Here is a 57003-nt window from a genome sequence, read left to right as displayed (position 1 = left end):
GGCCCAGCAGAGCGTCACCGCCGTCGAGCGCGACCGGCGCACCCTGCTGGAGGAGCGCACCACCATCGCCCGCGAACTGCACGACGTGGTGGCCCACCACATGTCGGTCGTCGCCATCCAGGCGGAGGCCGCTCCCTACCGCGTGGAGAACCCGCCGCCCGAGCTCGAGCAGGCGTTCGTGACGATCAGGGAGAACGCCGTGGCAGCGCTCACCGAACTGCGCCGTGTACTCGGCGTCGTACGGGCGGAGGACTACGAGGCCCCCGACGCGCCCCAGCCGACCCTCGCCGATCTCGACGGGCTGCTGGGGAACGTCCGGGACGCCGGTCTCGAGGTCGGCCTCGCGGTCACCGGAGCGGTCCGGCCACTCCCTCCGGGCGTCGAGCTCTCGGCGTACCGCATCGTCCAGGAGGCCCTGAGCAACGCTCTGCGCCACGCGCCGGGCGCCTCCGCGAAGGTCGAGGTGTCGTACGTGCTCGGCGGGCTCGGCGTCCGCGTCGTCAATGGCCCGGTCCGCGGCCTGGTCAAGCCCGCGCGTCACCCCGTGGACTCCCCCGGACGAGGGCTCCGCCCGCCCCTCTCCACCGGAACGGGACACGGCCTCACGGGGATGCGCGAGCGCGTCTCCATGCTGAACGGCGAGATGACCACCGGCCCCACGGAGGACGGCGGCTACGAGGTCGCCGTGTTCCTCCCCGTCGTGAGGGAAGAGACCGCATGACCATCCGCGTCCTCATCGTCGACGACCAGGCGATGGTCCGCGAGGGCTTCTCCGTCCTGCTGAACGCCATGCCCGACATCGAGGTGATCGGCGAGGCGGTCAACGGCCGCGAGGCGGTCGCCCAGGTCGACGCGCTGCGCCCCGACGTGGTCCTGATGGACATCCGCATGCCCGAGCTCAACGGCATCGAGGCCACCCGGGAGATCGTCGCGGCCGACAGCGAGGCGAAGGTGCTGGTGCTGACGACATTCGACCTGGACGAGTACGTGTACCAGGCGCTGCGCGCCGGTGCCTCCGGCTTCCTGCTGAAGGACGCCTCCGCCCGCCAACTGGCGGACGGGGTGCGGGTGGTGGCGGCGGGCGAGGCCCTGCTCGCGCCGACCGTCACCCGCAGGCTGATCACGGAGTTCTCCCGGATCTCGGCCGAGCCCAGGACGCCCGCCCTCGCCCGCATCGGCGATCTGACCGAACGTGAGACGGAGGTGCTCGTCCTGATCGCGCAGGGCCTGTCGAACGCGGAGATCGCCTCGCACCTCGTCGTCGCGGAGTCCACGATCAAGACCCACGTCAGCAGGGTCCTGGTGAAGCTGGGGTTGCGCGACCGGACGCAGGCGGCGGTGTTCGCCTATGAGGCGCGGCTGGTCACGCCGGGCTGACGGCCGTTGCGGCGGGCGTACCCCACGGGAGGTCTGCCCAGGCCGGTCGCGGTCTGCCCAGGTCGCGGTCGGCCGGCGGGCGCGGTCCCGGCGGCCGGGCTCTCGGCGGGTGGGGGCGGCTCAGCGCCGCTCGTGGGGCGGAGGCCCCGGGGGCCGTGGCGGTGCGCCGGGCGGGTGCGGTGGTTGGGGCGGGGCGTGCGGGGGTGCCCCGGGCGGCGGTCCGGGCTCGTGGGGCGGAGGCCCCGGGGGCCGTGGCGGTGCGCCGGGCGGGTGCGGTGGTTCCGGCGGCAGGCCCCCGAGGTCCGGCGCCCGTTCCGGCCACACGAGCAGTACGGGGCAGGGGGCGTGATCCACGACGAACCGGGCGGCCGGGCCCAGACTGCGCGGCCCGAGGTGCCCGCGGTCCCCGTCCCTGGCGACGACGAGCAGATCGGCGCCCTCCGCCGCGGCGACGACCTCCCGCTCCGCCCGGCCGGTGCGCTCCAGCCGCGTGCACGGCCGGCCGAACCGCTCCGCCGCCGCGGCGAGCAGCCGTGCGGCCGACTCGGCCCCGAGACTTTCCACCCGGTCCCCGGGATCGTCCTCGTGGCGGCCCCGCCCGAGCAGTCCGGCGAACGCCCCGTGGGCGACGCCCGCCGAGGCCGGTTCGCTGACGTGCAGCAGCGTGACGTCCTCGCCCTCGGTGGCGCGGGCGCGCACGGCCTCGACGCACGCGGGCCAGGTGCCCTCGACGATCCAGGCGATCACGGGCATGGGAATCAGCCTCCCGGGCCTTGGAGCAGGAGCAGTGACGCCCACAGTGCCACGACCGACAGCACGAGTGCGGCCGGCACCGTGAGCAGACCGAGCCGGGTGAACTCTCCGAGATCCACATCGTGTTCGTGCTGGTGCAGGATCCGGCGCCACAGCAGCGTCGCCAGCGAGCCCGCGTAGGTCAGATTGGGACCGATGTTGACGCCCAGCAGGACGGCCAGCACCGCGCCGGGCCCGGCGGGGGCGGCCAGGGGAAGCAGCACCAGCACCGCGGGCAGATTGTTGATCAGATTGGCGAGCAGGGCGGCCAGGGCCGCGAGCGCGAGCAGTTCCGGCAGCGAGGTGCCGGACGGGACGATCCGCCCGAGGACGTCCGCGAGACCGTTGTCGACGACCGCGCGGACCACGACGCCGAGTCCGAGGACGAACGCCAGGAACGGCAGGGAAGCGGCGCTCACGATGCCGCGCACGGTGGTGCGCCCGCGGACGGCCGAGTGGACGCCGAGCACGACAGCTCCCGCGGCGGCCGCCCAGGCGGGTTCGAGACCCAGCGCGGAGGCGGCGACGAAGCCGGCGAGTGTGCAGCCCACGGTGGCGAGCGCGAAGACCGGCAGGGCGACGGGTCCGCCGGACGTGCCGGCACCGGACCCGGTGCTCAGGTCCGAGGCGAAGAACCGGCGCAGCACGACGTACTCGACGGTGATCGCGACCAGCCACGGCAGGGCCATCAGCCCGGCGAACCGGGCGAAGCCCAGACCGCTGGCGGAGAACGCCAGCAGGTTCGTCAGGTTGGACACGGGCAGTAGCAGCGACGCCGTGTTCGAGAGATGGGTGCACGCGTAGACATGGGGCTTCGGCCTCACGCCCATCCGGGCGGCGGTCGCGAAGACGACGGGGGTGAGCAGTACGACCGTCGCGTCGAGGCTGAGCACCGCGGTGATCACCGAGGCGAGCCCGAAGACGGACGCGAGCAGCCGCCCGGGCCGTCCCGCCGACCGCCGTGCCATCCAGGCTCCGCAGGCACGGAACAGCCCTTCGTCGTCGCACAGCCGGGCCAGCACCAGTACCGCGGCCAGGAAGCCGATCACCGGCCCGAGCCGCGCCGCCTCCTCGGCCGTGTGTTCCGGGGGGATCGCGCCGGTGGCGATCAGCACGGCGGCCGCCGGTACGGCCACGGCCGCTTCCGGCAGGCCGAAGGGCCTGATCACCGCGCAGGCGAGCACGAGGAGCAGCAGCAGGACGGACAGGGCCTCCGCGAGGGGTGTGGACAGGATCGGTGCCTCCGGGACGGTGTGGTGCGCTGGTGTCCCGGTGCGGTCGGGGCGGCACGCACGGTGACGCCCCTCATCGAACCACCCGGGGACCCCTCCCGAACGGCACCGCGGGCGGCTAGCGTCCGCGTATGGATGTTGCCGTGTTCGCTCCCTGGTCGCCCGCATTCACCGCGGACCCCTACCCCGCCTACGCGGAACTCCGCGACCGGGGGCGGGTGCACTGGTTCGAGCCCACGCGGCAGTGGCTCGTGCCGCACCACGCGGATGTGTCCGCGCTGCTGCGGGACCGCCGGCTCGGCCGTACGTATCTGCACCGCTTCACGCACGAGGAGTTCGGGCGCACGCCCCCGCCGCCCGGGCACGAGCCCTTCCACACGCTGAACGACAACGGGCTGCTGGACCTGGAGGCGCCTGACCACACACGGATCCGCCGGCTGGTGACCAAGGCGTTCACCCCTCGCACCGTGCAGGCGCTGGAGCCGACCGTGCGCCGGCTGGCCGCCGGGCTGGTCGCCGGGCTGGTGAAGAACGGCGGCGGCGACCTGCTGTCGGAGGTCGCCGAGCCGCTGCCGGTCGCGGTCATCGCGGAGATGCTCGGGATACCTGAGTCCGACCGGGGCCTGCTGCGGCCCTGGTCCGCGGACATCTGCGGGATGTTCGAGCTGAACCCGTCCGAGGAGACGGCGGCGCGTGCCGTCCGGGCCTCGGTGGAGTTCTCCGCGTATCTGCGGGAGTTGATCGCCGCTCGCCGCGCCGAGCCGGGCGGGGACCTGGTCTCGGCGCTGATCTCGGCGCACGACGAGGGGGAGACCCTCAGCGAGCAGGAACTGGTGTCCACCTGCGTGCTGCTGCTCAACGCGGGTCACGAGGCGACCGTCAACACCACCGCGAACGGCTGGTGGACGCTGTTCCGTCACCCCGGGGAGCTGGCGCGGCTGCGGACCGACCACGCGCTGTTGTCCACAGCCGTGGAAGAACTGATGCGGTACGACACCCCCCTCCAGATGTTCGAGCGCTGGGTGCTCGACGACATCGAGATCGGCGGCACGGTCGTCCCGCGCGGCTCCGAGCTCGCCCTGCTCTTCGGCTCGGCCAACCGGGATCCGTCCCGCTTCGAGCGCCCAGGTGACCTCGACCTCGGCCGCGCCGACAACCCGCACATCACGTTCGGAGCCGGAATCCACTACTGCCTGGGCGCCCCCCTGGCCCGGGTCGAGCTGGCCGCCTCCTTCGGCGAACTGCTGCGGCAGGCACCGACGATGCGGCTCGCGGCGGAGCCGGAGTGGAAGCCGGGGTACGTGATCAGAGGACTGCGGGAGCTGCGCGTGGAGTTGTGAGGCGCTCCCGTGCGGGCGGTCTCAGTGGACGAACTCCGGCCGCTCGTACGGCATCCACCAGCTGGTCAGGCCCCAGACACCGAGGGCGAGCACGGCCACGGCGGCCACCGCGGCCGCCCAGGGGCGGTGCAGCCACCGCAGACCGGCGGCCCAGACGGCGAGCGGCAGCAGCGCTCCGCCCAGGGCGATCAGGGGGAGGTCGAGGTAGAGCACGCTCAGATCCCGGTGCCACTGCTCGAAGCCGCCGTCGACGCTGATCCTGGCCAGCGGAGCCCAGGCCAGCAGCGCGGTGGCCGCACCCCCGGCCGCGAGGAGGCAGCCCGCGCAGCCCCTGGTCTCTTCCCTCATGACCACCACGGACGCGGGAGCGTTCCCGTTGGTTCCCCCCGCCGGCGGATTCCGGGCCGTGGGCGGTGACCCGTCAGATCTGCAGGTCCCGGCGGCGGAAGGCCGCGAGTCCGGCGGCCACCAGGGCCACCGCGAGCGCCGTCAGGAGCAGCACCGGCGTCCAGTCCATTCGCGGCCCGGGGAGCTTCGGCAGGTGGCCGAAGGGCGAGAGGTTCAGCACGGCCGGGGGCAGGTCGAGCGCGGGGCCGACCCAGCCGAGGGCGAGGCACAGCCCCGCCGCGGCCCAGCCGGCCGCCGCGGCCCTGGGGACGGCCCCGTACAGCAGCAGCGCCACGCCCGCGAGCGTCCACACGGCCGGCACCTGGACCAGCGCGGCGCCCGCGATCGCGAGCAGGTCCCCGCCGTGGCCGAGGGCCAGGCCCGCCGCGGCGAACAGCATGACCAGTACGGTGCCGCCGAAGGCGACGGCCAGATGACCGGCGGCCCAGGAGGTCCTGCCGACCGCGTTCGCGAGGACCGGTTCCGCGCGCTGGGAGGTCTCCTCGCCGTGCATGCGGAGCACGGCCCCGACCGCGTACAGGGCGGCGACCAGCCCGAACATGCCGACCATCGCGGCGAGGAACGCGTCGGTGAGCGCCGTCTGCCCGCCCATCCGCTCGAAGATCTGCTTGGCCTGCTCGTTGTCGCCGACCAGGTCCGCCGCGCCGTCGGCCATGCCGCCGAAGACGGTCCCGGCTAGCAGGAAGCCGGCCGCCCAGCCTGCCCAGGTGGCGCGCTGGAGCCGCCACGCGAGCCCGCCCGCGGTGGTGATCCGCCCTTCGGCGGGCCCCGGTCGGGTGGCCAGGAAACCCATGCCGACGTCCCTGCGCCCGGCCAGGGCGTACGCGGCGGCCCCCTGGGCGCCCGCCGCGGCGAGCATCAGCAGCAGCACCCACCAGCGCTCGTCCGCGTAGGCCCGGACGTTCTCGGCCCAGCCCACGGGGGACAGCCAGGTCAGCAGGGACGATCCACCGCCGAGGCCGCCCCGGGCCGGGTCACCGGCCGTGCCCGCGTCGCCGGCGGCGCGCAGGACGAACGCGATGCCCAGCACGGCCGCCGTCGCTCCCTTGGCGAGCCGGGCGCTCTCCGTGAGCTGGGCGACGATCGCCGCCGCCGTGGCGAACAACACGCCGGTGCCGCCGACCGCGAGGCCGAGGGCGAGCGCGCCGGCGGCACCCAGCCCGGAGAGCCCGGCCGCGATCAGCACTGCCACCGCGGCATTGGCGAGGCCCGCGGTGAGCAGCGCGGCCGTCAGCGGGGCTCGCCGGCCCACCATGGCCGAGGACAGCAGTTCCTGACGGCCCGACTCCTCCTCCTCGCGGGTGTGGCGCACCACGACGATCAGGCTCATCACTGCGGCCAGCACGGCCGCGAACGTCCCGAACCGCCAGGCGACCAGCGCCCCGGTGCTGTCACCGAACACCGGACCGTAGAGGCTGCGCAGCGAGCCGTTGGCGGCCATCGACGCGGCGAGGCGGGCCCGTTCGGCCTGGGTGTCGTACAGCGCCTGCAAGGAGCCGACACCGCTGACGACCATCCCGGACACCACCAGTACCCAGACGGGCAGCATGATCCGGTCCCGGCGGAGTGCCAGCCGGAGCAGCGCGCCCGTGCCGGCGAGCGGCCGGCTTCCGGCGCCGGGCCCGCCGTGCCGCCGGGGCGGGCGTGCCGCCCGGGTCTTCGCGGCCGCGGTCATCGAGCCATCGCCCCTTCCGCGCGGGTGCCGCGTCCGCCGTGGTCGTCCGGCCGGCTCCCGCGCACGTCGTCCGGCCGGCTCCCGCGCACGTCGTCCGCGTAGTGCCGGAGGAACAACTCCTCCAGTGTGGGCGGGGTGCTGGTGAGCGACCGCACGCCGGCGCCGGTGAGCGTGCGCAGCACCGCGTCCAGCTTGTCGGTGTCGACCTGGAGGCGGACCCGGCACCCGGCGCCTTCGGAGGCGGCCGCCGGGCCCTGGATGTCGAGGTCGTGCACACCGGGCAGCCCCGCGAGTCCGTCGGGCGTGCCCGCGAGATCGGCGCTGACGCTGGTGCGGGTGAGGTGCCTCAGATCGGCGAGTGATCCGCTCTCCACCGTCCGCCCCTTGCGGATGATGCTGACCCGGTCGCACAGTGCCTCGACCTCGCTGAGCACATGGCTCGAGAGCAGGACGGTCCGGCCGCGGTCGCGCTCCTCGGCGACGCAGCCCTGGAAGACCTCCTCCATCAGCGGGTCGAGTCCGCTCGTCGGTTCGTCGAGGATCAGCACGTCGACCTCGGAGGCGAACGCGGCGACCAGGGCCACCTTCTGCCGGTTGCCCTTGGAGTACGTGCGCCCCTTCTTGGTGGGGTCGAGTTCGAACCGCTCGGTCAGCCGGTTCCGGCGCGCCCGGTCGAGCCCGCCGCGCAGTCGGCCGTAGAGGTCGATGACCTCTCCGCCGGAGAGGTTGCGCCAGAGCGTCACGTCGCCGGGTACGTAGGCGATCCGGCGGTGCAGTTCGACGGCGTCCTTCCAGGGGTCCATGCCCAGCAGTCGGGCGGCGCCGGAGTCGGCACGCAGCAGTCCGAGCAGGATGCGGATGGTGGTGGACTTCCCGGCGCCGTTGGGTCCGAGGAAGCCGTGGACCTCACCGGTCTCGACCGACAGGTCGAGTCCGTCCAGTGCGTGTGCCCGGCCGAACGACTTGTGCAGTCCGGCGACGCTGATGGCCTTTGTCATGCTTCAGAAGCTAAGCTAACTTCAGAAATTTGTGAAGTTAAGGAAGCGTATAAACTCGGATTCGGTTCGTGAACAGGGGAGATGATCCGGGGATGACGCCGATGACCGGGAAGGCCAGGGACGCAGAGGCGGTCTCGCGCTTCGTGGAACGCTTCGCGGCCCAGCTCGTCGAGGCCGGCATGACGCGCATGCCGGCCAGGGTCTTCGCCGCGCTGCTCTCCTCCGACTCCGGCGCGCTGACCTCCGCCGAACTCGGAGAGCAACTGCAGGTCAGCCCTGCGGCGGTGTCCGGCGCCGTGCGCTATCTGTCGCAGCAGCACATGGTCTCGCGGGAACGGGAGCCCGGTTCCCGCCGCGAGCGCTACCGGGTCCACAGCGACCAGTGGTACGAGGCGCTCACCAGCCGCGACGCCGTCCTGAAGCGCTGGTCGGAATCCCTGCGAGAAGGGGTGACGAGCCTCGGTGCCGAGACGCCGGCGGGCCGCCGGCTCGCGGAGACCGTCGCGTTCTTCGACTTCGTCCAGGGCGAGCTCACGGCGATGATGGAGCGCTGGCGGGAGCACCGCGAGCGGCTGTTCGGCCGACCCTGACGCGGGTTCCCGGCCGAACGGCGGTCCGGCACTCCCCGGTCCGGATGGCGCACGGGTGCGCCGCGCCGGTCTCCCCACCCGCGGCTTTCGCCCCGCCGGCTCTCAATCCGCGACGGCCCCCGGCGCCGGCAGGGTCAGCGACCAGGCCCTGGGCCGCAGGGTCCAGGTGCGTCTCCGGACCGGTCCGGAGACGAGGGCGTCGGCGCGGTAGCGGAAGTCGGCACCCGAGACGGTGACGACCTTCGCCAGGCTCCGTACAGGGCCCGGGCCGGATCTGCGGTGCACGGTCACCTCCGCGGCGCCGTCGGCCGCGCGGACGCGTACGTCGTCGACCGGCTCGTCCAGATCGCTCAGCAGCACCCCGTCCGCCTCCACCCGCAGCCGGTGCGTCCGTAGGCCGGGAGGCGCCGGCGGAACGGGACGGACGAGCGTGCGCACCAGGGAGCGGCAGGTGTGCCACATCGAGCCGGTCCGCCCCGGCGCCCCCGCGGCCGCTGCGGCAGGACCCGCCGGGATGCGCAGATCGGCCAGCACCACCCCGTCGCTGTCGTCGGCGAGCAGATCCAGATGGTGGGCGGCTCCGTCGAGGACCGCCCGGGCGGCCGCGACCGTGCCCGTCGGTACCCCCAGCGACCGGGCCACCTCCACGGACGTGCCGGCCCCGACCGGGACCAGCGACAGGGCCTCGTCGGCGAGCTCCCGCGCCCGGTGCAGCGAGCCCACGGCACGCAGCAACGCGCGGTCGTCACCGATCACGACAGGGCGCCGCGAGCCCCTGCGGGCGAGGGCGCGGGAAAACTCCTCGGGCCCGTCGGGCAGGCAGATCTTCGCCGCCGACCCGGCACACAGCACATCCTTCGCGATACGAACGGACTCGCCGTCGAAACGGCGGGCGACCGGGTCGATGACCACCAGGAGCTGGTCGGGAGCCGACACCTCGGTCCTTCCTCGGGTAGCATCTTTGTGCAAGAGCCCCTTGCGCTATTGCGCCAGGGGCTTCGTCTATTCCGGGGCACACCGGTTGGCGGCTCAGGCCCCCGACCATGGACATGCCCCGCCCGGAAGGGGTGTACGCCTGTGCCCGCACTTGTGCTGCTCGGTGCTCAGTGGGGTGACGAAGGCAAGGGAAAGGCCACCGACCTCCTCGGTGGATCCGTGGATTACGTGGTGCGTTACCAGGGTGGTAACAACGCCGGCCACACCGTGGTGGTCGGTGACCAGAAGTATGCGCTCCACCTCCTCCCTTCCGGAATCCTCTCGCCGGGATGCACCCCGGTCATCGGCAACGGAGTCGTCGTCGACCCGGCGGTCCTGCTCTCCGAGCTGAGCGGGCTGAACGAGCGTGGCGTCGACACGTCCAAGCTTCTGATCAGCGGAAACGCTCATCTGATCACCTCGTACAACGTCACGCTCGACAAGGTGACGGAACGCTTCCTCGGCAAGCGCAAGATCGGCACCACCGGCCGCGGCATCGGCCCGACGTACGCCGACAAGATCAACCGAGTCGGCATCCGGGTCCAGGACCTGTACGACGAGTCGATCCTGACGCAGAAGGTCGAGGCGGCGCTGGAGCAGAAGAACCAGCTCCTGGCCAAGGTCTTCAACCGCCGTGCCATCGAGACGGACCGCGTCGTCGAGGAGATGCTCGGCTTCGCCGACCAGATCCGGCCGTACGTCGCCGACACCACGCTGATCCTGAACAACGCGCTCGACGACGGCAAGGTCGTCCTCTTCGAGGGCGGCCAGGGCACGCTCCTGGACGTGGACCACGGCACGTACCCCTTCGTCACCTCCTCGAACCCGACGGCGGGCGGCGCCTGCACGGGCGCGGGCGTGGGTCCGACGAAGATTAGCCGGGTCATCGGCATCCTCAAGGCCTACACCACCCGTGTCGGCGCCGGTCCGTTCCCGACCGAGCTGTTCGACGAGGACGGCGAGGCGCTGCGCCGCATCGGCGGTGAGCGCGGTGTCACCACCGGCCGTGACCGCCGCTGCGGCTGGTTCGACGCGGTCATCGCCCGCTACGCGACCCGCGTCAACGGACTGACCGACTTCTTCCTCACCAAGCTCGACGTGCTGACCGGCTGGGAGCAGATCCCGGTCTGCGTCGCGTACGAGATCGACGGCAGGCGGGTCGAGGAGCTGCCGTACTCGCAGACCGACTTCCACCACGCGAAGCCGGTCTACGAGTACCTGCCGGGCTGGTCCGAGGACATCACCAAGGCCAAGTCCTTCGCCGACCTGCCGAAGAACGCGCAGGGCTATGTGAAGGCGCTGGAGGAGATGTCCGGGGCCCCGATCTCCGCGATCGGCGTCGGCCCGGGCCGGGACGAGACGATCGAGATCAACTCGTTCCTGTAGGTCCGCGGGCCCGCGGGATCCCTCGCGGCCCGTCGCCGATCCCACGGCCCACGGCCCGTGGCCGGTGTGCCGAGTGCTCACCGGCCACGGGCCGTACGCCGTTCGCGCCCTGAGCCCCGCCCCCACCCGCCCGCGGCCTCCCCCCGGGCCCGCGGCCTCCCCCAGGGCCCGCGGCCGAGACCGGCCCACGGCCTCCGCGCCCGTCCACCCGGCCCGTCCCCCTGGGGCCCACGTCCGCTTCCCGGGCCGGCGTCCGTTCCCGCCTCACGTCCGTGTCCTGCCGAGCGCCGCGGCGACCGCCAGGTACGGCAGGGCCAGCAGGGCGAACACGGTGCCGTGCGGCGCGTGCGCGGACAGCCCCGCGTACGTCCCGTAGACCAGAAGCGTGGTGAGTCCCGTCCCGAGACCCGCGAGTGAGGTCACGGTGGCCCGGCTCGGGCCGGTGATCGCCTCCTGCAACCGGGCGTCGGCCAGCACGTCGGTCAGCTGGAACACCAGGAACGCCGCCCCCACCAGGACGAAGCCGCCGGGGCCGCCGCTCAGCGCACCCGCGGCGAGCGCCGCGGCGCCCGCCGCGGCGCCCGCCGCGACGGCGGCCCCGAGCGCCCGCCCGGAGAGCCGCTCGGCCGGCCCCACCAGCAGCGAACCGACCGTCACTCCGACCCAGACGACGAGGACCAGCAGCGGCACCGTCGTCGTCGCGACACCGGTGGCCGCGGCCAGCAGCGGTACGTACTCGTCGAGTGCGCCCCAGACCGAGGTGACGACGACGGACAGCAGCAGGGCGTGCCGCACCCGACGGCTGCCACGCACCTCGGTGAGCCCCGCCCGCAGGGCCGCCGGGTACGTCCCGCGGCGAGCGCGCCGTTGCGCACCCCGGTCGGTGGGCCCACGGTGTTCGGGCAGCAACGCGCCCACGGCGGCGCACAGCAGACAGGCGGCGACACTGGCCGCACCGACCAGCAACTCGCCGCCCCGGGCGAAGGCCGGCGCCGCCACCGCGGTGGCCGCGGCGGTCGCGGCCATGCTCACGGCGGCGGTGCGCCCCATGACCCGGCCGTAGCGTGAAGCGGCACCGAGCCGTTCGAGCTCGTCGTGCACCAGGGCCTCCATGGCCCCGGAGCGGAGCGACCCCCCGGCACCCCACAGCACGAACCCGGCGGCGTACGCGCCGTACGAGGGGAGCAGGACCCACAAGGCGAATCCGGCAGCCGTGAGCAGCGGCCCGGTGACGATCATCAGCCTGCGGGACACGACGTCGGCCCAGACCCCCGACGGGACCTCGACCAGCAGCCCGGTCAGTGACCAGAGGGCGAACAGGGACGAGATCTGGGCGGTGTCCAGGCCGTGCCCGGCGAAGAGCAGCGCGTAGACGGGGTAGAGCAGGACGAAGTCCTCGAGTCCTGCGTAGAGGTAGAGCGTTCGCCCGAGCCGGCGCACACCGGCCCGGGGTGGGGGCGGGCAGGGCGATATGAGGGGCATGGGTGGTGGTCCTTCTGCGGAACGGACGGGGACGCCGGGTGCCCACCCGCCGCGGCGGTCCGCGACAGCCCGTTCCAGGACCTGCTGCCGTGCGTCAATGTCGTCGGCTCATGCGCCCGAGTCTGGCACAGGACGGCGCTGCGGGGGGCCGGGGTCTTCCCGGGCCGCCCTGACCGACCGACCGGGTCCGGGCGGGGGATGACGCACGGCCGGACGGTCCCCGCGCACCGCGCCGGGATCTCCCGTCCTGCGGAACCGCGCCCGTGCGGGACGGGGCGGTGCCGCGCGGACCGGTGCCTCGTCGACGAACCCCTTTCCGGACGCCCGCGGGCCCGCCGAGGCAGCGGGGAGGCAGCGGGGAGGCAGCGGCGAGGCGGGGTTCAGGCCATTCCGAGTCCAAGTCTTGGTCTAGACCTTGACAGGTTCAGACCATTGCCTGTTCAGTGCTCAACACGCCATAGGGCGACACGACTTGGGAATCCCCTCCCGCGTTCCTCTCCATGCCCCGTATTCCCCCACAGCCCCCACAGGGAAAGGACGATAACGTTGTCGCGTCGGATCATCACCCTGCTCGCCGCCTTCGTGGCGGTGCTCGGACTCACTGTCCTCGTCCCCTCGACCGCGTCCGCGGCCGCGTGTGCCGCGGCCTGGAACTCCTCGTCCGTCTACACCGGCGGCATGACCGCGTCCCACAACGGCCGCAACTGGCAGGCCAGGTGGTGGACCCAGAACGAGACCCCCGGCTCCGCCGAGGTCTGGGCCGACCAGGGCGCCTGCGGCGGTGGCGGCAACCCGAACCCGAACCCCTCGGGCTTCGTCGTCAGCGAGGCGCAGTTCAACCAGATGTTCCCGAACCGGAATTCCTTCTACACCTACAGCGGGCTGACCGCGGCGATGAGCGCGTACCCGGCCTTCGCCAAGACCGGCAGCGACACGGTCCGGAAGCAGGAGGCCGCCGCCTTCCTCGCGAACGTGGCGCACGAGACGGGCGGCCTGGTCCACATCGTGGAGCAGAACACCGCCAACTATCCGCACTACTGCGACCGGAGCCAGCCCTACGGTTGCCCGGCCGGTCAGGCGGCGTACTACGGACGCGGCCCGATCCAGCTCAGCTGGAACTTCAACTACAAGGCCGCCGGTGACGCCCTCGGCATCGACCTGCTGGGCAACCCCTGGCGCGTCGAGCGGGAGTCCGCCGTCGCCTGGAAGACCGGCCTCTGGTACTGGAACACCCAGAGCGGGCCCGGCACGATGACCGGCCACAACGCCATGGTCAACCAGGCCGGCTTCGGCCACTCGATCCGCTCGATCAACGGCTCCCTGGAGTGTGACGGCAGGAACCCGGCTCAGGTCCAGAGCCGTGTGAACAACTACCAGCGCTTCACCCAGATCCTGGGCGTGCCGACGGGCGGCAACCTGTACTGCTGACGCGTTCGGCGGATCGGCGGGAGCGGGCGGCCTCTGCCGCCCGCTCCGTCGTTCCCGGCCGTGGGGCGGCCCGGTGGGTGCGCCCGTTCCGCCGCAGCGGTCGGTGCGCGGCCGACTTCGCCGTTCACCCCTTTTGGGCAATTGGCGCGCCTATATGAAGGCATTAAGCTGTTTATCACATTTTCTGTGTTCCGATGTGAGGCATCTGCGTCCCTCCGGTGGGGACGTGACGGCCTGTCACAGAGAAAGTGAGCTGCATCGGATGTCTGAATCTCAGGGCACGGGTGGCGCGGGTGTCTCCCGTCGTGGGAAGTCGGCGGTGTTGAGCCGTCACTGGATGGCTGCTGTCGCCGCGGCGGCCGGGTTCGCCGCGGTGGTGGGTACGACGACCATCGCGGCTGCGGTGCAGGCGAGTGCGGACGAGACGAACGCACGTGCTGCGGTCGCGGAGGACAAGGCGGACGGGGACGAGAAGAAGGGCTACGCCCCCGAGGGAGACGAGGGCGGCGGTCGCGACGCGGGTGATGACGGCTCCGGCGGTCGCGACGCGGGTGATGACGGCTCCGGCGGTCGCGATGCGGGTGGCGAGGTCTCCGGCGGTCGCGATGCGGGTGGCGAGGTCTCCGGCGAGCACGAGAAGGCCGACGGCGACCAGGAGAAGGCCGACGGTGAGGGCACTGGGCGGCACGGCGAGCGGAACGTCGAGTGCGACCCGAACGACCTGATCGCGGCGATCGTCGACCTGAACCAGAACAGCGGTGGTTCACTCCGCCTGGCGAAGCAGTGCACATACACGCTGACCGCCAATCAGGACGGCAACGGCCTGCCGGAGATCATCCAGCCGATCAGCATCCACGGCAACGGCTCCACCATCCAGCGGGCCGCCAACACCGACCAGTTCCGCTTCTTCCAGGTCGGAGCCGGTGGCGACCTGAAGCTCAGTCACCTCTTCCTCACCCGAGGCAAGTCCGCCCCGGACGAGAACGGCGGCGCCATCCTGGTCGACCCCGCGGGACGCCTGCATCTGGAGATGGTCGCCCTCGACAGGAACACCGTCGACAGTATCGACGACGAAGACGGAGACGACGGCGGAGCCGTCTACAACGCAGGCATCACCAAGGTCGTCAAGAGCACCTTCGAGGGGAACTCCGCCGACGAGGGCTCCGCCATCTACAACGGCAACGGCAAGCTCAAGGTCGACTCGGCGAAGTTCTACCGCAACATCGGCGACGACGGCGCCATCGAGAACGTGGGCGGGACCTCGACGATCGTGAACAGCGACATCCGCTACAACATCGGCGGCGGTGTCGAGTCGGACGGCGGCGTGACGGAGGTGGAGAAGTCCGTCATCGCCTTCAACACCGACGACGGAACCGGTGGCGGTATCGACCACGAGGCAGGCGGGCTCCATGTACGCGGGACCCACATCCACGACAACACGGCAGCCACCAACGGCGGTGGTCTCCAGGTCGACGACGAGACCGTGATCGAGGACAGCGAGATCACCGGCAACACCGCTCTCGGAGGGAACGACTTCGTAGACGGCCGCGGTGGCGGTATCGACATCCTCCCGGACCAGGAGGTGGAGGCGGAGGTGGAGGTCGCCATTCGCAACACGAAGATCGCCGGCAACCAGGTGCCGGGCGACGGCGGCCGAGGTGGCGGAATCTTCGTCAATGAGTTCGGCCGCCTCGTCCTCACCGACTCCAAGGTGACGAAGAACATCTCCGACGAGCCGGCGGGCGGTGTGGACAACGAGGGCACGGTCGTCACCCACGGCAAGGTCCGCATCATCGACAACGTCCCGACCAACTGCGAGGGCAGCACCAACCCCGTCCCCAACTGCTTCGGCTGACGCACCACACATCGCCACGGGCAGGCCCCCACCGGCCTCCCCGGCACCCACCGCCCGCCCCGGCCTCCCGCCGGGGCGGGCGGCAGGTGCGGCCGGCGCGCTACGGCGGCGCAGGACGCTCCGGGCCGTCGGCGTTGGAGCCACCTGCGCGGGGCCGTGCCGCCCGCATCTCGTAGGCTCCCGGCCATGAGCGACGGGGAATCCGGCAGACGGGTCATAGACGGGCGCTTCGAGCTGGAGGCGCGGCTCGGCGGCGGCGGTATGGGCATGGTGTGGCGGGCGCGCGATCTGGTCCTGGACCGGGCCGTGGCGCTCAAGGAGGTACGGCCGCCCGACCCGGGTCTCGCCGAGTACGACCCGCAGGGCGCGGCGATGCTCCGGGCCCGGGTGCTGCGCGAGGCACGGGCGCTCGCCCGTGTCGACCACCCCAACGTGGTGACGATCCACCACGTGGTGGACGGCGGGGAGCACACCTACCCGTGGCTCGTCATGGAGCTGGTGACCGGCGGATCACTTCATGACCGGCTGGAGAAGGGCCCGCTGGCACCCGCCGAGGCCGCCGGTCTCGGTCGCGAGGTGCTGGCCGCGCTGCGGGCCGCGCACGACGCAGGCATCCAGCACCGTGACGTGAAGCCCGCCAACGTCCTGATGCGCCCCGACGGACGTCCCGTCCTCACCGACTTCGGCATCGCGGCCATCAGGGAGTCCACGGCCCTCACCGCGACCGGGTCGGTCATCGGCACGCCCGACTACATGGCGCCCGAGCGCATCTCCGGTGGCGAGGGCGGCCCGGGTTCCGATCTGTGGTCGCTGGCGATGATGCTGTACGTCGCCGTCGAGGGGCGTCATCCGCTGCGCAGGGGCAGCACCCTCGCGACGCTTGCGGCGCTTCTCAGCGAGGAGCTTCCGCCGCCCGTGCAGGCCGGATCGCTGACCGGTTTCCTGAGCGCCGTGCTCGTCAAGGACCCGGCCGGCCGGGCGGACGCGGAGACCGCCGACCGGATGCTGGCGGAAGCGGCCGGGGGCCGGGACACGGCTCCCGGCGCTGCGAGTCCGCCGAGTGTTCCCACTGCTCCGGGCGGGGTGGACGGAACCACGTCGTACCGGTTGTCACCTCCGGGTGAGCAGACGGCAGCACCGGCCGCGGCGCCCGCCGGGTTCGGGCCTCCGATGGGCTTCGGGCCTCCGATGGGCGTCGGCCCGTCGGCTCCGCGCGATGCCGTGCCGGGTCCGGTCGGTCCGCCGACCCCCTACCCGGCAGGCCCCACACGGCAGATACCTCCGGATACCGGCGGCCGGGCGAAGGGCCGGGTCGCGATCGCCGCGTCCGCCGTCGCGACCGTGCTGGCGGGCGCCCTGGTGTGGACCCTGCTGCCGGACGGCGGGGGCAAGGGCGGGGAGACGGCGGCGAGTCCGCCCGGCTCGTCCTCACCCGCGACGAAGGGCGCGACGCCCGCACCGCCCGAGACGGCCTCCTCGGCGTCGGCACCGGCGTCCCAGGCCGACGCGAAGACCGATCTGCTGACCCCGGACGGCATCCGGACGGCGGTGAAGGAGATCAAGGCCGCGACCGGGACGGACCGCGCGGGCGGCTTCAGCGTCTACCCGGACTACGTGTCAGCGGAGATCATGCTCAAGGGCAGCGAGACCAAGTACGACAGCTACACCTACCGCCCGGGCCAGGGCGTGCAGAAGGGGATCATCAGCAGCTCCCTGATCGGCGGCGACCGCCCGTTCAGCCTGGACGACTTCGACTGGGACGTCCTCCCCGCCCTGCTGAAGCGGGCGGAGAAGGACCTCAACGTGAAGCAGCCGACGATGCGCTACGTCCTGGTCCGCCCTCCGGACGACACCTTCGGCACCCCACTGGGGCTGGCCGTCTACCGCGGGGACGACCATGTCGCCGGCTATCTGGAGGCCGACCTGAAGGGCAAGGTGACGAGGGTGATGCCGGCCGAGGACTGATCGGTCCGGCCCTTGCGGCTACGCCCCGGCAGCCTGGCCGACGAACGCCGCCCAGGCGCCGGGAGCCACGGTGAAGACCGGGCCCTCGGGGTTCTTGGAGTCGCGGACGTGGACGGCGTGGGGGCAGGCGGCGACCTCGACGCACTCTCCGCCGCTGTCGCTGCTGTAGGACGACTTGCGCCAGTCGAAGGCCACTTCGACGCAGTTGCCGCCGCTGCTGTCGCTGTAGCTGGACTTGAACCAGCGCAGGGTGCTGCTCATCTCTGCTCTCCTGCCAACTGCTCGATAAGGCCAAGTGATTCGCGGGGGCCGAGGGCCTGTGCTCGGATCTTCGCATAACGCTGTGCGTATGTACTCACCTTTGCGGGCTCCTTGATCAGCAGGCTCTCGTCCTGGGGCTCCAGATAGACCAGGTGATCGTGCTCGGGAGTCTCCACCAGGGTCATCCCGCCACGTGCCCCCGCGTACTCCCCACCCAGCCCCGCCTCCAGCGGCAGGACCTGCAACGTCACGTTACGCCGCCGCGCGCACTCCGCAAGGTGCCGCATCTGGCCACGCATGACCTCGTGGCCACCGATCGTCCGCCGTAGCACCGACTCCTCCAGCACCACCTCGATCAACGCCACCGGCTCCCGCTCGAAGAGTGCCCGCCGCGCCAGCCGCGCATCGACCAGTTCCTCCACCCGCTGCTCCGGCAGCGGCGGATATCCGCCTCCGATCAGGGCCCGCGCGTACTCCTCCGTCTGGAACAGCCCGTGCACCACGAGCGTCGCGTACAGATGGAGCCCGACCGCCTTCTGCTCCAGCAGCGCGTAGTCCTTGAACTGCGCCGGGTACTTCTCCAGCCGTACGTACGTCCTCGCCTGTTCGAAGATGTCCATCCCGTCGCCGAGCACCCGCTCCAGCTGCACCAGCATCGCGTCGCTCGCCGGCTGCGCGCCCGTCTCCATCGCGCTCACCGCCGAACCCGTGAAACCGATCTCCTTCCCGAGCTGCTCCTGCGTCCAGCCTTTCCGTACACGTAACTTGCGGGCGACGTCCGCCACGAGCCGTGCCGTCGGACCCGCCAATTGCTTGTTCTCCGCTCGCGCCATTGCGATCACCATTCGACTCAACCGGACTCAACCGGTCTCAACCCGTCCCCGCCGAATTCGACCTGGATCAAGGCAGGTTCGCGCAGGTAAAGGGGTGTCCGACCTGCCTCGCAAGGCTATGGAGAACGCTATCCGGGCGGCATCACAATGTCGCCGTGAATACGGATAATCGACGAGTGGACATGAACTGGATCCCGGTCTCCGGATTCCAGCTCCGCAAGGCGGGCGTGCATTTCGACGCCGTACGCGTCGACGGCGACGAAGGGCGCCGACTGGCCGATCTGCTGGAGCGAATGACGGGCGGCGACCCCGGTCCCATCGTCACCGAGGCGAACGGCTGCCGCGGCGTCTACTTCCTGCTCCCGGTGGCCAGTACGGCCCACCGTTCCTGGCCACGCGGGGTGATCCGTTACAACTCGGGCGCCGGCGGCGTCGGCTACGTACCGGTCCCGGCGCTCGACGGGCCCACCTGGCCTCTGGCCTGGCGTGTCCCGCCCGCCGCGGACGACCGCTTCGTGCACCCGCTGCTGCTCCGCACCGCGGTCGTCGAGCTGCTGGGCTGACATGGAAATGATCACGGACCTGCTGCCCACCGCCGGCGAACTGCGGTGCACAGCTCAGCGGTAGCGTCCCGGTGCCCGGTGTGTTCCCGGTTCCCGGTCTCAGGTCCCGGGTGGCGCGGGGCCGCGTCTCCGCCTCGCCCACGAGGGGTCCGTCCTGCTCAGCGGGCCGGGAGGCTCGTGAACGCGTCGGTCCGAGCCACACCGTCCCAGCCGCCCTCGGGCCCGCGCAGCCCGTGGAGCGCGGCGAGCGTCGGGGCCACGTCCACCGTGCGGACCGGTGCGTCGCTGACCGTCCGCGTCCGAACGACGCTCGCGCCGCCGCCGACGAAGAACGGGATGGGCAGAGTGGCGGGGTGTCCGTGGTTGCCCGGAATCGGGTTGGAGGCCGTGTGCGGGTCGGAGAAGCGGTAGCCGGGCCGTACATACGCCACCAGGTCACCCGCTTCCGGGCCGAGCCGCAACTCCCGCGGGGTGTGCACGGACAGTACGCCCTCCCGCGCGAGCACGGCCTTGCGCATCCTCTCGACCGCCGTCGCGCGGCTGCCGGGTGCGCCGGTCCAGTACAGCAGGTCCGCACCGCCGTTCTGCGCGATGACGACCTGCCCCTTGAGCATCGGGTCCTTCTCCAACTCCGGCTGGAGGCTGACCACCGCGGTGGGTACGGACCAGTCCATGGAGTGGTCGGCGAGCACGACGACGACGCTGCTGTCCCACCGGCCGGTGGCCTTGAGATGGTCCAGCACCCTGCCGACCTGGGTGTCCGTGGCGGCGAGCGCGGAGGTGCGGGCCAGTGCGACGGTGGTGCCGGTGAGGTCGCTGTGTCCCATCCGGTCCACGTCGCCGAAGTTCACGAACATCACGTCCGGGTCGGCGGAGTCGATCATCCTGATCGCCGCGTCGGCGGTGTATCGGTCCGGTGCGTGGCCGCTGACCGGGATCAGTGGCTCCGGACTCCACCGGTAGTCGGCCCTGGTCCCGAAGATCCCGTGCAGATAGCGCTTGGACAGCACGGTGCCGCTGCTGCCGCCCTTGTCGCGCAACAGCTCGAACAGGGTGGTCGCCCTCAGGTCCGATGGCCGGTCCAGGTCGCGTACGACCCGTTCCGTACGGTCGTAGACCGAGTTGGCCGGTACGCCCGAGCGGTCCGGCCGGACCCCGGTCATCATCATCACGTGGTTCGGGATGGTCTCCATCACCGGCAGCGACTGGGCGGCGGGATAGGTCGTGCCGGCGTCCCGCAGCGCCGAGAGGTGCGGCATGAGCAACGGCCCTGTCTCGTCCGGCCGGCAGCCGTCGACGACGAGGACATAGGTGCGCAGGCGGGGTTCGGCGGCGCCGGCGGTCAGGACCCCGGTCCCGGCGGCTGCGACGATGGCGCCTCCCGCGCCGCCGGCGATGGTGGCGAGCAACCTGCGGCGGGTCATACGGGGTTGGGCGTGGCGGGACACGTGAGGTCTCCAGTCGGGGGTCGGGGGTCGGGGGTCGGGAGTCGGGGGTGAGGGGCGGTGTGTGAGGGCGAGGCCGGGTGGGGCCGCCCGGGCACGGTCGGGCCGACCGGCCGGGTGGGGCCGCGGTGGCCCGGTCCGGAGGGTCGGGCCGGCCGGCCGGAGGTCAGTCCGCCAGGGGCGCGGAAGCGGGGGAGACGCGGTTGCTGCCCGCCAGGACCTGGTAGCCGGTGGCGCGGCGGGCGGTGGCGTGGGGGTCGGTACGGTCGCTGATGTACACCCAGTCCATCTGCACCCGCTGCGGGGTGACTTCGAGCAGCGAGTACCCGTGGGAGTCGAACTCCAGGTACTTCACATGCCGGTTGGCGGCCTTGATGGCCGTCTCCACGGCGAGCGAGCTGGTGCGGGGCTGCGATCGCGTGATGTCGTCCAGGTTGTCCGAGGTGACGGACGTACCGACGAGCTCGGTGGCGACGGAGGGCGAACCGGCGGGATAGGTCCCGGGATCCAGCGGCAGGTCGCACGCCCAGGAGGAGTGGATGTCGCCGGTGAGGAACACGGTGTCGTCGATGCCCCGGTCGCGCAGATGGCCGAGGAGTTCGCGCCGGTCGGCGGTGTAGCCGTCCCACTGGTCGACGTTGTAGGGGACTCCCTCGGGCGGCAGCAGCCCCGTGGTGTCCGCCAGCGGCCGGGCGATGTCCTCCGGCAGCGGGGGGAAGAGCACCGGCGAGATCATCAGAGGGTTGCCGATCAGCTTCCAGCGGGCGCGGGACGTGGCCAGCCCTTCCTTGAGCCACTCCATCTGGGCGTCGCCGGTGATGGTGCGGTCCGGGTCGCCGACGTCCCCGAGCCTGTCCTGCTCCACCTGCCTGCTGCGGTAGGAGCGCAGGTCGAGCATCGACAGATCGGCGAGGCCGCCGAAGACGAGCCGCCGGTGGACGCGCCGCGGGTCGGGCTCGCGTACCGGCATCCACTCGCCCCAGGCGCGACGCGCGTGGGCGTACCGGGTCGCCCATGAGCCCTCCGCACCCTCGGTGTGGTTCTCGGCGCCCTTGTCGTAGGCGTCGTTGGCGGACTCGTGGTCGTCCCAGGTGACGATGAAGGGGGCGGCGGCGTGCAGCGTCCGCAGGTCCGGGTCGGTCTTGTACTGCGCGTGCCGGCGCCGGTGGTCGCCGAGCGACACCATCTCGTGCCCGGGCTCGTGGCCACGCCCGATCGCGGGACCGGGACCGTACTCGCCGTTTCCGTACTCGTAGAGGTAGTCGCCGAGGTGGATGACGGCGTCGAGGTCGCTGCGGGCGGCGAGATGGCGGTACGCCGAGAAGTGCCCCGCCATGTAGTTGGCGCAGGAGACCACGCCGAAGCGGAGCACCCCGACCGCGGCACCGGTGGCGGGCGCGGTGCGGGTACGCCCGACCGGGGAGACCGTGCCCTGGTGGCGGAACCGGTACCAGTACGTCGTCCCGGCAGCCAGCCCCGCCGCGTCCACCTTGACCGTGTGGTCGGCGTCGGGGGTGGCCGTGGCCTGCCCTTCGCGGGCGATGTTCCGGAAGGCCGGGTCGGAGGCGATCTCCCACTCCAGCCGGACGGTCGGCCCGGCTCCGGACCCGGGCAGCGCGTCGGCGGTGGGGGTCAGCCGGGTCCACAGGACGACGGCGTCGGGCAGCGGATCGCCGGAGGCGACCCCGTGCCGGAAGGGGCTGCCGGGAGCGGGGGCCCCGGCGGCGGTACGGGTGGCCAGGACACCGGCAGCCGCGGTGGCGGTGCCGGCGGCGGCCAGGAAGCGGCGCCTGTTGAGGAACGACATGTTCCACTTCCTAGGCCCAGTACCTGAACCCGGAGTGACGCGCGGCCGACCCCCGGGCGTACCGCGCCTGGAGACCGCGACCGGCCGCGGCGACGAGCCGGCGCGACCGGTCGCGCCGGACCCGGTCGCCGTCCGGCACCTCACGCACCCGGTGCGGAAGCAGACGCGTCACCACGGCCGGCCCCGACGCGCGGCCCAGGCGGGGACCGCCCCGGGAACCTCGTCCGGACGCACCGCCCCCGGACCGCACGGACTCGGGCGGAGCGCCCGCACGGGCCGGGGCGGGGTGCCCGCGTGGACCCGGGCGGGCGCCCGCACCCCCTCTGCAAGCAGGCCATCGGTGGGAAAATCGGTGCATGAACGGCCGGGGTCTCGTGACGCTCTTCGTCTGCGGCGACGTCATGCCGGGCCGGGGTGTCGACCAGATCCTTCCGCACCCCGGCGACCCCGCCCTGAGGGAGAGCTACATCCGGGACGCCCGGGACTACGTGGCGCTCGCGGAGGCCGTGAACGGGGCGATCCCGCGCCCCGTCGACTACACCTGGCCCTGGGGCGCGGCGCTCGGCGTGCTGGACCGGTTCGACCCGGACGTCCGTGTGATCGACCTGGAGAGCAGCGTCACGACCAGCGACGACTTCGCCTCGGGCAAGGCGGTGACGTACCGGATGCACCCGGACAACCTGCCGTTCCTGGCAGCCGCGCGGCCCGACGTGTGCGCGCTGGCCAACAACCACGTGCTGGACTTCGGGCGGCGCGGCCTGGAGGAGACCGTCGACGTGCTCGACCGCGCCGGTCTCGGGCCGGCCGGGGCCGGACGGGACCGGGCCGAGGCCCAGCGGCCGGTCGCGGTCCCCACCCGGAGCGGGGGCCGGGTGCTGGTCCTGTCGTGCGGGATGGCGTCGGCCGGGGTCCCCTCGCGCTGGGCGGCCGCCGAGGAAAGGCCGGGTGTCGACTACGTCCCCGACCTGTCGGTCCGCAGCGCCGACGCGCTCGTCCGGCGGCTGCGGGAGGTGCGCGAGCCCGGCGATCTCGCGGTCGTGTCGATCCACTGGGGCTCGAACTGGGGGTACGGGGTGTCGCAGAGCCAGAGCACCTTCGCCCACCGGCTCGTCGAGGGCGGCGTGGACCTCGTCCACGGCCACTCCTCCCACCATCCCCGGCCGATCCAGGTCCACCACGGCAAGCTCATCCTGTACGGCTGCGGCGACCTCATCGACGACTACGAGGGCATCACGGGCTACGAGCGTTACCGCGACGACCTGCGGCTGCTGTACTTCCCCACGCTGGACGCGGAGACCGGCGAGCTGGCGGCCCTGCGGATCGTGCCGATGCAGGCGCGGCGGATGACGCTCCACCATGCGTCGCCGTCGGACTCCGGCTGGCTGTGCGAGGTGCTGAGCAGGGCCGGGCGCGCGTTCGGCACCCAGGTGGAGCCCGAGCTCGGCGGGGACGGGACCCTTGCCCTCCGCTGGAACCGCCGCTGAGCCCGGCCCGTACGGGTGCGCGTCGGCGGTGCTCCGCCCGTGTCGGCCGTACCAGGCCCACCCGGCATGTTCGAGTGGGCGTCGGGTGCGCCACCCGTGTCGGCCGCGCCCTGCCTGCCCTTCGGCCTGCCTCGGGCTCAGCCCACCTTCGTGTACGTCAGCGGCGCTCCGCCCGAGCCGACCAGCTCACGGACGATGGTCCGGTCGTCGGGCATGTCGAGACGGCTCCACTGACCCGGCGAGCAGCTCCGGCGATCGCCGAAGGTGACCTGCGTGGGGCCGAGTTCGAGGGGCGGGCCGGAGGCGCGCAGGGCGGCGGACCAGCGGCAGTCGTAGTTGGCACCCCGCCCGGTCAGCGTCATGACGGTGTCGCCGGCGGAGCCGCCGGTGATGGTCATGATCCGCGTGTTGGTGTTGCCGTCCGCGGTCGTGAACTCGGCCCGCCAGGTGCCTGTGTACTCCTCCGGCACCGTCCCGGCGCGTGCGGAGGGGGAGGACTCCGTCGTCGCGGGGGTGTCGTCGGCGGTCGGCCCGCCGTCGCCCCCGGAGGCGCCGGGCGAGCGGGGCGCTGACTTGGACGGGCCCGGGGCGGCGGGGGAACTCGTGTGCTCGCCGTTCATGAGCGCGTAGACCGAGCTGCCGGCCGCCACCGCGACCACCACCGCCACGGCGACGAGGGCCACCGTGCCCCGTCTCTCACCGCGCTGCTCCCCGGGCGGGGACGGCGGGCCGTACTGCGGGTAGGTGCCGTACGGAGGGGCCGCGGAGTGCGGGGTGTGCGGGGCGGGCGCCGGGTGGTGCGCCGCCCATCCCGGAGGCGCGGACGGGACCGGGGTGGGCGCCTGGCCCGGAGGAGGCGTCGGAGGGCCGGCCACCGTGGGAAGGGCGTGCACACCCGGCACACCCGGCACGCCCGGCGCGCCCGGCGCGGCGGGCAGGTCACCGGGCGGTGGTGTGCCGCCCGCCGCGGCCCGCGCGCCGTCGGCGGGGAACCGTGCCGGGGAACCCTGTGCCGCGGCATCGTGTGCGGCGGGGCCCGGTGCCGGCGGACGCTGCGCGGCGCCCGGGGAGTGCGGACCGGATCCGGGCGCCGGCGCCCCTGCCGCAGGGCCTGCCTCCGTGGCGTCCGTGAGGCTCTCCGGGTGCTCGACCTCCAGCAGTCTCACCGCGTGGCTGCCGAGTTGGGCGATGAGGGCGCCCGGGAGCCACGGCACGCTGGAGTCCTCCGACACGCCCCCGGCACGCTCCCGGATCCGTTCCAGCGTGGGCCGGGCCGCGGGCTCCTTGCGCAGGCAGTCCCGTATCAGCTCCCGCAGCGACTCAGGGACCCCGGACAGATCCGGCTCCTCCTCGGCGATACGGAACATCTGCGCGTGGACGCCGCTGTCCGCGGAGCCGAACGGCAGCCGCCCGCCCGCCGCGTAGGCCAGGACCGAGCCGAGGCAGAACACGTCGCAGGCCGGGGTGATGCGGTCGCCCCGAACCTGTTCGGGGGCCATGAACCCGGGCGAGCCGACCAGCGCTCCGGTGCGGGTCAGCCCGCCGTCCGCGACGGTCTCCAGGGCGCGGGCGATGCCGAAGTCGATGACCCGGGGGCCGTCGATGGTGATCAGGACGTTGGACGGCTTCAGATCGCGGTGCACGATGCCCGCGCGGTGGATGTCCGTCAGCGCACGGGCCAGTCCGGCGGCGAGGGTGCGCACGGAGTGCTCGGGCAGCGGCCCGTGGACCGGACCGCCCTGTCCGCCGGAGACCACGGAGTGGAGGGAAGGCCCGGCGACATAGCCCGTAGCCACCCAGGGCACCTCGGCCTCGGTGTCCGCGTCCAGCACCGGAGCCGTCCAGGCCCCGCCGACCCGGCGGGCGGCCGCGACCTCCTGCCGGAACCGGCTGCGGAACTCCTCCTGTTCGGCGAGCTCCCGCCGTACCAGTTTGACGGCGACCGTACGGCCCCGGTCGGAGCGGGCCAGATAGACCTGCCCCATGCCGCCGGCGCCCAGGCGGGCCAGCAGTCGGTACGCCCCGATGCGGCGTGGATCTCCGGATGCCAGCTGCTCCATGGCCGAGCGCCCCTCCCCCGACATACGTGGACGTACCCGCACGTGTGCGTGTACGTGTGCGCGCGTACGGATCTGTGCGCGTGCCCGATCGCACGAGAATAGTGCGCTCCGAGCCGGCGCCCACAGGCAACCGCCTCCCCGCCGGGATCCGACCGGATCGCGCCCGTGTTCCGGCCTGTTGCGTCCCTCCTCGCCGGGAGCGAGCCGCTCGCAGGGAGACTGCTTGAGGCTCCTGCGTGAGGCACCCGCATGAGGAGACACCAGTGACCGTCGCGCCGGTTCCCGGACGGGCGGGTGGCGGCCGGGGCAGCGCTGGACGGACGAAGACGTCACGAGGGTCCGCGGTGCGGCATGCGACGACGTCCGCGGTACCGCCTGCCCACCGGCGATCGCACGGGTCCACGGACCGACACCGGGGGCGGGAGGCGGCGCCGGGATCAGGCGTGCGGGAGCCGGGAGCCGGGGCGCTCGTCGGGGGCGTGGTTTGTCGCCGGGGCGCGGAAGGCGCGTCAGCGGCTCGCCCCCGAGGGCCCGTCCGCCCCCGCGGGCTCCTGCCGTCCGTCGGACGCCAGTGCCTCCATCGCGGCGGAGAGCCGCTCCAGCACCCGTACCGTCTCCGTGAACCGCTCGTCGCCGAGCCGGTCCGCGAGACGCCCGGCGAACTCGGCGTGCCCGGGGTTGATCCTGTCGATCGCGGCCCTGCCCTCGCCGGTGGGCCGGAGCAGCTTGGCGCGACGGTGCGCCGGGTTCGGCACGTACTCCGCGAGGCCCTTGCCGACGAGCAGATCCGCGATCCGCTGCACGCTCTGCCGGGTGATGCCCATGGCCCGGGCGATCCCGGCGACCGGAAGCGGCTCGGGCAGCACGGCACCGAGGACCTGCCACCAGGCGGAGGTCAGCCCGGCCGGGCGGGCCAGCTCCTCCGCGACGCCCAGGAACTGCCCGTTGAGCCGGAAGACGCTGATGGCGGCGGTGCTGAGCATCTCCTGCCTCTCCCCGGCCGGCCGCTTCGGAGCCTCCCGGGCGGGTGCGACGGCCGTTCGGCGGTCCGGGCCGCCGGGCCCGTGGTCCGGCCCGCCGCCCGGTCCCTGCGCCGGCCCGGGTACCGGGGCTTCGGCAGTCCCCCGGGACGCCCGGATCGGCTCGTGGTCCGTAGGGGCCGGCGCGCTGTCGGGGCCGCGGCCCGCGCCGTCGCGTCTGCCGCCCGTCATGCGTTGAGCTCCTCGAACGCCTCCGGGTCGGAGTCGTGGAACAGCCGGTACCAGGCGTCGAGCTTGCCGCCCTCGAACGCCCCGAGCCTGCCGAGCACTTCGCGGGCGAACGCCACCGGTTCTGTCGGGCCGGCGGTGATCAGGTCGCCGTCGGTCACGGCGTCGGAGTCGACGTAGTACTCGCCGCCCTCGTAACCCGTGGCGGCCAGGTAGAACGAGACGGCGCTGGTGTGCTTCCGGTCGTCCAGCAGTCCCTCGCGGGCCAGCCCGGCCGTGGCCCCGCAGATCGCGGCGACGGGCACCCCGGCCTCCAGGAACTCCCGCGCCTTGCGGGCGAACGGCGCCAGCTCGTCGTCCGTGTCCCACAGGTCGGCCCCGGTGAGGATGAGCAGCTCGCTGTCCTCGGGCCGCAGGGTGTCGAGGCCCAGGTCGGGCTGGATGCGCAGGCCGCCGATCGTGGTGACCGGCTTGTCCGTGTCGGGGCCGACCGTGCGCACGGTGTGCCCGGTGCGGGCGAGCCAGGCGGTCGCGTGCCCCGTCTCCCAGTCGGCGAACGTGTCGTAGACGGCGACGTGGACCGCCCGCCCGGCCGGCGCGGTATCGGCGACGGCGGTGGTGCTGCTGGCGGATGACGTGTCGGCGGTCATGCCGGCCTCCCTGGCCCTGCGGTAGGAGTTCTCCCCGATGACAGTAGACTGTCATAACGACAGCGTGCTGTCAAGTTCCCCGGGCCGTGTTCCCGTGCCACGACACCTTGCCCATGAAACTGGCCGAGGGCATACAAGGTGGCCATGTCGGCCCCGAGCCGCGCCTCCCTAACCTGGCCGTATGACCCCTCATGTCGAACCCGACCCCCAGGCCGGCGCGGCCGTGAAGGCTGCCGACCGTGCCCACGTCTTCCATTCGTGGTCCGCCCAGGGCCTGATCGACCCGCTCGCCGTGGCCGGCGCGGAGGGTTCGTACTTCTGGGACTACGACGGCAACCGCTACCTCGACTTCACCAGCGGCCTCGTCTACACCAACATCGGCTACCAGCACCCGAGGGTCGTCGAGGCGATCCAGGAACAGGCCGGCCGGCTGGCCACCTTCGCCCCGGCGTTCGCCGTCGACGTCCGCTCCGAGGCCGCCCGCCTGATAGCCGAGCGCACCCCCGGCGACCTGGACAAGATCTTCTTCACCAACGGCGGCGCCGAGGCCGTCGAGAACGCGGTGCGCATGGCCCGGCTGCACACCGGCCGGGCGAAGGTCCTCGCCGCGTACCGCTCCTACCACGGCGCCACCTCCACCGCGATCAACCTCACCGGGGACCCGCGCCGCTGGGCCTCCGACACCGCCTCCGCCGGTGTCGTCCACTTCTGGGCGCCGTTCCTCTACCGGTCGCCGTTCTACGCCTCCACCGAGGCGGAGGAGTGCGCGCGGGCACTGCAGCACCTGGAGGACACGATCGCCTTCGAGGGCCCGCAGACCATCGCGGCGATCGTGCTGGAGACCGTCCCCGGCACCGCGGGCATCATGACTCCGCCGCCCGGCTACCTCACGGGCGTCCGCGAGATCTGCGACCGGTACGGCATCGTGTTCGTCCTCGACGAGGTCATGGCGGGCTTCGGACGCACCGGCGCCTGGTTCGCCGCTCAGCACTACGACGTCGTGCCCGACCTGATGACCTTCGCCAAGGGCGTGAACTCCGGCTACGTGCCGCTCGGCGGCGTCGCCATCTCCGCCGAGATCGCGGCGACCTTCGACAAGCGCCCCTACCCCGGCGGACTTACCTACTCCGGCCACCCGCTCGCCTGCGCCGCCGCCGTCGCCACGATCCGGGTGATGGAGGACGAGCAGGTCGTCGAGCACGCGGCCCGCATCGGCGAGCACGTCCTCGGTCCCGGCCTGCGCGAACTCGCCGAGCGCCACCCCTCCGTCGGCGAGGTGCGCGGCCTGGGCGCGTTCTGGGCCCTGGACCTGGTGCGCAACCGGGACACCCGGGAACCGCTGGTGCCCTACAACGCGACCGGCGAGGCGGCCGCCCCGATGGCCGCCTTCGGCGCCGCCTGCAAGAAGAACGGCCTGTGGCCCTTCATCAACATGAACCGCACCCACGCCGTCCCCGCCTGCAACATCACCGAGGCCGAGGCCAAGGAGGGCCTCGCCGCCCTCGACGCGGCCCTCACCGTCGCCGACGAGCACACCGTCTGACGCGGCGGCCGACAGGACACACCGTCCGACGCGGCCGGGGCCCTTGCGCCCCGCCAGGGGGCCGGGGCCGGGGGGCCTCGGCCCTTCCGCCTGCGCCGGACCGGGGGCGTCTCCACCTGTCGGCGCCGGGACCGGGGCGGAGCGCACCCGGCTGCCCGTCCGGGGCGGCCGGTCACGGCCCCGAGTCCTGGCCCGGGACGTCAGGCCCGCGCGGGACCCGGGAGAGTGCGGTGCGTCCGGGCGGCCCGGGACGACGTGGGGCGGGCCGGGGCGGGGACGTCACGGGGCTTAAGGTGTCCGCAACCGGACGGAGGGGACCGACATCATGCCCGCGAGCGGAGCTGTCACCCGCAACACCCTGCGGCAGCAGATCGCCGGCGCGTTGCGGGACGAAGTGCTGGCCGGACGGCTGCGCCCCGGACAGGAGTTCACGGTCAAGCAGATCGCCGAGCAGTACGGCGTCTCCGCCACGCCCGTCCGCGAGGCCCTCGTCGATCTCGCGGGACAGGGCCTGCTCGACTCCAACCAGCACCGCGGCTTCCAGGTGCACCGCTTCTCCGTCGAGGACTTCCGCGGCATGATCGAGGCCCGCTCGCTCATCGTGGACGGCATCTTCCGCGAGGGCGGTGCCCCCCGCGCCCAGCCGGCGACGGGCGCGGCCCTGGTCTCCGTACGCCGCCGCGCGGAGGAGGCGGCCCGGGCCGCCCGCTGCGGGGACCTGACCGTCCTCATCGGCTACGACCTGAGGTTCTGGCGCGAGCTGGGCGCCCTCGTCACCAACCGCTACATCGCCGAGTTCCTCGACCGGCTCCGCGTGCAGTCATGGGCCTTCGCCGTGCCCCGGCTTCGGGCCGAGCCCGAGTTCGGGGACTGGCTGTGGAGCGGCCACGAGCAGCTCGTCGACGCGATCACCCGCGGCGACGCCCCGGGCGCCCGGGCTCTGATCGCGGTGGACGACGACCTCGCCCTGCGCTGGGCGGAGCGTCTGGAGCGGCGTGCGGAGTGAGAACGGCGGAACCGCCGGGAACCGCGGCCCCGGTGAGGACGGCCCGGCGCACGGGCCCCCGGACCGGTGGCGCGGGCGCGGACGGAGGACTCGGAGCGGCCGGAAGCGGCACCGGTGGGGGCCCCGAGCGGGCGGCGGCAGTCCCCCGGAGGACCCGCCCCGGAGCACCCGCCGTCCGAGGGGCGGGCGCGGCGGGAACTCGCGGGCCCCGGGACCGCGCGGACCGTCCGAGGATGGGTATGTGACCTGCAGACCCCCGGACCGGTGCCGCCACCCGGGCCGGGCCGTCGTCGGCTGCGGCTGACTGTGCGCGATGTGCTAGTAGCACTACGCTGTCCCGACCATCGCTACAACCTGCTACGACTCCGATGGAGAGCGAGCCCGTCTTGGCCTGTGACCTCTGGCTGGTCCCCCTCGTCGATGTGCTGTGCCACAGCCCCGACAACCCCTTCGCCGAGGAGATCGCCTCGTACGACAAGGCCCTCACCGCGGCCGGTCTGCCCAACGTTCCCGTCTTCGCCTACATGCCGGGCCTCTCGGGCGACGTCGCCCCGATCGCCGGCTTCGACTACGACGCCCTGCACTTCCTGCGCCGGGCGTACCTCCTCCAGCTCTGCGGGCTGGCGGTGACGCCCGTCGACGAACTGGGCGGCGACTACGAGCAGCTGCTGGAGATGTTCGAGTCCACGGCCCAGCAGTCCCATCTGGTGTGGCACTACGACCACGCCGGTGCCTACGTTCCCGTCGACTTCCCCGAGCCCCTGTCCAACGAGGAACTCCTCGCCGGCGGCGGCCCGCTGGGCTCCTCCCAGGGCCTGCTGCGCGAACTCGAGTACGTGGCCCCGTCCATCGGCATCGACCCCGCCAACCCCCCGTCCGCCCCGGCTCCGCCCACCCGCCCCACCACCCTGGAGGAGCCGGCGGGCCCCATCCCCCACGACAACAGCCCGTTCGCCCGGGAACGCCATGTCTGGCTGGGGCTGCACGCGGCGGCGACCCGAAGCCTGGGCCAGGGCTCGATGATCATCTTCAGCTGACCGCGCATCCGCCCGTGCGCCGGCGACCGTGACCGCGGCCCGTGCTTCCACGGCACCCCGCGCACCTGAGTGCGGCCCGCGCATGTGCGCGGGCCGCCCTTTCGCGTCCGGCGGGTCAGCCGATGGCGGCGTGACCGCTCCAGCCGGTGCCGACACTGGTGTTGACGACGTTTAACATCGCGGTGGAACTGAGCCGGACGGTGCCGCTCCCGAGACACGGCACAGCGACGGGCGGCCCGCTAGCGCAGCCTGCCGGTCTCGGTGAGGGTGCGTCACGCTGGGGCACCCGGTCCCCTTCTGCTGGTGTTCTGCTGGTGCGGACGCGCAGTCCACAACGAGCCGGAAGGCCCTCACCCGTTCAAGACCCCAAAGCCGAGACCCGGCTCACCCGTCCACAACCTCCCCGGGCAGAACACCTACCGCGCCTCCGGCGGCCGCTGCCTCGGCATGTTCGGCCGGGTGGGCGGGGGCAGGGGGAACCGGCCCAACGACGGATGCGCGTGGTCCGGGCGCGACGGCACCGGCGCCGACTGCATCAGCAGCGGCGCCGGACCGGCGCGGAACTCGAGCATCCAGTCGGCCGTCTCGGTGCGGACCAGTTCCGTCAGGTCCTCCGAGAAGCGGCGCAGCACGGTGAGGCACCGCTCCGCCGCCTCGCTCGCCGTGCCGTCCGTGGGGCCGAGAACCTCGCGGACGCTCTCGGAGGCCCAGTCGAACTGCAGGCTCTGGAGCCGCCGGTGCACGGCCTGGGCCGCGGCCACGTCCCTCGTCCAGCCCGAGGTCAGGCCGAAGTACCGGTCGCAGGCCACGCAGGCGGCGGCGAGCAGCAACGACAGGTACCCCCAGCCCGCCGCGCCGGCCAGCAGCCCCGTCAGGTCCAGCAAGGGCAGCGCCGCGCCCGCGATCGCCCCCAGGACCGTGCCGGCGCGCAGCGCACGGGCGGCACGGCGCTTGCGCACGCGGTCGTCCAGATACCACTCCGCGGTCCGCAGGGCGTCGGCCTCCACCCAGCGGTACAGCTCGTCGAGGCGCTCCGCCGGCTCGCCCCAGTCGCCGAGCGGGAACGGCCGGCCGGCCAGATCCGGGCCTCGGTCACGGCGCGGGCCGGTTCCGGGGCCCGGGACGCCGCCGGTCTCCGGGACCCCGGCCCCGTCCTCCCCCCGGGCCGACCCCCCAGGCTGCATCTCCGGCTGGCTCACCGGTGCACTCCTCTGCGCTCTGCGTGACTGCGGTGCGTGACTGCGGCTGCGTGTGTGACTGCGGCTGTGTGAACTGCGGTGCGTGACTGCGGCGGTACATGACTGCGGCTGGGCATGACTGCGGCGGCTGCGGTGACCACGCGGTGCGCGGTCATGGACACAGTCCCGCTGACCCTGCGTGACGATCCCGGCACGCGGGGGTCCTGGTGCGCAGGTTCTTCCTACCGCCGGACGGTGGGCCGGGGGAGCGGAATCCCGGTAATTCCGCCCGCACGAGCGTCCTGGTCCGGTGGGCCAGGGGCGCGCCTGCTCCCCGCGGAAGTCACTCGAAAGGGTCGGTGCCCACTGGGCGGGGCATGCCGTCCCCCGACCACGTAGGCTCGGTTTACCGAACAATCGACGTCGAAATGCCAGGAGTGACCGTGATTCCCGGTGGTGGCCAGCCCAATATGCAGCAGTTGCTTCAGCAGGCCCAGAAGATGCAGCAGGACCTCGCCCGTGCACAGGAGGAACTGGCGGCGACCGAGGTCGAAGGCCAGGCGGGCGGCGGTCTCGTGAAGGCGACCGTCACCGGCTCCGGCGAGCTGCGCGGCCTCGTCATCGACCCCGGCGCGGTCGACCCGGACGACACCGAGACCCTCGCGGACCTCGTCGTCGCCGCAGTCCAGGCCGCGAACGAGAACGCACAGCAGTTGCAGCAGCAGAAGCTCGGCCCGCTCGCCCAGGGACTCGGCGGCGGCGGGATCCCCGGACTCCCCTTCTGACGCCCTTTCCGCGCCGGTCTTGACCCTGGTCGGACCGGACCAACTACCGTAACCACCGAAGCATTCCGAGAGAGGCGTTCCGTTGTACGAAGGCGTGGTTCAGGACCTCATCGACGAACTGGGCAGGCTGCCCGGCGTCGGTCCCAAGAGCGCGCAGCGGATCGCCTTCCACATCCTCCAGGCCGAGCCGGCCGACGTCCGGCGCCTCGCGCACGCGCTGCTCGAGGTGAAGGACAAGGTCCGCTTCTGCGCGGTGTGCGGGAACGTCGCACAGCAGGAGCAGTGCGCCATCTGCCGGGACGCGCGCCGCGACCCGGCGGTCATCTGCGTGGTCGAGGAGCCCAAGGACGTCGTCGCGATCGAGCGGACCCGGGAGTTCCGCGGTCGCTACCACGTGCTGGGCGGAGCGATCAGCCCGATCGAAGGCGTCGGCCCGGACGACCTGCGCATCCGCGAGCTTCTCGCGAGGCTCGCGGACGGCACGGTCACCGAGCTGATCCTGGCGACCGACCCCAATCTCGAGGGCGAGGCGACCGCCACGTACCTGGCGCGCATGGTCAAGCCCATGGGGCTGAAGGTGACGCGTCTCGCCAGCGGGCTTCCCGTTGGCGGCGATCTGGAATACGCCGACGAGGTCACGCTCGGGCGTGCCTTCGAGGGGAGACGACTTCTCGATGTCTGACGCAACGCTGCACTCCGTCACGCAGGACCCGGACGACTTCGCGGTCCAGATCGCCGACTCGATCGAGAGCTTCATCGTGGCCACCACCGAGGTGGCGCGGGGCGACGAGCCGGACAGTGCCGTGCCGTTCCTGCTGCTGGAGGTCTCCCAGCTGCTGCTCGCGGGCGGCCGATTGGGCGCCCACGAGGACATCGTCCCCGAGGAGCGCTACGAGACGGACACCGGACCGGACGTGGACGTCGACGACCTGCGCGAGCGGTTCGCCCGGCTCCTCGACCCGGTCGACGTCTTCTCCGAGGTCTTCGACCCGTACGAGCCCCGCAAGGCGCCGGTGCCGTTCCGGATCTCCGACAACCTCGCGGACATCGTCACCGATCTGCGCCACGGCCTCGCCCACTACCGCGCGGGCCGCACGACCGAGGCGCTGTGGTGGTGGCAGTTCTCCTACTTCTCCAACTGGGGGCCGACCGCCTCGGCGACGCTGCGCGCGCTGCAGTCCCTGGTCTCCCATGTGCGCCTGGACCAGCCGCTGCAGGAACTGGACGGGCTGGACACCGACGAGGACCTCGCCGAGGACGACCTCGCCGAGGAGGCGGGGCGCGTGATGGCGGAGGAGATCGCGGGGCCGCTCGGGTTGCGGAGGGCTCCCGCGGCCCAGTGAGCCGGCCCTGTCCGCCTCCCTTCGCCCGGGGGCGGGGGCGCGCCGCCGGTTCGGGTTCGTGCCACCATCCCGGGCCGGCCGGCACCACCCTTCCGAGGACTGCGCCGAGCCCGGGTGGCACCTTCGTGGACCGTGTGTTCCGCACCGCCGGAGCACCCGCGGACATGTGACCCCGCCCACAGAACCGCGTACCCGGTGCCCCCTTGGGCAGATGAGTCCTCGGGCAGCCCGGCCTTGCCGGTGATCACGGCGTGAGTGGGACATCTCGCGATGTGATACGGCGGCGGCGATTCCGGGCTGCTCGTTAAACTGACGCAGACCGCAGTGATGACTGCGGCCAGAGACCGAGCGAGGAGCGCACGTGGGCCTTGTCGTGCAGAAGTACGGAGGCTCCTCCGTTGCCGATGCCGAGGGCATCAAGCGGGTCGCCAAGCGGATCGTCGATGCCAAGAAGAACGGCCACCAGGTGGTCGTCGTGGTCTCGGCGATGGGTGACACGACGGACGAGTTGATCGATCTCGCCGAGCAGGTATCCCCGATCCCTGCCGGCCGTGAGTTCGACATGCTGCTGACCGCCGGAGAGCGGATCTCCATGGCCCTGCTGGCGATGGCGATCAAGAACCTGGGCCACGAGGCCCAGTCGTTCACCGGCAGCCAGGCCGGCGTGATCACCGACTCGGTCCACAACAAAGCGCGCATCATCGATGTCACGCCGGGCCGGATCCGGACGGCGCTCGACGAGGGCAACATCGCGATCGTCGCGGGCTTCCAGGGCGTGTCCCAGGACAAGAAGGACATCACCACCCTCGGTCGTGGCGGTTCGGACACCACCGCCGTCGCGCTGGCCGCGGCGCTGGACGCCGAGGTCTGCGAGATCTACACCGACGTGGACGGCGTCTTCACCGCCGACCCGCGCGTGGTGAAGAAGGCCCGCAAGATCGACTGGATCTCGTTCGAGGACATGCTGGAGCTCGCGAGCTCCGGTTCCAAGGTGCTCCTGCACCGGTGCGTCGAGTACGCACGCCGCTACAACATCCCGATCCACGTCCGCTCGTCCTTCTCGGGGCTGCGGGGCACCTGGGTCAGCAACGAACCGCACGCCGAGCAAGGAGCCCGCAAGGTGGAGCAGGCCATCATCTCCGGAGTCGCCCACGACACCTCCGAGGCGAAGATCACCGTCGTCGGCGTCCCGGACAAGCCGGGCGAGGCCGCCGCGATCTTCCGCACCATCGCGGACAACGAGATCAACATCGACATGGTGGTGCAGAACGTCTCCGCCGCGTCCACGGGCCTCACCGACATCTCCTTCACCCTTCCGAAGACCGAGGGCCGCAAGGCGATCGACGCGCTCGAGAAGACCAAGAGCGCCATCGGTTTCGAGTCGCTGCGCTACGACGACCAGATCGCCAAGATCTCGCTCGTCGGCGCGGGCATGAAGACCAACCCGGGTGTCACCGCCTCCTTCTTCGAGGCGCTGTCCGACGCCGGCGTGAACATCGAGCTGATCTCCACCTCCGAGATCCGGATCTCGGTCGTGACCCGCGCCGACGACGTCAAGGAGGCCGTCCGGGCCGTCCACACCGCCTTCGGCCTCGACAGCGACTCCGACGAGGCCGTCGTCTACGGAGGCACCGGCCGGTGACCGCTGGCCGCGCGACGGTGGTCGCGCGATGAACCGCAAGCCGACGCTCGCGGTCGTGGGTGCGACCGGAGCCGTCGGCGCGGTGATGCTCCAGATGGTGTCCCAGCGCGCGGACGTCTGGGGCGAGATACGCCTGGTCGCCTCCCCGCGTTCGGCCGGCCGCAAGCTGGCCGTACGCGGCGAGGAGACCGAGGTCGTCGCCCTCTCCGAGGCGGCGCTGACGGGGGTCGACGTCGCCCTGTTCCTGGTGCCGGCCCCGGTCGCGACCCAGTGGGCGCCGGTCGCCGTCGCCAAGGGCGCGGTGGTCGTGGACAACTCGGCCGCCTTCCGGCTGGATCCCGACGTCCCCCTCGTCGTGCCCGAGATCAATCCGCATGCCGTGCGACACCGGCCGCGCGGCATCGTCGCGAGCCCGGGCTGCACCACGCTGGCGATGATCGTCACCGTGGGCGCCCTGCACGCCGAGTTCTGCGTGGACGAACTCGTGGTCTCCGCCCTCCAGGCCGTCAGCGGTGCCGGACAGTGCGGTGTCGATGCGCTCCGCACCCAGCTCGCGCTGGTCGCGGACACCGAACTGGGCACCGCTCCCGGGGACGTGCGCCGGGCGGTCGGCGACGGACTCGGCCCGTTCCCGGCGCCCACGGCACTGAACGTGGTCCCCTGGTCCGGGATGCTCGAGGACGACGGCTGGTCCTCGGAGGAAGTCGCGATCCGGGCCGAGACCCGCAAGCTCCTGGACCTGCCCGAACTCCGGGTCTCCGCGACCTGTGTGCGTGTGCCGGTCGTCACGGCCCACTCGGTCTCGGTGCACGCGCGTTTCGAGCACGAGGTCTCCGTCGAGCGGGCCCACGACATCCTCGCCACGTCGCCGGGCGTGGTGCTCTTCGACGACCCCGAAGCCGGTGAATTCCCCACGCCCGCCGATGTGGTGGGCACCGATCCGACCTGGGTCGGGCGCGTCCGGCGGGCCATGGACGACCCGAGGGCCCTGGATCTCTTCGTGTGCGGGGACAACCTCCGCAAGGGTGCGGCCCTGAACACCGCTCAGCTGGCAGAGGCGATCGCCCGCGAATTCTGAGCAGAGTGTCGGTGCCTCTTTGTAGGATCTGGGAACCCCCTGTGATCAAACAACCTGGATGTGCCCCTTGAACTGGGGTGATGGCGTGTCCGACGATGCATTCGCGCCACTGTGCAACCGGTTGCTGTGCGGGGAGCGTCTATGCGGTCGTCCCTTCGCGGTGCCGCGATAAGCCGTGATAAATGGGGCATTGGGGAAGATCGGGAGCGCATGAGGGCATACGGTGCGTCGTCACAAGCGATGGTGTGCGCGTACAACCCTGAGGGGGGGCGGCATGTCCAACAGGCGTGGCAGAAGTACTCGACATCACCGCGGTGGCCCCGCTCCGCGGCAGGGCGTTCGCCCCGGCCCGGCCCCCGGGCCCGCCCCCGAACCGGGGCGCCGGCAGGGCTCCGGGACGCGGCATCACGGTGCTCCCGCTCCGGGGGCCCCGCCCTTCGCCTGCCCCCGGCAGGGGCTCCGGCGGCGGGATGCCGGTGATCGCTCCCATGCCGGCTGCGCACTCTGCCCCCATACCGTCCCAGCGCGAGAGCGCTGAGGAGGCGGTGGCCGCGGGTACCACGGTCGACCACCTCACCGAGACCTACCGCGCCCACTACCGGTCGCTGCTCGGCCTCGCGGCCCTGCTGCTGGACGACACCGCGTCCTGCGAGGACGTCGTCCAGGAGGCGTTCATCCGCGTCCACTCGGCCCGCCGCCGCGTCCGTGACCCGGAGAAGACCCTCGCCTATCTGCGGCAGACGGTCGTCAACCTGTCGCGGTCCGCGCTGCGCCGGCGGATCCTCGGGTTGAAGCTGCTCTCCAAGCCGATGCCCGACATGGCGAGCGCGGAGGAGGGCGCGTACGACCAGCTGGAGCGGGACGCGCTCATCAAGGCGATGAAGGGCCTCCAGCGGCGGCAGCGCGAGGTTCTGGTGCTCCGCTACTTCGCCGACATGACGGAGGCCCAGGTCGCCGAGACGCTCGGCATATCGCTGGGCTCGGTGAAGGCATACGGCTCACGGGGCATCGCGGCCTTGCGCGTTGCCATGGAGGCCACGGCATGACCGGGCACGAACGCGGGCACGAGCACGACCGCGAGGACGCCCCGCGGGACGACCTTCGGGGGAAGGGCGCCGCGCAGGGCCCGTACGGTGGTGAAGCACCGGACGGGAAGCACACGACTGAGCTTTACGGGCCGGACGGGCCGTTGAACGACCGGACTGGGAAAGAGACTGTGAACGACGGGCCGCGGAACGGAACGGACGACCAGGGGCTCGGGGGTGACACACCCCGGGGCGACCTGCCCGCCGGTGACCTGCCGGGCCGGGACCGCCTGCTCCGTGACCTGCTGGGCGGACCGGGCCTGGGCGGACCGGGCCTGGACGGACCGACGCCGGCCGGGGCCGGCCCCGAGGACCCGGAGGACCGGGACGAACCGGCCCTGCGGCGACTGCTCCACGACGCCGTCGGCACCATCGAACCCGCCGACGGCGCCCTGGAGCACCTGCGCCGGGCCGTGCCGGCGCGGCGCGCACGCAAGCGCCAGGCCCTGGTCGGCCTGGCGGCGTCCGTGATCCTTCTCGGCACCGCGGTCCCCGCCTTCGTCCACGTGGCGAGCTCGGGCGGCCTCGACGACCAGCCCGTGAACGCCGGGCACGGCGAGCAGGCCCAGGGCGGTACCGGCGAGCAGGAGAGCCACGACGGCGGGCAGGCGGCGAACGGCGACCCCGCCGGGCGGCAGCCGAACGTCCCCGGCGCTCCGAGCGCCACGCAGCAGTCGCCGACCCCTGGCGGCGCCGCGACCGCGGGCATCCCGGGCGGCACGGGGGTCGCGCCGACCGACAGCGCCGTCGCCTCCGCACCCGCCTGCGAAGCCGACCAGCTCGGTGTGGACGTGGCGCAGGCCGGTGCCCCCGAGGACGACGGCAAGGTGTACGGCACGTTCCGCATTTCCAATGTCTCCCCGAGCGAGTGCTCGATCGGGGCTGCGGGTGCGGTGAGCTTCCGTACGGCGGGTGCCGCGGACGCCACGAAGATCAATGTGGTCACGCACACCACCGGGGACGCGGCGGGCGGACTGCCCGACCCGTCCCAGGAGATCAAAGCCGTGGTGCTCAGGCCCGAGGCGTCGTACGAGGTGAAGTTCGCCTTCGTCCCCTCGGAGACCTGTCCGACGACCGGCGCCTCTCCCGACCCCACGCCCACGGACGGCGCTTCGGGCACGACCGACGGCGCGGGCACGGCTACGAACACCGAGCCGCAGTTCGACGACGGGACCGGCGCCGACGGCAGCATCTCGGTGGTCCACACCCCCGAGGCGGGCGGCCCGAACGCGGAGGCCGCGATCCCCGACGCGTGCGCCGGCACGATCTACCGCACGGGCCTCCTCAACCCGTCCTGACCGCACGCCGGTCGAGGCCCGGGTGCGGGGTGACGGTTCACCGGTGCGGATGCGCTGACGGTCCATCGGCGTGTGTGGTGCGCCGTCCACCGGCGCGGGCCGGCCCTTCGGCCCTTCAGCCCTTCGGGCGTGGCGGTACCCGACGGCTCACCGGCCGTGCCGCCGGTGGGCCGGGACCCCGCCGGGCACCGTCACCTCCTCCTGCGGAGGCCGGATCACGCCGTGCCGTGGAGCCGCATCACACCGGATCGAGACCGAGCGCCTGGTCCTTGGCAGCCTCCGCCTCGCGGCGCACGAAGCGGAACCACATGAACAGCACGAAACCCGCGAAGGCGAACCACTCCAGCGTGTAGCCGAGGTTCTGGAACGCCTTGAGGTCGAGCCCGCTGCCCTGTGGCGCGGCCGCAGGCACCGGACGCATCCCGTCCGGCGCCGTGGTGAGCGTGATCCACGCGTCGTACACATCGTCGGGGACGAGGTTCACCAGGGAGGCGGCGCTGATCATGCCGAGCTGACCGCTCGGCAGGCCGCCCGCGGTGCGAACCCCGTCACTGCCCTGTGTCTCCGAGGCCTGCAGCGCCCCCGTGACCGTCACCTCACCGGCAGGAGCTGGCGGCGCCGTCGCCCCGGAGGGCAGCCAGCCCCGTACCACCGGCAGCGCCCTGCCGTCGCCGGTGCGGAGCAGCGTCAGCACGTAGGAGCCGCGCCGGCCGTCCAGTTCCCGTCCGGGCACGAGGAACTGCTCGCCGTAGCGGCCGGCGGCCGTGGCGAGCCGCCCCGAGGTGTTCTTGTCCACGGGCAGCAGCTCCGCGAGCGGCGCCGCGGCACGTTCGCCCTGCTCCGCGCGCTGTTCGGCGGCCCGGTGGGTGTCGACGCGGTCCTCGAACCGGCCGAGCTGCCAGGTCCCCATGAAGATGCAGAAAGGGATCGCCAGCGCGACGAAGACATTGATCCCCCACCAGCGGGGCGTCAGCAGGAACCGGTACACGCCTCCACGGTACGGAACGCCCCGCTTTCCCCCTCTCCCGGGTCCCGTTTGGCGCTCCGCCGACCGGTGCCCGGAGGCGGCCGAAGGGGCGGCCTCCCGGGCACCCGCGGCTCGGGGCACAGAACGGGACCGTGGCGGCCGGGACCGGTGACGGCCGTGGCGGCCGGACCCGTGGCGGCCGTGGAGCCGGCACCGCTACCGCAGGTGCCGCTCCGCGAAGGCCAACTCCAGTCGCACCTGCTTGATCCGCTCCTCCACCACCAGCGAGCCGTGGCCCGCGTCGTACCGGTACACCTCGTGGACCGCGCCGCGGGCCGCGAGGCGGTCCACGTAGTTCTCCACCTGGCGGATCGGGCAGCGCGGGTCGTTGACCCCGGCCGAGATGTACACCGGAGCCGTGACCGCGTCCACGTACGTCAGCGGGGAGGAGGCCTCGTAGCGCTCGGGGACCTCCTCCGGTGTGCCGCCGAGCAGTGTGCGGTCCATCGCCTTCAGGGCCTCCATCTCGTCGTGGTAGGCCGTGACGTAGTCCGCGACGGGGACCGCCGCCAGGCCCAGGGCCCAGGAACCGGGCTGTGTGCCGAGTCCGAGCAGGGTGAGGTAGCCGCCCCACGAGCCGCCCGACAGCACCAGCTTCGCCGGGTCGGCCACGCCGGAGGCCACGGCCCATTCGCGGACCGCCGCGATGTCCTCCAGCTCGATCAGACCGACGCGGTGCTTCAGGGCGTCCGTCCACGCCCGCCCGTAGCCGGTGGAGCCCCGGTAGTTGACCCGGATCACCGCATAACCGTGGTCCACCCAGGCCGCCGGCGCGGCCGCGAAGGCGTCGCTGTCGTGCCAGGTCGGGCCGCCGTGTATGTCGAAGACGGTGGGGAACGGCCCCTCGCCCTCGGGCCGCTGCACCAGTGCGTGGATCCGGCCGCCGGGGCCCTCCACCCACACGTCCTCCACACCGACCGAGCCGGGCGCCTTCATGCCCGGCGGGTCCAGTACCACCCGGCCCGCGGTGGAGCGGACCTTCGGGGGCTGCGCGGCGGACGACCACACGTACTCCACCGTCCCGTCCGGCCTGGCCGTCGCGCCGGAGACCGTCCCCGCCGGGGTCTCCACCCGGATCAGCTCGCGCGTGGCCGGGTCGAACCGCCACAGATCGCTGCGCGCCTCGAAGCTGTGCGCGACGAGCAGGGCGGAGCCGTCCGGATACCACTCGGCGCTCACGTCGCCCGGCAGGTCGATCGCGAGGTCGGTCTGCTCGCCCGTGGCCACGTCCCACAGCATGGGCTCCCAGCGCCCCCGCCGCTGGTGGCCGACCAGCAACCGGGTGTCCCCCTGGACCGGGGCGAAACCGAGCACCTCCAGCCCCAACTCCCGCGAGCCGCCCTCGGTGTCGTCCAGCTCGCACACCGTCGTTCCGTCCAGCCGGACGACCCGCAGCGCCGAGTGCATCGCGTCGCCGTGCTCGGTGTGCTCCAGAGCGAGCAGCGTCCCGTCGTGCGAGAGATCGCCGACGCCCGCCGACTCCCGGTGCCGGTAGATCTCCACCGGTGCACCGCCGGGCCGTACGACGTGGATCGTCGTCCCGTCCTCGTCCGTGGACCGTCCCACGACCGCCGTGCCGTCCCGGCCGAGGGCGACGCCCGCGCTGTACGCGGGCGCGAGGCCCGGCGTGGCCGGTTCGTCCGGACCGCCGCCGAAGGGTTGCCGCATCCAGACGCCGTACTCGTCACCGTCCGTGTCCGAGAACCACCAGATCCACGCGCCGTCGGGGGTGAGTATCCCGTCCGTCGTCCCGTTCGGCCGGTTCGTCGCCTGGCGCTGTCCGCCGGTGGCGCGGTCCCAGGCGTACAGCTCGTACGTCCCCGTCGCGTTCGAGACGAACAGGGCGTGGTCCGGGGCGTCCTCCGCCCAGTCGGGCAGCGAGACCCGGGGGGCGCGGAAGCGCCGCTCCCAGGCCGGCATGTCCGCGGGCGCGCCCGCCGGCACCGCCGTGCGCTCCCCGGCGGGGGCCGCGGGGACGACGGTGGGCGCCTCGGACGCCGTGGATTCGGTGATCTCAGTCATGCCCACCATTCTGCGCCGCCGCGCCCACAATCCGTTCGCCCCGCCCTCAGCCTGTGGACAACCTCCGCGGCAGGTACTCACCAACCCCTTACGCCCGGCGCGGGGCCGACCGTCCGCGGTGGGCCCGCAAGGGCTGTGCCGCGGGCCCAGCGGCCCAGACCGGCGTCGGACGCATCCGTCAGGGGACGACGGGACTGCGGCGTTCCAGAAGGACCACGTCCCGCCACACTCCGTGATGGCGGCCGATCCGTTCGCGGGTGCCGATGACCCGGAATCCCAGGCTCCGGTGGAGGGCGAGACTGGCCTCGTTCTCGGGGAAGACGCCTGACTGGATCGTCCAGATACCGGCCGCCTCGGTCGAGGCGATGAGCCGCTGCAGCAGGGCGCGGGCCACCCCCCGGCCGCGGGCGGCGGGGTGGACGTAGACCGAGTGCTCGACGACTCCCGCGTAGGCGCAGCGGTCGGAGACTGCCGACGCCGCGACCCAACCGAGCACGTGGCCGACTCGGTCGGCGGTGACACCCGCGGTGTCCGCGGGGCCCGCGGCCGCTGGGCGTGCTGGGGGTGCGGCCGGCGACGGCACGGAATCCCGCAGGGCGACGAACCGATGCTCCGTCAGTCTGGACCTGTCGAACTCGGCCCAGGCCGGAGCTCGGGTCTCGAAGGTCGCGTCGCCCTCGTCGATGCCGAGCCGGTAGACGGCGAGCACCTCCTCCGCGTGCGCGGCTGTCATCGGCACGACGATCACGGCGGTCCCTCCGGTGCGTCCTTGCGGCGTGAGGACACCATCATGCGCCCACGGCCACGGGAGCCGGGCGGTCGGGCTGCCGGGGTAAAGAGGGCTAGGTCAAGCGCTTGAGCGTCGCGTAGACGACGAGATTGCCGAGGTAGCCCGTCTTCCTGGTGTAGCCCCCGCCGCACGTGATCACCCGCAACTGGGGAACGGTGGTGCCGGCGTACACCTTCTTGCTGGGGAAGGAGTGCTTCGAGTACACCTCGACGGCGTCCACGGAGAAGTGAGCCGTGCGCCCGTCGAGCCTGGTGACCTGAATGGCGCTGCCCTTGGTGAGAGCGCCCAGCCGGTAGAAGACAGCACGGCCGGTGGGGGTGTCGACATGCCCGGCCACGACGGCCGCGCCGACCTCGCCCGGCGCCGGCCCTCTGGAGTACCAGCCCGCGATCTGCGCCTTGTCGACCGGTGGCACCTCCAGCGTGCCGTTCTTGCCCAGAGCGAGGTTCATCAGCGGGGTGTCCACCCGGATGGCGGGGATGCGCAGCCGCACCGGTACGGAACGCGGCCGGGGACCGGGCGGCGCCTTGGCCGCCCTGGCGGGGGGCGGGACGGCCAATAGGGGCGGGACGACCGGCCCGTGGGAGACCGCCGGGCCCGGCACCCGTGCGGTGAAGGCCTGGGCGGCGGACGGCTGGGGAGCCGTCTCGCCGCGCAGCCCGTGCATCAGCAAACCGATGCCGACCAGCAGCATGACGCCGAAGACCCTGGTCGATGTGAAGGGGGAGGGGTGCTTGCGTCCCATCGCGGTCCGGGCTCCGGTCTCGGTCACGGAGGTGGCGGGCCCCGTCGACGTGCGCCGGGAGCCGCTCAGGCCGCCGAACCGTTGCCGTGACGCCGCCGCAGCACCAGCACGCCGCCCGCCGTCGCGGTGAGAACGAGCGCGGCTCCGATGGCCATCTCCGTGCTGTTCATCCCGCCGCCACCGCCGAATCCACCGCTCACCGCACCGTTCGGGCGCCCGGCAACCTCGAATTCGGACTCGACCCGGACCCCGGGAGGGCACTTGACCGTGATGTTGTAGGTGCCTTCCTTCGCGTTGTCGGGAACGGTGAACGTGCCTTCCAGTTCTCCTTCGCTGCCGCTCTCGGTCAGATTGATCTGACCTCCGATCTCCGCCTGCCCCTTGGCGTAGGTGGCTGCCGGGTCACATACCCCCGACGTGCTGACGGTGATGGTCGAGCCGGGATACCCCACCTCGGGACTGACCGTGACCTCGGACCCTTCGGCGACTGCCACGGGAGCCGGGATGCCAAGTACGGCCAGTGCCAGGGCACTTCCGGCGAGAAGACGTGCGGTACGCATTTTCACCACCCTCCGAGTGGCGCGGGCCAGGACTCGTTGCCCCGACGAGGACGCCGCGCTTCAGGGGGAAAGGCAACCAGTTCTTGTGATCAAATGACTGCAGCGAAATGGCCCGACCATTCCGCGCCGTTTTCGTTTCGTGCCATTCCCACAGGTCGCGGCGCCCGCAATAGGCTCAAGGACGGAATATCGAAACGGCGTGGCGAACGGGTGGCGACATGCGCGTCGCAGGCGCCGCCGGGCGTGTCGCAAGGCCGGGCGAGGCCGGTGCCGCCCGGCGGCGACACTTGCTGGGAGACCGGCCCGGGCGGATGCCAGACCGGGTCCCGGCCCACCCGATCCGCCAGAACCGCGCTGCGGCGAAAGCCCGGTGAAACCGCCTCGGCAGCCTCCGCGACAGCAGCCCGCCGGACGACGGACCGGAAGGAAGAAGGAAGGACATGAGCGCACTCGCCGGCGCCCGTGTCGCCACCAGGCTCCCGCCAGGACCTCGACAGGGCCCGGCGGTTCTGCTCCGAGAAGCTGGGCCGCGACCCCGTCGACGAACGCCCGGCGGCCTGCTGTACCGGTGCGGCGGTTCGGACTTCGCGCTCCCCCGGTCCGCGGGCGCCTCGCCGGGCACCTTCACGCAGATGGCCTTCGAGGTCGACGCCATCGACACGGCCGTCACCGAGCTCAAGGCCGGGGAGTGGTCTTCGAGACCGTCGACCTGCCCGGACTGAGGACGGTGGAGGGGATCGCCGACATCGAGGGCACCTACCCGGGCAAGGGAGCCCCAGGCGAACGCGGCGCCTGGTTCCGGGACAGCGAGGGCAACATCCTGGGGGCCGGACAGCCGGTGCGGCGATGCGCGGTCGCGCGGAAGCCGACCGGCCAAGCCCCTCACGGTCCGCGCAGCCAGTCCTCGATGACGTCCAGGTCGTCGTACCGGAGACCACGACGGGGATCGACGCCATGGAGCAGAGCCCTGTTCCCGTGGTGGGCGGCCACCCAGGCCCTGTCCGCGTCGCCGATCTCGTCGTCGACCCAGACGAACGGGCGTCCGCCGGCCCGGTCGAGCAGCGTCCGGGTCTTCCAGTGGAGCCCCGCCCGCCGATCCCGCTCCTCCTGCTCCGCCGTACCCGGCCAGTCCACGACGTCGAGGCGGGGCAGCCCGAGCAGCGGGCCGACGCAGTCGTTGGCGTCGTCCATCCACGTCGTGGCCCACACGAGTTCGCAGGGAAGCGCCGCCAGCCTGGGCCCGAGCCCCGGATCGAGCCTGCCCAGCAGCGGATTCGGACCGGCCGCCACCGGCCGCTGGTCCCGACCACCACCCTCGTACGCACCGGGTGCGGCACCGAACGGCAGGAGGGGCCCATCGACATCAAGGAACAGCAGAGGACGGCGGTCCCGGGCAATGGGCATCCCGGTACGTTACCCGCGCCGTGCCGACGATGCGCGGAAGCCCGTGCAAGGCCGATGCGCGTGCCCGTTGCCGGGCCCGGCGATGCCCGTGGGCTGCCACGCAGCCGGAACCCCGTCGCCTCGGGCCGGCAGGGAGCAGGAGGCCGAGGCGGCCCTGACCCGAGCTCGTCAGGGCCGCGCCACGCCACTCGCGGAGGGCGGGCGGCGCTCCCGCCGCGTCCGGTGTGCGCCACGTCTCATCCGCGAGCCGTCACAACACCCGCGCGGCCGGTGTCTCCATGCCGAGTCCACAACGCGAGGGAGACATGATGAACGGGAACGTCGAGGTGGTCGTGGTCGGCGGTGGGTACGGGGGAGTCACGGCGGCCAATCGCCTGGCGCGGCGCGACGGCGTGTCGGTGACGCTGGTGAATCCGCGTCCCGACTTCGTCGAGCGGATCCGCCTGCACCAGCTCGTGACCGGCTCCGATGACGCGGTCGAGAGCTTCGGCGAGGTTCTTGGCGGGAACGTCAGGCTGGTGGTCGACGCCGCGACCCGGATCGACGCCGCCGAGCGCCGGGTGTCGCTGGCGGGCGGTGGCACGGTCTCGTACGACTACCTCGTCTACGCGGTGGGCAGCGGCGCCGCCGATCCCGGCGTGCCCGGAGCGGCGGAATTCGCTCATTCGGTGTCGGATCTCGAAAGTGGGCTCCTGGTGTCGTCCGAAGAGTGTGTTGGCAGCCTTAATCCGCGTCGGCCCCAGCATCTGCTCACGGATGCGCCAGTACTCATCCAAGCGGTGCACGCCGGCATACGGCCGAATGCCCCGGTCGTAGCGCAGCGTCCGATGGTGTCCCACCGAGTGGTGTAGCGGTGATCAAGGGCAAAACTGCACGTCACGTCGGAGGCGAAAGGCCTTGGCGCCCCACCATCGGCTGACAGCTCGTCAGCCTGCGTCGTCACCGTTGACGACCGCCGGCCTTCGTCCCCGGGACGACGTTGAGGTCGCGCCCGTGAAGATCGCTGTCACACCACTCGGTGGGACATCACCCAGCGTGGTCGCGTCCCGCGAGGTGGTGTAAGCGATCATGCGCCTCGCCGTGCGGCACGCGGCTCGCGATGATCTCCATGCCGGGCGGGGTACGCGAAGGAGCCCGGTCAGGCGCCGGGGGTGCCCCGACCGGTCGAAGTGCTCAGCGTGACCTGCGAGTTCCGGTCCGCTGATCGGCTGCACCACCCGGCGGGACGCCATCGCGTTCGACGAGTGCGCGGGGGGATAGCAGCACCCGGTTGAGCGTTAACCGAATCGCGGATAGTTCGCCGTGAGGCCATCGCCTGCGTCCGGGATCGCGCGAACGGGGATGGGGCACGCCGACGCGATAGGCAAATCCGACCGGCAGGTATTGGCCAACCTTCAGCGCTGAAGGCGACGGATGACTGAGGTGTCGGATTGGATGGATTCATCGAGACTATCGCCTTAAGGTAGGCGGCGATAAATGTTGAAATGTCCAGATGGTGACACACGGGTCGATCAAGGGAGTTTTGAGCCAGCAGGACCGATTTACCTTTGCCGGCGGGTGTGGATCTATGAAGGATCTCCCCCGTTCCCAACAAGGGAAAACAGGGGAGGGAATCTTGTGAAGATTGCCGGAAGAACCGTCGCTTTCGCCATCGTGGGGGCAGCCATTGCGGGTGTAGGCCTCGCGGCGCCAGCCGCCGCGGACGCGTCTACAACCGCCAGCGCCTCCGGAGCCATCGTAACCGTTCACCACCGCGGGGACGGCACCCAGCCTCCTGCAGATCTGGGCAACCCCTCTGAATGGGGTGTGGTGACGTTCAAGATGGACGCTTCGGCGGATTCCGTTGGTGCGCTGTCGGAGGCGTGCGTCAACCCGTCCAGCGGTGGCACCTGGTGTTACGGATGGTACACAACAGAGGTCAGCCCCGGGGTATTCCATAAGCGCTGCTACTCGAATTATTACCACCTGACGAAGGGCCACTCGTCCACGGTGAAGATCGCGGGCGGTACGCATCGCGCTTGGGCTGCAGCCCGCAGCACCTCTCAGGCGAGCCTGACTGGGGGGCATGGCTACACCTGCTACACCTACTACAGCGTCGACTAGGTTCTGGCTGCAGAACCGAGCGGTGGATCCTCGGAAGGTGAGATAGGTTGGTGAATCGTTCTTGGGCTGTTCGGCGGCCCGCACAGCCCAAGAACGGCACCACCTTCAACTCGGACTTTCGTCACTGAACGGGGAAGAGACATCATACGCTTTACGTGTTCTCGCGTTGCGTCGGCCACCGTGTCTCTCGCGGCGGGTGTGTTACTTGGTCTAGTGGGCCCCGTTGCCGGAAAATGGGATAACCCCGTTTGTGTCGCCCTGAGTATTGTTTTTTCTAGCGGTTGGCCATGGGCCTGCTATGCATTACTGGTGGGCTATTTCAGCCGATCCAAAATCGAGTCGGCATTGCTCGCATCTTTGGGATTGGCTGTCGGCGTAATCGCGTACTACCTGTTCAAGGACGCGAGCCCCTCTATTCCTGCCGGTACGGAGTTCGCCACCTCCATTCCGGAGGGAATGGAATCTGGTGCCTCCAGTGGGGGGCAAATACTCGTGTGGGGAATAGCAGCTTTCGTATTTGGTGCGCCTGTGGGGCTCGTGGGGAAAGTAGCACGAACACCCGGATTCGGCGGCCTTTTGTTCCGTCTGCTTGTCCCGTTAATCGCCTTTTTTGAAGCGACTCAGCGATTGAGCGTAGAGGCGGACTCGCAGGGTCCGGTTTTCGCCATGACCTGGAACGCAACTCGCGCCGCAGCATGCGTCGTCGCCGTGGCTCTCATAGGACACACGGTGTGGAGTTGGCACCTTCGGCGTAGCCGAACTGACGGGCGAACGGAAGCTCCCGCGTCTGCACGGCGTCGCTGACGCCTCGTTCTGACGCTATCCATAGAGTCCGAAAATTCAGAGCTGATACGTCGCACGTTTCTGCCCTCACGAGCACGAAGCGTACGGGCATCGAGGGATGGCGTCCCGCCGGGTGGTGCAGCCGATCAGCGGACCGGAACTCGCAGGTCACGCTGAGCACTTCGACCGGTCGGGGCACGATGGTGTCCCACCGAGTGGTGTAACAGCGATCTCCGCATAGCCCCTGGTCATGGGGCGGCCATCGCGCAACTCTCCGAGTAGCGAAGCTCGTTGAGAGAGGTGACGCGATGGCCTTGTCCCAGCATGACTTACTCCGGCTGATGGAGTCACTGCGTACGGCGGACGGAATCGAGTTGATCAGGGTCCTGGCCCAGCGGATCCTGCAGGAACTCATCGAGGCCGAGGCCACCGCTCACATCGGCGCGGAACCTGTGCAACCGATGGTGATCGTTTACGCCTGGGGTGCGGTCTTCTGCTTGAGGCGTTCGTAGGGAGTCTGGCCGCCGAGGCCGCCGTGTGGGCGATGGTAGTTGTAGTAGTCCTCCCACTCGCGCAGCTTGTCGTTGAAGACCTCGGCGTCGTCGATGATGACGCCCTCCAGGAGCCGGTAGAACTCCTCGCCGTCGATCCGGTGCGAGCGTTCGACCTTCCCGTTCAGCCGCGGTGTGTGGGGCTTGATGTAGGCGTGGCCGATGCCTTTGTCGAGCACGTGGAAGTGGAAGGCGGACTGGAACTCAGCTCCATTGTCCGTCTGGATCACCTCCACCTGGAACGGCAGCCTCTGCAGGACGTAGTCGACGAACTGGATGGCGGTGGCCTGGTTGAGCGTCGGGTAGATCTTCAGGACTCGCAGTCGGGTGCAGTCGTCGATTGCCGTGAGCTGGTAGTACTTGTTGCGGCCGCCTCGCCGGCCTTGAGGCATGGAGGCGAGGGGTTCGATGAACTTCACGTCGATCTGCACCCGGTGGCCGGGCAGTTGCTTCTCGTACCGCTTCCATCGGCGGTCGTGGCGCTTGTACCGCTGAGAGGCCGGCAGGCGGCCCATGTCCAGGCGCTTGAGGATCCGCCACACACCCGACTTGCTGATCGTGACGTCGTGGTACCGCTTGAGGTACATCGCGATCTTCTCGGGCCCGAAGTGGTAGTTCTGCCGGAGGTAGATGATCTTCCCGACCACCTCCACATGCGTGGCGTTCGGGCTGTGCTTGGGGGCCTTGGACCGAGTGCGCAGCCCCTCGATGCCCTCGGCCTGGTAGCGGCGGTACCAGATGTAGTACGCCTGCCGGCTGATGCCGAAGTACCGGCAACTCATGGCGAGGTTGCCGGTGACCTCTTCGACATGACGTATGACGGCCAGGCGCCGCTTGGCCTCACGATCGAGCGGGGGTGTCTTCGACATGTGGATCTCCGTAGTGATCAGAGACCCAGGTGTCAACGACGATCGGCAGTTTTAGAAAGAAGAGCTACGTGGGAGCGGTCTCCCTCGGGTACGCCCCGAACGGCAAGCGCCGTCGGCCGAAGGTGTACGGCAAGACGAAGACCGAAGTACGCCAGAAAATCCGAGACTTGAAGAAGGAGATGCAGACGGGCGTCAAAGCGCCGGCCAACTACACCGTGGCTGACGCGGTGAACGATTGGTTGGAGCGCGGGCTGAAGGGGCGTGACGAGAAGGGCACCATCGGCAAGAACCGCTCGATGGCGAACAAGCACCTGATCCCGTTCATCGGCAAGGCCAAGCTGAAGGAACTCAGCGCGGACGATGTCGACGACTGGTTGGACGACAGGGCCGAATTCCTCGCGACGCGAAGCCTGCGTGACCTGCTCGCCATCCTGCGTCGCTCCATCGCGCACGCTCAGCGCAGGGACAAGGCCGCGCGGAACGTCGCCCTACTCGTCACCGCACCGGAGGGGCGCCCCGGCCGACCGAGCAAGGCACTGAACCTGGAGCAGGCGAAAGCCGTGCTCACCGCCGCGCGTCCGTCACGGCTGTACGCCTACCTCGTGCTCTCGCTCCTGAGCGGAGTCCGCACGGAAGAGGCGCGGCCCCTCACCTGGGATCACGTCTTTCTGGAGACCACGGACGGCATCCCGCCTCACGTCGCGGTGTGGCGTTCGGTGCGCAGGCACGGTGAGACCAAGACAAGGAAGAGCCGCCGGACCATAGCTCTGCCGAGGCAGGTGGTCGAGGTCCTCGAAGAGCACATGCGATGGCAGAAGCAGGAGCGAGCATCGAGAGGGATGGAGTGGAGCCCGGCTGGCCGTGTCTTTACGACCCGGAGCGGCGAGCCGCGGACGCAGCCAACGTCCGGCGAGACTTCAAGGCCATCGTGAAGAAGGCCGGACTGAAGCCTGAGTGGACGCCGCGGGAGCTCCGGCACAGCTTCGTGTCCCTGCTCTCCGACCACGGCATCCCCTTGGAGCGGATTGCGCTGCTGGTCGGCCACAGCAGTCAGGCGACGACCGAGGCGGTCTACCGGAAGCAGCTCCGGCCCGTGATCACGCAGGGTGCCGAAGCGATGGACGACATCTTCGCCGAAGATCAGGAAGGGGAGGCCGCGGAGGACGACGCAGAGGGCGACGCGGTGGCCTGATCAAATTCGTTTGGCCCTCTGTTTGGCCACCCGAGTACGACAGAGGCCACATACGGAAATCCGTATGTGGCCTCTGACCAGCGTCGGGGTGGCGGGATTTGAACCCACGACCTCTTCGTCCCGAACGAAGCGCGCTGCCAAGCTGCGCTACACCCCGATGTCACTCGCTCTCGCGGCGACGTCGTTTACTTTAGCCCACCGGCGCCCGGAGACGAAATCCGGTTTTACGGGGCCCCCACCAGGGACGGAGCGGCGTGAGTCGTGTCGGACGCCGGTCGGCGAAGGGTGGTGCGAGCGAGGGAGCCTCAGCCGTCGCACCCGTACCGGCGGCGCACCCCCACTCCGTCGGCTCCTTCGCGCGGCCCCCCACCCACGGTGCCACCGCGGCCGTGCCGTCCTGGCGCGGCCGGGCACCGGCTCAGTCCCGTGCCACCAGCGTCAGCAGCGTCGCCTCCGGAGGGCAGGCGAAACGGACCGGGGTGTAGCGGTTGGTGCCGCAGCCCGCGGAGACGTGGAGGTAGGAGACGAGGCCGTCGGACCCGTGGGTGGAAAGACCCTTCACCCGGTCGGTGTCGATGTCGCAGTTGGTGACCAGGGCGCCGTAGAAGGGAATGCACAGCTGGCCGCCGTGGGTGTGGCCCGCGAGGATCAGGGGGTAGCCCTCGGTCGTGAAGGCGTCCAGCGAGCGCAGATAGGGGGCGTGGACGACGGCCATCGAGAAGTCTGCGGTTTTGTCGGGCCCACCGGCGACCTTCTCGTAGCGGTCCCGTTTGATGTGGGGATCGTCCAGCCCCGTGAAGGCGAGCTCGAGGCCGCCGTCGAGCTTCAGACGGCCGCGCGCGTTGCTCAGGCCGACCCACCCGGCAGCGTCGAAGGCGTCCCGGAGGCCCTCCCAGGGGTTGTGCACGACGCCCACCGCGGGGGCGTTGCCGTTGAGTCCGTGGCGGCCCTGGGACTTCTCGATCAGATAGCGGGCCGGATTGCGCAGCTTCGGGCCGTAGTAGTCGTTCGACCCGAAGACGTACACACCCGGGTACTCCATCAGCGGCCCGAGGGCGTCGAGCACCTCGGGCACGGCGTTCGTGTCCGACAGGTTGTCGCCGGTGTTGACGACGAGGTCGGGGCGCAGCCCGGCCAGCGACTGGAGCCAGGCCCGCTTCTTGCGCTGCCCGCACACCATGTGGATGTCGGAGACCTGCAGTACGCGCAGGGGGCGCATCCCTCTCGGCAGAACCGGGACGGTCACCCGCCGGAGCCGGAAGGAGCGGGCTTCGAACCCGGCCGCGTAGGCGATGCCGACTGCTCCGACAGCCGTGACACCGGCACCGATTTTGAGGGGGAGGCCGTAGCGTGCGCGCATGCGCCCATCGTCGCAGACGGTCCGCTCTCGGCATACGGCCCGTCCCCGTCCGTGCCCGGCCGTCCGAGCGGCAGGAGCAGGAGCAGGAGCAGCGCTATCCACACATAGGCGTTGGAACCGAGGAATCCGGGCGCACCACCGTCGTTCCACCGCCACAGCCAGACCATGCTGCTGCACAGGATCGCGTAGCTCGCCAGGGCCCAGGTCAGCAGCCGGCGGCGCCGTTCCCCGCCCGGCGCGGCCCGCAGCCCCTTGTCGGTGAGCACGGCGAGGGCCGGGATCAGCCAGACCAGGTGGTGCACCCAGGTGACCGGGCTCACCAGGCATGCGGCGATACCCGTCAGGGCGAAGCCCGCGAGCTCGTCACCCGTGGCGACGGCCTGCCGCACCCGTCGGGCCCACAGCCACATCAGGAGCAGTACGCCCAGGGCCCACACCGTACGGCTGGGCTCGGCGAACGGTTCGGTGAGCCGGGCCAGCATGCCCTGCCAGGACTGGTTGGAGACGTAGGAGAGCGAACCGACCCGGTCGGTGTTCCACATCGCCTCGGTCCAGAATGTGCGCGATGCCGTCGGCGCCGCCAGGGCGGCGAGCAGGGTCGCGCCGCTCGCGGTGGCGATGGCGACCCCGGCCGGCCGCCACCGCCGGGTCACCAGCAGGTAGCAGATGAAGATCGCCGGGGTGAGTTTGATCGCGGCCGCGAGGCCGATGCCGAGTCCGGCGAGCCGGCCGAGCGACGGGAAGCGTTCGCGCCCGGCCGTCAGCAGCCAGCAGTCGGCGAGGACCAGCGCCAACAGGAGGAGATTGACCTGGCCGAAGCTCACGGTGTCCCGCACGGGCTCCAGCAGGGCGAGCATGCAGGCCGCCACGGCGTACGCGAACCATCTGTGCCGGCTCTCCCGCCGGATCGTCGTGTCCAGGCAGACGTAGAGGATGAGGGCGGCTGCCGCCACGTTCATCAGCTGGCTTATCGCCAGGGCACTGTGCCAGCCGACCAGGGTCATCGGCAGCATGCACAGTGCCGCGAAGGGCGGGTACGTGAAGCCGTAGCGGGTTCCGGGCCGGAGGTAGTCGTAGATCGGGTGGCCGCCGATCCAGTGGTCGACCGCCCCGTAGTAGACGTGCAGGTCGAACCAGTTCCGGTGGAACGGGACGGTGCCGAGGAAGAAGACCGCCACCGCCGACATGCCGAGGGTCACCAGGACACGGCCACGCCTGGTCACGGGGATCCTCACGCTGTGCTCCCCAGCGGACGGTGCGGGTCCCGCGCCGGGTCGTCGAACTGCGGCGGAGGATCCGGGAGAGGGGCTGCTGCCAGGGGCGGCGGCTCCTTCGGGTACGGGACCTTCGGAGGAGGTTCCTTCGGACGGGGAGCCGCCGGAGGGTGTGCCTCCGTGCGGAGAGCCCGGTCTGCCGCTCGTGCCGCCAGCCTGTATGCGCACCACAGCGCCAGTACCCCCAGTGTGCTTCCGCCAACTGCGATCAACAGCTGATTATGGTCGGGCGCGAACCCGCTCGGCATCACCACGAGAGCGAGAAATCCGCTCACCAGGGCAGCCACGCGCCGCGCGCGTACCGAACCCCTGGGCGCCGTGGCGGCGATCAGGAACACACCCCACAAGACGTACCACGGACGGATCGCCGGGCCCAGGACGGCCACGGCGCCCAGGCTGAGTCCGACCGCGTACACCGGCCGGCGCAGATGGTGGCGTCTCCAGCAGACGAGGACGGTGAGAACGGTGGCGGCGAGGCCGGCCAAGTGCCAGGCAGGTACGGCGAATTCGGCCGGCCCGCTGCCCACGCTCCGCAGCGCCGCACCGGTCAGGCGGCCGAGCGTCGAGGTCAGCGACCAGTTCCCCGGTGACACCGGGGTGTCGAGAGCGGCCGTCCAGCCGTAGCCGGTGCCGGCCAGCGCGGTCGCGGCGACGGTGGTGGCCGCCGCCGCGCCGCCGGTGGCGAGGACGGCACGCAGCCGGGGGCTCCTGCCGGACCGTCGTCGGGCCCGGAGCAGGGCGACGGCCGGCAGGGCGAGCACGGCCGGGGCCTTCACCAGCGCGGCGAGGGTGACGAGTACGGCACCGACGACCGGCCACCGGCCGAGCGCCGCCACGAGACCCGCGCCGAGCAGCCCCAGCATCACCGCGTCGTTGTGCGCACCGCCGACGAGGTGGAGCAGCACGAGCGGGTTGAGGCCGCCGAGCCACACGGCGGTGCGTGGGTCGGCGCCGCAGTGCCGGGCGAGGGCCGGGAGGCACAGCACCATCAGCGCCACGCCGAGCAGGGCCACCAGCCGCATGCCGAGGACCCCGGCGGCGACCTCACTGCGGGCGAAACCCGCGACAGCGGAGGCACAGCCGAGGAAGACCGGCCCGTACGGGGTCGGGGTGTGCCGCCAGATCGGCGCCACTTCGGCGGTCAGCGGTCCGCCGAGCCGGGACGGGCCGTGGGCGTAGACGTCGATCCGGGCGTCGACCATCGCCCCCTGCGCGAGATAGCTGTACACGTCCCGGCTGAACAGCGGCGGGGCCAGGAGCAGCGGCGCCGCCCACAGTGCGAGGGTGAGCAGCAGGGCGCGGGGGCTCGGCGCCGCGGGACCGCGTGCCGTGCGGCCGAGGAGCGCCCAGGCGGCCAGCAGCAGGACCAGCCCGAAGTACGCCGCGGCCAGGCCGAGCACGGCCGTTACGGAGTGCGGCGCCGGTGCGTCGCGTACGGGCAGGGCGCCGGCTGCCGTGCCGCCCGCAGCCAGCGCCGCAGACCCCGTCAGCCCCAGCCACTGGCAGTGGCTGGGGCTGACGGGGAGGCGGTGGACCGGCATGCGCGCAGGTTGTCAACGGCCGGTGGCCGCAGGCCGACGCGGGCGCCACCCGGAAACGGCCACGACGTGTCCGGCGCCTTACGGGCGGAGGGCTGGCAGGGGTGACGGCCGGATCCATGAGGCGGGCCGATCTCACGGCCGGGCCGTCTCACGGCCCGGCCCCGGTGATGGGCCGGGGCATGGGTGGGCCGGGGCATGGGTGGGCCGACGCCATGGGGTGAGGGGGCGCGGGCCAGGCCAGCCGCGGCCGTCGTCCGGCAGGGGCCCCGACCCGCGCCGGGGAAATGCGCGGGCGCGTCCCGGCGCGCGCCTGCCACAATCGACGCATGACCACGCTCAAGTCCAAGCTGCAGGAAGACCTCACCGAGGCGATCAGGGCGCGCGACGAACTGCGCTCCTCGACGCTCCGGCTGACCCTCTCCGCGATCACCAAGGAGGAGGTCGCGGGCAAGGAGGCGCGTGAACTCTCCGACGACGAGGTCCAGAAGGTGATCGCCAAGGAGGCGAAGAAGCGCCGCGAGGCGGCCGAGGCCTTCGCCCAGGGCGGCCGTGCCGAGCAGGCGGACCGCGAGAAGGCGGAGGGCGAGATCCTCGACGCCTACCTGCCCAAGCAGCTGACGGACGAAGAGCTGAACGGCATCGTGGCCCAGGCCGTCGAGGAGGCCAGGGGCGCCGGCGCCGAGGGCCCCCGGGCGATGGGTGCGGTCATGAAGATCGTCAACCCGAAGGTGGCGGGCCGCGCCGAGGGCGGCCGCGTGGCCGCGGCGGTCAAGAAGCTTCTCGCCGGCTGACTCCGCGGCCGGTCCCGCGCGGCGCGCGTTCCGCGACGCGCCGGTACGGCGAAGGGTCCCGGTGCCATACGCACCGGGACCCTTCGCCGTACTGCTTCCCGCCCGTGGCGCCACGGTGACCCGAGGGGCCGAGCCCTGTCCGGGGCCAGGTGCCCCGTGCCCGGCCTGGCGGCACGCGCGAG

General features: G+C 71.8%; 50 protein-coding genes, 1 tRNA gene and 2 pseudogenes (1 of these 53 running past the window's edge). 27 read left to right on the top strand and 26 right to left on the bottom strand.

What is annotated here, in order from left to right; translation table 11 throughout:
* Together AB0J10_RS15520 and AB0J10_RS15515 are read left to right on the top strand one after the other, a co-directional pair.
* Positions 1-721, top strand: partial view of a histidine kinase gene (locus AB0J10_RS15520; RefSeq protein ID WP_363061783.1) — the 3' portion only. Its footprint begins 584 nt before the window's first position; the window shows 721 of its 1305 coding nt (coding positions 585-1305); its start codon lies off the left edge, out of view; it ends in the stop codon at positions 719-721.
* Positions 718-1377: a response regulator transcription factor gene (locus tag AB0J10_RS15515; RefSeq protein WP_363061725.1), complete on the top strand. Its 660-nt coding sequence runs from the start codon at positions 718-720 to the stop codon at positions 1375-1377. The genes AB0J10_RS15520 and AB0J10_RS15515 overlap by 4 nt, the downstream gene beginning before the upstream one ends.
* 120 nt (positions 1378-1497) lie before the next feature.
* Here AB0J10_RS15515 and AB0J10_RS15510 read toward each other — a convergent pair whose 3' ends face one another.
* Together AB0J10_RS15510 and AB0J10_RS15505 are read right to left on the bottom strand one after the other, a co-directional pair.
* Positions 1498-2130: a universal stress protein gene (locus AB0J10_RS15510; RefSeq protein WP_363061723.1), complete on the bottom strand. Its 633-nt coding sequence runs from the start codon at positions 2128-2130 to the stop codon at positions 1498-1500.
* 5 nt (positions 2131-2135) lie between these two features.
* Positions 2136-3401, bottom strand: coding sequence for an SLC13 family permease (locus AB0J10_RS15505; RefSeq protein ID WP_363061781.1), 1266 nt, complete (start codon positions 3399-3401; stop codon positions 2136-2138).
* 131 nt (positions 3402-3532) lie between these two features.
* Between AB0J10_RS15505 and AB0J10_RS15500 the strand changes: the two genes are divergently transcribed.
* Positions 3533-4741: a cytochrome P450 gene (locus AB0J10_RS15500; protein WP_363061721.1), complete on the top strand. Its 1209-nt coding sequence runs from the start codon at positions 3533-3535 to the stop codon at positions 4739-4741.
* A gap of 21 nt (positions 4742-4762) precedes the next feature.
* On the opposite strand, the gene AB0J10_RS15495 is transcribed toward AB0J10_RS15500, so the two are convergent.
* From AB0J10_RS15495 to AB0J10_RS15485, 3 genes are all read right to left on the bottom strand, one after another.
* Positions 4763-5089, bottom strand: coding sequence for a hypothetical protein (locus AB0J10_RS15495; RefSeq protein WP_363061719.1), 327 nt, complete (start codon positions 5087-5089; stop codon positions 4763-4765).
* Between the two features lie 73 nt (positions 5090-5162).
* The gene (locus AB0J10_RS15490; protein WP_363061717.1) at positions 5163-6824 is read right to left on the bottom strand and encodes an ABC transporter permease; all 1662 of its coding nucleotides are present in this window, start codon (positions 6822-6824) and stop codon (positions 5163-5165) included.
* A complete protein-coding gene (locus tag AB0J10_RS15485; protein WP_363061715.1) occupies positions 6821-7822 on the bottom strand; it encodes an ABC transporter ATP-binding protein in 1002 nt (333 codons plus the stop codon). Before AB0J10_RS15485 ends, AB0J10_RS15490 begins: the two co-directional genes overlap by 4 nt.
* 92 nt (positions 7823-7914) lie before the next feature.
* On the opposite strand from AB0J10_RS15485, the gene AB0J10_RS15480 reads away from it, so the two are divergent.
* Positions 7915-8412 carry a MarR family transcriptional regulator gene (locus AB0J10_RS15480; protein ID WP_363061713.1) on the top strand — a complete coding sequence of 166 codons (498 nt, stop codon included), beginning with the start codon at positions 7915-7917 and terminating at the stop codon, positions 8410-8412.
* Positions 8413-8514: 102 nt separating this feature from the next.
* On the opposite strand, the gene AB0J10_RS15475 is transcribed toward AB0J10_RS15480, so the two are convergent.
* A complete protein-coding gene (locus tag AB0J10_RS15475) occupies positions 8515-9348 on the bottom strand; it encodes a diacylglycerol kinase (protein ID WP_363061711.1) in 834 nt (277 codons plus the stop codon).
* 141 nt (positions 9349-9489) lie between these two features.
* Between AB0J10_RS15475 and AB0J10_RS15470 the strand changes: the two genes are divergently transcribed.
* The gene (locus AB0J10_RS15470) at positions 9490-10773 is read left to right on the top strand and encodes an adenylosuccinate synthase (protein WP_283296121.1); all 1284 of its coding nucleotides are present in this window, start codon (positions 9490-9492) and stop codon (positions 10771-10773) included.
* Between the two features lie 264 nt (positions 10774-11037).
* On the opposite strand, the gene AB0J10_RS15465 is transcribed toward AB0J10_RS15470, so the two are convergent.
* A complete protein-coding gene (locus AB0J10_RS15465; protein ID WP_363061709.1) occupies positions 11038-12255 on the bottom strand; it encodes an MFS transporter in 1218 nt (405 codons plus the stop codon).
* Between the two features lie 546 nt (positions 12256-12801).
* On the opposite strand from AB0J10_RS15465, the gene AB0J10_RS15460 reads away from it, so the two are divergent.
* From AB0J10_RS15460 to AB0J10_RS15450, 3 genes are all read left to right on the top strand, one after another.
* Complete coding sequence (locus AB0J10_RS15460) at positions 12802-13683, top strand: glycoside hydrolase family 19 protein (protein WP_363061707.1); 882 nt, start codon at positions 12802-12804, stop codon at positions 13681-13683.
* A gap of 337 nt (positions 13684-14020) precedes the next feature.
* Positions 14021-15538, top strand: coding sequence for a hypothetical protein (locus AB0J10_RS15455; protein WP_363061705.1), 1518 nt, complete (start codon positions 14021-14023; stop codon positions 15536-15538).
* A 186-nt stretch (positions 15539-15724) separates the two neighbouring features.
* Complete coding sequence (locus AB0J10_RS15450) at positions 15725-17503, top strand: serine/threonine-protein kinase (RefSeq protein ID WP_363061703.1); 1779 nt, start codon at positions 15725-15727, stop codon at positions 17501-17503.
* Positions 17504-17521: 18 nt separating this feature from the next.
* Here the strand turns inward: AB0J10_RS15450 and AB0J10_RS15445 are convergent, their stop codons facing one another.
* Together AB0J10_RS15445 and AB0J10_RS15440 are read right to left on the bottom strand one after the other, a co-directional pair.
* Entirely contained in the window at positions 17522-17764 is a 243-nt protein-coding gene (locus AB0J10_RS15445) for a DUF397 domain-containing protein (protein WP_363061701.1), read from the bottom strand.
* The gene (locus AB0J10_RS15440; protein ID WP_363061699.1) at positions 17761-18597 is read right to left on the bottom strand and encodes a helix-turn-helix transcriptional regulator; all 837 of its coding nucleotides are present in this window, start codon (positions 18595-18597) and stop codon (positions 17761-17763) included. Before AB0J10_RS15440 ends, AB0J10_RS15445 begins: the two co-directional genes overlap by 4 nt.
* Positions 18598-18779: 182 nt before the next feature.
* Between AB0J10_RS15440 and AB0J10_RS15435 the strand changes: the two genes are divergently transcribed.
* On the top strand, positions 18780-19160 hold the full coding sequence (locus AB0J10_RS15435; RefSeq protein WP_363061779.1) for a hypothetical protein: 381 nt from the start codon (positions 18780-18782) through the stop codon (positions 19158-19160).
* A 158-nt stretch (positions 19161-19318) separates the two neighbouring features.
* Here the strand turns inward: AB0J10_RS15435 and AB0J10_RS15430 are convergent, their stop codons facing one another.
* Both AB0J10_RS15430 and AB0J10_RS15425 read right to left on the bottom strand, forming a co-directional pair.
* The gene (locus tag AB0J10_RS15430; protein ID WP_363061697.1) at positions 19319-20584 is read right to left on the bottom strand and encodes an alkaline phosphatase family protein; all 1266 of its coding nucleotides are present in this window, start codon (positions 20582-20584) and stop codon (positions 19319-19321) included.
* Positions 20585-20771: 187 nt separating this feature from the next.
* Complete coding sequence (locus AB0J10_RS15425; protein WP_363061695.1) at positions 20772-22412, bottom strand: alkaline phosphatase D family protein; 1641 nt, start codon at positions 22410-22412, stop codon at positions 20772-20774.
* Between the two features lie 356 nt (positions 22413-22768).
* Between AB0J10_RS15425 and AB0J10_RS15420 the strand changes: the two genes are divergently transcribed.
* Entirely contained in the window at positions 22769-23896 is a 1128-nt protein-coding gene (locus AB0J10_RS15420; protein ID WP_363061693.1) for a CapA family protein, read from the top strand.
* A gap of 137 nt (positions 23897-24033) precedes the next feature.
* Here AB0J10_RS15420 and AB0J10_RS15415 read toward each other — a convergent pair whose 3' ends face one another.
* The 3 genes from AB0J10_RS15415 to AB0J10_RS15405 all read right to left on the bottom strand — a co-directional run bounded on the left by AB0J10_RS15415 (position 24034) and on the right by AB0J10_RS15405 (position 27814).
* Positions 24034-25956: a protein kinase gene (locus tag AB0J10_RS15415; RefSeq protein WP_363061691.1), complete on the bottom strand. Its 1923-nt coding sequence runs from the start codon at positions 25954-25956 to the stop codon at positions 24034-24036.
* Positions 25957-26465: 509 nt separating this feature from the next.
* Complete coding sequence (locus AB0J10_RS15410) at positions 26466-26939, bottom strand: MarR family transcriptional regulator (RefSeq protein ID WP_363061689.1); 474 nt, start codon at positions 26937-26939, stop codon at positions 26466-26468.
* 224 nt (positions 26940-27163) lie between these two features.
* Positions 27164-27814, bottom strand: a complete 651-nt coding sequence (locus AB0J10_RS15405; protein ID WP_363061687.1) for a type 1 glutamine amidotransferase family protein — start codon at positions 27812-27814, stop codon at positions 27164-27166.
* Between the two features lie 181 nt (positions 27815-27995).
* Between AB0J10_RS15405 and AB0J10_RS15400 the strand changes: the two genes are divergently transcribed.
* The 3 genes from AB0J10_RS15400 (at position 27996) to AB0J10_RS15390 (ending at position 31400) form a co-directional block, all read left to right on the top strand.
* Complete coding sequence (locus AB0J10_RS15400; protein WP_363061685.1) at positions 27996-29357, top strand: aspartate aminotransferase family protein; 1362 nt, start codon at positions 27996-27998, stop codon at positions 29355-29357.
* Positions 29358-29682: 325 nt separating this feature from the next.
* Positions 29683-30363 carry a GntR family transcriptional regulator gene (locus AB0J10_RS15395; RefSeq protein WP_363061683.1) on the top strand — a complete coding sequence of 227 codons (681 nt, stop codon included), beginning with the start codon at positions 29683-29685 and terminating at the stop codon, positions 30361-30363.
* A gap of 386 nt (positions 30364-30749) precedes the next feature.
* Entirely contained in the window at positions 30750-31400 is a 651-nt protein-coding gene (locus tag AB0J10_RS15390; protein WP_363061681.1) for a hypothetical protein, read from the top strand.
* Between the two features lie 416 nt (positions 31401-31816).
* On the opposite strand, the gene AB0J10_RS15385 is transcribed toward AB0J10_RS15390, so the two are convergent.
* Entirely contained in the window at positions 31817-32599 is a 783-nt protein-coding gene (locus tag AB0J10_RS15385; RefSeq protein WP_363061679.1) for an SLATT domain-containing protein, read from the bottom strand.
* 422 nt (positions 32600-33021) lie between these two features.
* Between AB0J10_RS15385 and AB0J10_RS15380 the strand changes: the two genes are divergently transcribed.
* From AB0J10_RS15380 to AB0J10_RS15350, 7 genes are all read left to right on the top strand, one after another.
* On the top strand, positions 33022-33363 hold the full coding sequence (locus AB0J10_RS15380) for a YbaB/EbfC family nucleoid-associated protein (protein ID WP_269732494.1): 342 nt from the start codon (positions 33022-33024) through the stop codon (positions 33361-33363).
* A gap of 82 nt (positions 33364-33445) precedes the next feature.
* A complete protein-coding gene (gene recR / locus AB0J10_RS15375) occupies positions 33446-34045 on the top strand; it encodes a recombination mediator RecR (RefSeq protein WP_269729220.1) in 600 nt (199 codons plus the stop codon).
* Entirely contained in the window at positions 34038-34706 is a 669-nt protein-coding gene (locus AB0J10_RS15370; RefSeq protein ID WP_269729219.1) for a DUF5063 domain-containing protein, read from the top strand. Before recR ends, AB0J10_RS15370 begins: the two co-directional genes overlap by 8 nt.
* A gap of 361 nt (positions 34707-35067) precedes the next feature.
* Positions 35068-36348 carry an aspartate kinase gene (locus AB0J10_RS15365; RefSeq protein ID WP_269729218.1) on the top strand — a complete coding sequence of 427 codons (1281 nt, stop codon included), beginning with the start codon at positions 35068-35070 and terminating at the stop codon, positions 36346-36348.
* 28 nt (positions 36349-36376) lie between these two features.
* Positions 36377-37426 (top strand): aspartate-semialdehyde dehydrogenase, encoded by a 1050-nt coding sequence (locus AB0J10_RS15360; protein ID WP_363061676.1) that lies wholly within the window; start codon positions 36377-36379, stop codon positions 37424-37426.
* 287 nt (positions 37427-37713) lie between these two features.
* On the top strand, positions 37714-38472 hold the full coding sequence (locus AB0J10_RS15355) for a SigE family RNA polymerase sigma factor (protein WP_363061674.1): 759 nt from the start codon (positions 37714-37716) through the stop codon (positions 38470-38472).
* A 170-nt stretch (positions 38473-38642) separates the two neighbouring features.
* The gene (locus AB0J10_RS15350; RefSeq protein WP_363061672.1) at positions 38643-39809 is read left to right on the top strand and encodes a hypothetical protein; all 1167 of its coding nucleotides are present in this window, start codon (positions 38643-38645) and stop codon (positions 39807-39809) included.
* Between the two features lie 238 nt (positions 39810-40047).
* Here AB0J10_RS15350 and AB0J10_RS15345 read toward each other — a convergent pair whose 3' ends face one another.
* The 5 genes from AB0J10_RS15345 to AB0J10_RS15325 all read right to left on the bottom strand — a co-directional run bounded on the left by AB0J10_RS15345 (position 40048) and on the right by AB0J10_RS15325 (position 44953).
* Positions 40048-40797, bottom strand: coding sequence for an SURF1 family protein (locus AB0J10_RS15345; protein WP_363061670.1), 750 nt, complete (start codon positions 40795-40797; stop codon positions 40048-40050).
* Positions 40798-40992: 195 nt separating this feature from the next.
* Positions 40993-42756: a prolyl oligopeptidase family serine peptidase gene (locus AB0J10_RS15340; RefSeq protein ID WP_363061777.1), complete on the bottom strand. Its 1764-nt coding sequence runs from the start codon at positions 42754-42756 to the stop codon at positions 40993-40995.
* 280 nt (positions 42757-43036) lie between these two features.
* Positions 43037-43591: an N-acetyltransferase family protein gene (locus AB0J10_RS15335; protein WP_363061668.1), complete on the bottom strand. Its 555-nt coding sequence runs from the start codon at positions 43589-43591 to the stop codon at positions 43037-43039.
* A gap of 109 nt (positions 43592-43700) precedes the next feature.
* Positions 43701-44393, bottom strand: coding sequence for a class F sortase (locus AB0J10_RS15330; protein WP_363061775.1), 693 nt, complete (start codon positions 44391-44393; stop codon positions 43701-43703).
* A 65-nt stretch (positions 44394-44458) separates the two neighbouring features.
* Positions 44459-44953 carry a hypothetical protein gene (locus AB0J10_RS15325; RefSeq protein WP_363061666.1) on the bottom strand — a complete coding sequence of 165 codons (495 nt, stop codon included), beginning with the start codon at positions 44951-44953 and terminating at the stop codon, positions 44459-44461.
* Positions 44954-45393: 440 nt separating this feature from the next.
* Between AB0J10_RS15325 and AB0J10_RS15320 the strand changes: the two are divergent.
* Positions 45394-45794 (top strand): annotated as a pseudogene (locus AB0J10_RS15320) (VOC family protein); the annotation flags it as partial.
* A gap of 41 nt (positions 45795-45835) precedes the next feature.
* Here the strand turns inward: AB0J10_RS15320 and AB0J10_RS15315 are convergent.
* Positions 45836-46357 (bottom strand): HAD domain-containing protein, encoded by a 522-nt coding sequence (locus tag AB0J10_RS15315; protein WP_363061664.1) that lies wholly within the window; start codon positions 46355-46357, stop codon positions 45836-45838.
* 308 nt (positions 46358-46665) lie between these two features.
* On the opposite strand from AB0J10_RS15315, the pseudogene AB0J10_RS15310 reads away from it, so the two are divergent.
* The 3 genes and pseudogenes from AB0J10_RS15310 to AB0J10_RS15300 all read left to right on the top strand — a co-directional run.
* Positions 46666-47040 (top strand): annotated as a pseudogene (locus AB0J10_RS15310) (FAD-dependent oxidoreductase); the annotation flags it as partial.
* 793 nt (positions 47041-47833) lie between these two features.
* Entirely contained in the window at positions 47834-48460 is a 627-nt protein-coding gene (locus AB0J10_RS15305) for a lactococcin 972 family bacteriocin (RefSeq protein WP_363061662.1), read from the top strand.
* A gap of 1097 nt (positions 48461-49557) precedes the next feature.
* Complete coding sequence (locus tag AB0J10_RS15300; protein ID WP_363061660.1) at positions 49558-49755, top strand: hypothetical protein; 198 nt, start codon at positions 49558-49560, stop codon at positions 49753-49755.
* Here the strand turns inward: AB0J10_RS15300 and AB0J10_RS15295 are convergent.
* On the bottom strand, positions 49716-50663 hold the full coding sequence (locus AB0J10_RS15295) for an IS481 family transposase (RefSeq protein ID WP_363061658.1): 948 nt from the start codon (positions 50661-50663) through the stop codon (positions 49716-49718). The two genes, AB0J10_RS15300 and AB0J10_RS15295, sit on opposite strands and share 40 nt — an antisense overlap.
* A gap of 29 nt (positions 50664-50692) precedes the next feature.
* Between AB0J10_RS15295 and AB0J10_RS15290 the strand changes: the two genes are divergently transcribed.
* The gene (locus tag AB0J10_RS15290; protein WP_363061656.1) at positions 50693-51595 is read left to right on the top strand and encodes a site-specific integrase; all 903 of its coding nucleotides are present in this window, start codon (positions 50693-50695) and stop codon (positions 51593-51595) included.
* A complete protein-coding gene (locus tag AB0J10_RS15285) occupies positions 51592-51855 on the top strand; it encodes a tyrosine-type recombinase/integrase (RefSeq protein WP_363061654.1) in 264 nt (87 codons plus the stop codon). Before AB0J10_RS15290 ends, AB0J10_RS15285 begins: the two co-directional genes overlap by 4 nt.
* A gap of 83 nt (positions 51856-51938) precedes the next feature.
* Here the strand turns inward: AB0J10_RS15285 and AB0J10_RS15280 are convergent.
* The 4 genes from AB0J10_RS15280 to mptB form a co-directional block, all read right to left on the bottom strand.
* Positions 51939-52012: transfer RNA gene (locus AB0J10_RS15280), tRNA-Pro, on the bottom strand.
* A 261-nt stretch (positions 52013-52273) separates the two neighbouring features.
* On the bottom strand, positions 52274-53215 hold the full coding sequence (locus AB0J10_RS15275; RefSeq protein WP_363061652.1) for a metallophosphoesterase: 942 nt from the start codon (positions 53213-53215) through the stop codon (positions 52274-52276).
* Positions 53098-54450, bottom strand: a complete 1353-nt coding sequence (locus AB0J10_RS15270) for a glycosyltransferase 87 family protein (RefSeq protein ID WP_363061650.1) — start codon at positions 54448-54450, stop codon at positions 53098-53100. Before AB0J10_RS15270 ends, AB0J10_RS15275 begins: the two co-directional genes overlap by 118 nt.
* Positions 54447-56030: a polyprenol phosphomannose-dependent alpha 1,6 mannosyltransferase MptB gene (mptB, locus tag AB0J10_RS15265; RefSeq protein ID WP_363061648.1), complete on the bottom strand. Its 1584-nt coding sequence runs from the start codon at positions 56028-56030 to the stop codon at positions 54447-54449. Before mptB ends, AB0J10_RS15270 begins: the two co-directional genes overlap by 4 nt.
* Positions 56031-56356: 326 nt before the next feature.
* Between mptB and AB0J10_RS15260 the strand changes: the two genes are divergently transcribed.
* Positions 56357-56821 carry a GatB/YqeY domain-containing protein gene (locus tag AB0J10_RS15260; protein ID WP_363061646.1) on the top strand — a complete coding sequence of 155 codons (465 nt, stop codon included), beginning with the start codon at positions 56357-56359 and terminating at the stop codon, positions 56819-56821.
* Positions 56822-57003: the final 182 nt, after the last annotated feature.

The organism is Streptomyces sp. NPDC049887 (assembly GCF_040656535.1).
Taxonomy (GTDB): domain Bacteria; phylum Actinomycetota; class Actinomycetes; order Streptomycetales; family Streptomycetaceae; genus Streptomyces.
This window is presented reverse-complemented; position numbering and strand designations above follow the sequence as displayed.

Coding starts and splice junctions, on each gene's coding strand:
- AB0J10_RS15515 (WP_363061725.1), top strand. CDS start 718: ATGACCATCCGCGTCCTCATCGTCGACGACCAGGCGATGGTCCGCGAG.
- AB0J10_RS15510 (WP_363061723.1), bottom strand. CDS start 2,130: ATGCCCGTGATCGCCTGGATCGTCGAGGGCACCTGGCCCGCGTGCGTC.
- AB0J10_RS15500 (WP_363061721.1), top strand. CDS start 3,533: ATGGATGTTGCCGTGTTCGCTCCCTGGTCGCCCGCATTCACCGCGGAC.
- AB0J10_RS15495 (WP_363061719.1), bottom strand. CDS start 5,089: ATGAGGGAAGAGACCAGGGGCTGCGCGGGCTGCCTCCTCGCGGCCGGG.
- AB0J10_RS15490 (WP_363061717.1), bottom strand. CDS start 6,824: ATGACCGCGGCCGCGAAGACCCGGGCGGCACGCCCGCCCCGGCGGCAC.
- AB0J10_RS15485 (WP_363061715.1), bottom strand. CDS start 7,822: ATGACAAAGGCCATCAGCGTCGCCGGACTGCACAAGTCGTTCGGCCGG.
- AB0J10_RS15480 (WP_363061713.1), top strand. CDS start 7,915: ATGACGCCGATGACCGGGAAGGCCAGGGACGCAGAGGCGGTCTCGCGC.
- AB0J10_RS15465 (WP_363061709.1), bottom strand. CDS start 12,255: ATGCCCCTCATATCGCCCTGCCCGCCCCCACCCCGGGCCGGTGTGCGC.
- AB0J10_RS15455 (WP_363061705.1), top strand. CDS start 14,021: ATGGCTGCTGTCGCCGCGGCGGCCGGGTTCGCCGCGGTGGTGGGTACG.
- AB0J10_RS15450 (WP_363061703.1), top strand. CDS start 15,725: ATGAGCGACGGGGAATCCGGCAGACGGGTCATAGACGGGCGCTTCGAG.
- AB0J10_RS15445 (WP_363061701.1), bottom strand. CDS start 17,764: ATGAGCAGCACCCTGCGCTGGTTCAAGTCCAGCTACAGCGACAGCAGC.
- AB0J10_RS15440 (WP_363061699.1), bottom strand. CDS start 18,597: ATGGCGCGAGCGGAGAACAAGCAATTGGCGGGTCCGACGGCACGGCTC.
- AB0J10_RS15435 (WP_363061779.1), top strand. CDS start 18,780: ATGAACTGGATCCCGGTCTCCGGATTCCAGCTCCGCAAGGCGGGCGTG.
- AB0J10_RS15430 (WP_363061697.1), bottom strand. CDS start 20,584: ATGACCCGCCGCAGGTTGCTCGCCACCATCGCCGGCGGCGCGGGAGGC.
- AB0J10_RS15425 (WP_363061695.1), bottom strand. CDS start 22,412: ATGTCGTTCCTCAACAGGCGCCGCTTCCTGGCCGCCGCCGGCACCGCC.
- AB0J10_RS15420 (WP_363061693.1), top strand. CDS start 22,769: ATGAACGGCCGGGGTCTCGTGACGCTCTTCGTCTGCGGCGACGTCATG.
- AB0J10_RS15415 (WP_363061691.1), bottom strand. CDS start 25,956: ATGGAGCAGCTGGCATCCGGAGATCCACGCCGCATCGGGGCGTACCGA.
- AB0J10_RS15410 (WP_363061689.1), bottom strand. CDS start 26,939: ATGCTCAGCACCGCCGCCATCAGCGTCTTCCGGCTCAACGGGCAGTTC.
- AB0J10_RS15405 (WP_363061687.1), bottom strand. CDS start 27,814: ATGACCGCCGACACGTCATCCGCCAGCAGCACCACCGCCGTCGCCGAT.
- AB0J10_RS15400 (WP_363061685.1), top strand. CDS start 27,996: ATGACCCCTCATGTCGAACCCGACCCCCAGGCCGGCGCGGCCGTGAAG.
- AB0J10_RS15395 (WP_363061683.1), top strand. CDS start 29,683: ATGCCCGCGAGCGGAGCTGTCACCCGCAACACCCTGCGGCAGCAGATC.
- AB0J10_RS15370 (WP_269729219.1), top strand. CDS start 34,038: ATGTCTGACGCAACGCTGCACTCCGTCACGCAGGACCCGGACGACTTC.
- AB0J10_RS15360 (WP_363061676.1), top strand. CDS start 36,377: ATGAACCGCAAGCCGACGCTCGCGGTCGTGGGTGCGACCGGAGCCGTC.
- AB0J10_RS15340 (WP_363061777.1), bottom strand. CDS start 42,756: ATGCCGGCCTGGGAGCGGCGCTTCCGCGCCCCCCGGGTCTCGCTGCCC.
- AB0J10_RS15335 (WP_363061668.1), bottom strand. CDS start 43,591: ATGACAGCCGCGCACGCGGAGGAGGTGCTCGCCGTCTACCGGCTCGGC.
- AB0J10_RS15330 (WP_363061775.1), bottom strand. CDS start 44,393: ATGGGACGCAAGCACCCCTCCCCCTTCACATCGACCAGGGTCTTCGGC.
- AB0J10_RS15325 (WP_363061666.1), bottom strand. CDS start 44,953: ATGCGTACCGCACGTCTTCTCGCCGGAAGTGCCCTGGCACTGGCCGTA.
- AB0J10_RS15315 (WP_363061664.1), bottom strand. CDS start 46,357: ATGCCCATTGCCCGGGACCGCCGTCCTCTGCTGTTCCTTGATGTCGAT.
- AB0J10_RS15305 (WP_363061662.1), top strand. CDS start 47,834: ATGTTGAAATGTCCAGATGGTGACACACGGGTCGATCAAGGGAGTTTT.
- AB0J10_RS15295 (WP_363061658.1), bottom strand. CDS start 50,663: ATGTCGAAGACACCCCCGCTCGATCGTGAGGCCAAGCGGCGCCTGGCC.
- AB0J10_RS15275 (WP_363061652.1), bottom strand. CDS start 53,215: ATGCGCGCACGCTACGGCCTCCCCCTCAAAATCGGTGCCGGTGTCACG.
- mptB (WP_363061648.1), bottom strand. CDS start 56,030: ATGCCGGTCCACCGCCTCCCCGTCAGCCCCAGCCACTGCCAGTGGCTG.
- AB0J10_RS15260 (WP_363061646.1), top strand. CDS start 56,357: ATGACCACGCTCAAGTCCAAGCTGCAGGAAGACCTCACCGAGGCGATC.